The sequence below is a fragment of the Rhodoferax sp. genome (assembly GCF_025354435.1).
Taxonomy (GTDB): domain Bacteria; phylum Pseudomonadota; class Gammaproteobacteria; order Burkholderiales; family Burkholderiaceae_C; genus Rhodoferax_B.
The window spans coordinates 1-45,972 of sequence record NZ_JANXMU010000088.1; the positions used below are offsets into that span (position 1 = coordinate 1).

Below are 45,972 nucleotides of genomic sequence, written 5' to 3' on the forward strand. Positions count from 1 at the left end.
GCCATGGTGCTGGTACCCTGCTGCCAGGCCGAGGTGGCGGCCTGCCTGCGCCAGAACAAGGCCTTGAACGGCAGCAAAACCCCGCTGTCCGAACTCTGGCGGCACCCGCTGCACACCCGCGAAATGGGCAGCCAGATCACCAATGTGCTGCGCTGCCTGTACCTGGAAGCCTGGGGCTACCAGGTCACCGTGACCGAGCTGGTCGGCTGGGAACACAGCATGAAAAACGAGCTGATCATCGCCCAGCACACCGGCCACAAGAAGCGCGCTGCGGCCGAACGCCTGACGGCCCTGCTGGCCGAGTTTGGCCTGTCGGCCCTGCTGGCGACGCGTTTCAAGTTGCCCGACGCATCGGTGTGATGGTCTGCTAACTACAGAGCCCCATCAAATAGCGTGAGAAATCGCGCGCGGCCACCGCATCAAAGCTGCCGTCCGCGCGCTTGGTGGCGCGCAGGTACTGGTACACCGCGATCAGCAGCTTCAGCGCTTTTTCGTTCGATAGCTGCACTTCGGCCGTGTCCAGCTGTTCAAGCGCCAAGGCCAGGGCCAGTTCCACAGCGGCCATATCCACCACCTCGGCCTGGCGGTACTGGTAACCCTGGCCCGTAGCCAGCCATTCCAGCGAGCAATTGGCGCTGCGCGCAATCTGGTTCGCGCGCGACAGCGTGGGCTCGCTGCCCGCCAGGTATTTGCGCACCATGGCCTCGCTGATGCCCACACGCCGCGAGAACGCCGATACGGACTCGCGGCCAATCAATGTACGCAGGCGGTCGGAGAACAGGGTGGACTCAGTTGTATCGGACATAGGGAAAGTGACAGTACAATTGTTTTGAAATTCGTACTATTATGCGAATTCCATATTTTTATCGAGGTACCCGAGTATGCCTGCTGCCACCATCCCTATCCCCGCCGTGCCTTTGCAGCGCTTTTTGCCGCAGGCCAGCCCGCTGGTGCTGGGCTGCATGGGCCTGGGCGGCGGCTGGGATGCGCGGCCACTGTCTGAATCCGACGTGGACAAGGCCCAGGCCGCCACCGAAGCCGCGCTGGCAGCGGGCATCACCCTGTTTGACCACGCCAACATCTACACGCTGGGCAAGGCCGAAGAGAGTTTTGGCCGCCTGTTCCAGCGCCAGCCTTCGCTGCGGCAAAGCCTGCTGCTGCAGTCCAAATGCGGCATCCGGTTTGCCGATGCGCAAGGACCCAAGCGCTACGACCTGTCGGCCCAGCATATTGTGGAGAGTGTGGACGCGATCCTGGGCAGGCTAGAGACCGACTACCTGGACGTGCTGATTCTGCACCGTCCCGACCCGCTCATGCAGCCCGCCGAAGTGGCCCAGGCCTGGCAGCAGATCAAGGCCGCAGGCAAGGCGCGCTTTTTGGGTGTGTCGAACATGCATGCTGCGCAGATGGGCTGGTTGCAGCAGGCGCTGGACGAGCCGTTGGTGGTGAACCAGCTGGAGATGAGCCTGCTCAAGCGCGACTGGCTGGAGGCTGCCACCGGCTTCAACGACCCGCAAGGCGCATCCTATCTGGCGTGGGACGGCACCTTGGAGTATGCGCAGCAGCACGGCCTGCAGCTGCAGGCCTGGGGGGCCTTGGCACGAGGCTGGTTCAGCGGTGCCGCGCCTGTCGATGCGCCACCCGCCGTGCGTCGCGCGGCAGAGTACGTGCAGCAACTGGCGCAAGTCCATGGCGTGGCCGCCGAGGCGGTTGTGCTGGCCTGGCTGATGCGGCACCCGGCGCGCATCCAGCCCGTGGTGGGTACCACCGACCCGCAACGCATCCGTGCCTGCGCGCAGGCCACGCAGGTGGCGCTCAGCCGGGGCGAGTGGTACCAACTCTATGAGGCCGCCCGGGGCCGCGAACTTCCCTGAAAGCACGCCATGTTGACCTCAGAAAACGCCTTGCGCGCCCTTCAGCTGACGGTTGCCGAACAGGCCATCAAGGAACAGCCCGTATCGATCGCCATCAGCGACAGCCACGGCGAGCTTCTGGCATTCGTCCGCATGGACGGTGCCAGCCTGCACAGCGGTGTGGTGGCCCAGAACAAGGCCTATACCGCCGCGCGTGACCGCCAAGCTACGGCGGACCTGGGCGCCTGGAGCCGCAGTTCCGGGCGCAGCATGGGCTACTGGTCCGACCCGCGCTTTACCGGCTTTGGCGGCGGACTACCCCTGCGTGCCAATGGCGAGGTCGTGGGTGCGGTAGGGGTCAGCGCCTTGAGCGAAGACGAGGATGTGCTGGTTGCCCAGGCCCTCATCGCACGTTGGTTGCCATGACCTTGCGTTTGCCCGGGCCGTCCGCCCTGGGCCTAGGCCGCACTAGCGGTGCTGGGCCCAGAAGCCGCCGCGCAATTGCCAACCATGGCCACTAGGCACCCACTGGTGGGGGGTCCACTGGTAGCCAGGGCGGTGCGCTTCCCAATGGCCGGGGTGCCACACATGCCGTCCGCCTTCCCAGAACCAGGCACCCGACAGCCAGAAATAGCCTGCCGGTGCCACGCCAATTACTTCCACCTGCGGCGGTGGCGGTGCTACATCGGCGTAAATAATTTCGGTTTGCACCTGCGGTGCGGGTGCTGTGCGGTACACCACCTGCTGGCGGGGCGGTGCAACTACGCAGCCTGACAGCGCAACAGCGCCTAAAAGGGCTGCCAGTGCGGCAGTAGTAGGGCGAAAAGCCATGGATGTCTCCCAAGTGGAATCGTTAAATGTCTCTTACCCATAACCCACTGCACGCTCCACCGGGTGACATCGCCCCCGTAACGTTGCGTAAAGAAAAATAGGGGTCAGAACCCGATTAATATCGCGTATCCACTCTCCCATTGCGCACATGGCTCGCCTCCCCCGACTCACCGTCCCCGGCTACCCCCACCACGTGATCCAGTGTGGCAACAACCGCCAGCCCATCTTTGCCAGCCCGGGCGACTACGCGCTGCTGCTGGGCCTGCTGACCGAAAACGCCAAGAAGTTTGGCGTGCAAGTCCATGGGTATGTGCTGATGCCCAACCATTTCCACCTGCTGGCTACGCCCGCCACGGCCGAGGGCCTGCCGCAAATGATGCAGGCGGTGGGCCGCAGCTATGTGCGCTACTTCAATGACGCGCAAGGCCGCAGCGGCACCCTGTGGGAGGGGCGTTACAAATCGACCCTGGTGCAAACCGACCGCTACCTGCTGGCCTGCATGGCCTACATCGACCTGAACCCGGTGCGAGCCGGGATGGTGGCCGACCCGCGCGACTACGCCTGGTCCAGCTATTGCCATCACATTGGCCAACGGGCCGACAAACTGGTCACGCCGCACCCGCTGTGGTGGGCGCTGGGCAATACGCCGTTTGCACGCGAGGTGGCTTACGCCAAATTGGTGCACGCAGGCATCACCGCGGAGCAACAGCAGCAACTGACCCAGTCGGCTCTGAGTGGCTGGGCTTTGGGCGACGCGGGTTTTGTGGCGGATTTACAAAAGCGCACCGAGCGCCGGGTGGTCAAGGCCGCCGCAGGCCGCCCATTCTTGCAAAAAAAATCAGAGTAAAAAGTGATTTTTATGTATATACAGTCTTCACAAGTAGCTCTTATTTTTGATGTGTCCCTATTTAATTACTTGATAATTTAGTCAAGAATTAATTAGAATCTGACCCCTATTATTCTGCTTGGCATTGTTGTTGCTGTGATTTATGCTTCGATCCCCCGCGAAACACTATTAGGAGAGCGCCATGACAACGGCTGCCGAGATCCAGTATCTCAAAGACCACGGTTTGTATTCCTCCAGCAACGAGCATGACGCTTGCGGTCTGGGTTTTGTAGCCCATATCAAAGGCGAAAAACGCCACGATATCGTCACCCAGGCGCTAAAAATCCTGGAGAACATCGACCACCGGGGTGCCGTGGGTGCCGACCCGCTGATGGGCGATGGCGCGGGCATTCTGATCCAGATCCCCGACGCGCTCTACCGCGAAGAAATGGCCAAGCAGGGTGTGACCCTGCCCGCCGCCGGTGAATACGGCGTGGGCATGATCTTCCTACCCAAAGAGCACGCCTCCCGCCAGGCCTGCGAGCAGGAAATGGAGCGCGCCATCAAGGCCGAAGGCCAGGTGTTCCTCGGCTGGCGTGACGTGCCGGTGGACAAAGACATGCCCATGTCGCCCACGGTGCGCAAGACCGAGCCGCTGCTCAAGCAAATCTTCATTGGCCGCGGCGACGATGTCATCGTGCAAGACGCGCTGGAGCGCAAGCTGTACGTGATCCGCAAGACCGCCAGCGCCAACATCCAGAACCTGAAGCTCAAGCACAGCAAAGAGTATTACGTGCCCAGCATGTCTAGCCGCACGGTCATCTACAAGGGCTTGCTGCTGGCCGACCAGGTCGGCGTGTATTACAAGGATTTGTCCGACGAGCGTTGCGTCTCGGCCATTGGCCTGGTGCACCAGCGCTTCTCTACCAACACCTTCCCCGAGTGGCCGCTGGCCCACCCGTACCGCTATGTGGCGCACAACGGTGAAATCAACACCGTCAAGGGCAACTACAACTGGATGAAGGCCCGCGAAGGCGTGATGGCCAGTCCGGTGCTGGCCGCCGACCTTGGCAAGCTGTACCCGATCAGCTTCCCCGGCCAGTCCGATACCGCCACCTTCGATAACTGCCTTGAGCTGCTGACCATGGCCGGCTACCCCATCAGCCAGGCTGTGATGATGATGATCCCCGAGCCGTGGGAACAGCACACGCAGATGGACGAGCGCCGCCGCGCCTTCTACGAATACCACGCCGCCATGATGGAACCCTGGGACGGCCCGGCCTCCATCGTGTTCACTGACGGCCGCCAGATCGGCGCCACGCTGGACCGCAACGGCCTGCGTCCCTCGCGCTACTGCGTCACCGACGACGACCTGGTCATCATGGCCTCGGAGTCCGGCGTGCTGCCGGTACCCGAGAACAAGATCGTCCGTAAATGGCGTCTGCAGCCCGGCAAGATGTTCCTGATCGACCTGGAACAAGGCCGCATGATCGACGACGACGAGCTCAAGGCCAACATCGTCAACACCAAGCCCTACAAGCAGTGGATCGACAACCTGCGCATCAAGCTCGACAGCGTGCCCGCCGACGCGGCCGCCGCCACCGTCAGCAGCACCGCCTTGCTCGACCGCCAGCAGGCCTTTGGCTACACGCAAGAAGACATCAAGTTCCTGCTCTCGCCCATGGCCCAGGCCGGGGAAGAGGGCATTGGCTCGATGGGCAACGACAGCCCCTTGGCCGTGCTCAGCGACAAGAACAAGCCGCTGTACAACTACTTCCGCCAGATGTTCGCCCAGGTGACGAACCCGCCGATCGACCCGATCCGCGAAGCCATCGTCATGTCGCTGGTGTCCTTCATCGGCCCCAAGCCGAATCTGCTGGACATCAACCAGGTGAACCCGCCGATGCGCCTGGAAGTGGCGCAGCCAATTCTGGACTTTGCCGACATGGCCAAGCTGCGCGACATCGAGCGCCACACGCATGGCAAGTTCCGCAGCCACACGCTGGACATCACCTACCCCGCCGCCTGGGGTCGCGAGGGCGTGGAAGCCAAGCTGGCCTCGCTGTGTGCCGAAGCCGTGGACGCGATCAAGGGCGGTAAAAACATCCTGATCGTCAGCGACCGCAACGTCAGCGCCACGCAAATCGCCATTCCCGCCCTGCTGGCCAGCAGCGCCCTGCACCAGCACCTGGTGACCATGGGCCTGCGCACCACCACCGGCCTGGTGGTGGAAACCGGCACCGCCCGCGAAGTGCACCACTTTGGCGTGCTGGCAGGCTACGGTGCCGAAGCCATCCACCCCTACCTGGCGATGGAAACCCTGGCCGACCTGCACAAGGACCTGTCCGGTGCGCTGTCGCCCGACAAAGCCATCTACAACTACGTCAAGGCCATCGGCAAGGGCCTGTCGAAGATCATGTCCAAGATGGGCGTGTCCACCTACATGAGCTACTGCGGTGCGCAGCTGTTCGAGGTGATTGGCCTGAACCAGGAAACCGTGTCCAAGTACTTCACCGGCACCTCCAGCCGCGTGGAAGGCATTGGCGTGTTCGAGATTGCCGAAGAAGCCCTGCGCATGCACAAGGCCGCCTTTGGCGACGATCCGGTGCTGGCCACCATGCTCGACGCAGGCGGTGAATACGCCTGGCGCGTGCGCGGTGAAGAGCATATGTGGACCCCGGATGCCATTGCCAAGCTGCAGCACAGCACCCGCGCCAACAACTGGAACACCTACAAGGAATACGCCCAGCTCATCAACGACCAAAGCCGTCGCCACATGACCCTGCGCGGCCTGTTCGAGTTCAAGATCGACCCGGCCAAGGCCATTCCGGTGGAAGAAGTCGAGTCGGCGAAAGAAATCGTCAAGCGCTTCGCCACCGGCGCCATGTCCATGGGCTCGATCTCCACCGAAGCCCACACCACCCTGGCCGTGGCCATGAACCGCATTGGCGGCAAGAGCAACACCGGCGAAGGCGGTGAAGATTCCAACCGCTACCGCCAGGAACTCAAGGGCATCCCGATCAAGCAAGGCCAAACCCTGCGCGAGATCATTGGCCCTGAAGTCGTAGAAACCGTGAACTACCCGCTGCAAGACGGCGACTCGCTGCGCAGCCGCATCAAGCAGGTGGCCTCGGGCCGCTTTGGTGTCACCGCCGAATACCTGGTCTCCAGCGACCAGATTCAGATCAAGATGGCCCAGGGTGCCAAGCCGGGTGAGGGTGGTCAACTGCCCGGTGGCAAGGTCTCCGAGTACATCGGCAAGCTGCGCCACTCGGTGCCGGGCGTAGGCTTGATTTCGCCCCCGCCGCACCACGACATCTATTCGATCGAAGATCTGGCCCAGCTGATCCACGACCTGAAGAACGTGGCACCGCATGCCAGCATCAGTACCAAGCTGGTGTCGGAAGTGGGCGTGGGCACCATCGCTGCGGGCGTGACCAAGTGCAAGAGCGACCACATCGTGATCGCCGGGCACGACGGCGGCACCGGTGCATCGCCCTGGTCCTCCATCAAGCATGCCGGTGGTCCGTGGGAAATCGGTCTGGCCGAAACCCAGCAAACCCTGGTGCTGAACCGCCTGCGCGGCCGTGTGCGGGTGCAGGCCGACGGCAAGATGAAGACCGGCCGCGACGTCGCCATCGGCGCGCTGCTGGGTGCGGATGAATTCGGCTTTGCCACCGCCCCGCTGGTGGTCGAGGGCTGCATCATGATGCGCAAGTGCCACCTGAATACCTGCCCCGTGGGTGTGGCCACGCAAGACCCGGTCTTGCGCAAGAAATTCCAGGGCAAGCCCGAACACGTGGTCAACTTCTTCTTCTTCATTGCCGAAGAAGTGCGCCAGATCATGGCCCAGCTGGGCATCCGCAAGTTCGACGACCTGATTGGCCGCGCCGACCTGCTCGACACCCGCAAAGGCATCGCCCACTGGAAGGCCAGCGGCCTGGACTTCAACCGCCTGTTCGCCCAGCCCAATGTGCCTGCCGACGTGCCGCGCTACCACGTGCAAAACCAAGAGCACGGCCTGGAAAAATCGCTGGACAACGTGCTGATCGAGAAATCGCAGCCCGCTATCCTGCGCGGCGAGAAGGTCAAGTTCATGGAAGTGGCGCGCAACGTCAACCGTTCGCTGGGGGCCATGCTCTCCGGTGCGCTGACCAAGGTGCGCCCTGAAGGTCTGCCCGACGACACCATCCGCATCCAGCTCGAAGGCACGGGCGGCCAGTCGTTTGGCGCTTTCCTGGCCAACGGCATCACGCTGTACCTGATTGGCGATGCGAATGACTACACCGGCAAGGGCTTGAGTGGTGGCCGTATCGTGGTGCGTCCCAGCATCGACTTCCGGGGCGTGGCCACGCAGAACACCATCGTCGGCAACACGGTGATGTACGGCGCGACCAGCGGCGAATCCTTCTTCAGCGGCGTGGCTGGGGAGCGCTTTGCGGTGCGTCTGTCGGGTGCCACCACGGTGGTGGAAGGCACGGGCGATCACGGTTGCGAGTACATGACCGGCGGCACAGCACTGATCCTGGGCAAAACCGGGCGCAACTTTGCGGCCGGCATGAGCGGCGGCATCGCCTATGTCTATGACGAAGACGGCCAGTTCTCCAAGCGCTGCAACATGGCCATGGTGTCGCTGGAACGCGTGCTGCTCTCGGGCGAGCAACAAGGCCTGGGTGTGGCCGACCAATGGCACAACGGCCTGACCGACGAAGCCCAGCTCAAGAAGCTGCTGGAAGACCACAACCGATGGACCGGCAGCAAGCGTGCCCGTGACCTGCTCGACACCTGGGCCGAGGCCCGTGGCAAGTTCGTCAAGGTGTTCCCGCTGGAGTACCAACGTGCCCTAGGTGAAATGCATGCGCGAAAAGTGGCTCTAGCACAGGCGGAGTCTACACAGGCAGCTATTAAAAATGAAGCAGTGCCTGCCAAGTAAGCGCACCGTCTCCACGTAAATACAGGATTCAATCATGGGTAAAGTCACAGGCTTCATGGAATACGGGCGGCTGGAAGAGGGTTACAAACCCGCCGCCGAGCGCGTTAAGCACTACAAAGAATTCGTCGTCGGCCTCGACGAATCGCAGGCCAAAGTCCAGGGCGCGCGCTGCATGGACTGCGGCATTCCGTTCTGCAACAACGGTTGCCCGGTCAACAACATCATTCCGGACTTCAACGATCTGGTGTACCGCGGCGACTGGCAGAACGCCATCGAGGTGCTGCACAGCACCAACAACTTCCCCGAGTTCACCGGCCGCATCTGCCCCGCACCCTGCGAGGCGGCCTGCACGCTGAACGTGAACGACCTGCCGGTGGGCATCAAGTCCATCGAGCACGCCATCATTAACCGCGCCTGGGACGAGGGCTGGGTCCAGCCCCGCGTGTCCAAGCACAAGACCGGCAAAAAAGTGGCCGTGGTTGGCTCCGGCCCCGCAGGCATGGCGGCGGCCCAGCAACTGGCGCGCGTGGGCCACGACGTGACCCTGTTCGAAAAGAACGACCGTGTCGGCGGCCTGCTGCGCTACGGCATCCCCGACTTCAAGATGGAAAAAACCCACATCGACCGCCGTGTCGAACAGATGCAGGCCGAGGGCGTGACCTTCCGCACCGGCGTGATGGTCGGCGCGGCCAAAGACCCGCTGGGCAAGGGCTCCAAGGTCACCAATTGGGCCAAGGAAACCATCACCCCCGAGCAGCTGCAAAAAGACTTTGACGCGGTGGTCCTCACCGGCGGTGCCGAGCAATCGCGCGACCTGCCCGTGCCCGGCCGCGAGCTGGATGGCATCCATTTCGCGATGGAATTCCTGCCCCAGCAAAACAAGGTCAATGCGGGCGACAAGGTCAAAGCCCAGTTGCGCGCCGATGGCAAGAACGTCATCGTGATTGGCGGTGGCGATACCGGCAGCGACTGCGTGGGCACCAGCAACCGCCACGGCGCGGTCAGCGTGACCCAGTTCGAAGTCATGCCCCAGCCCCCCGAGGAAGAAAACCGCCCCATGACCTGGCCCTACTGGCCGATCAAGCTGCGCACCAGCTCCAGTCACGTCGAAGGTTGCGAGCGCGAGTTCGCCATCTCCACCAAGGAGTTCATCGGCGAAAAAGGCAAGGTCACCGGCCTGAAGACGGTGCGCGTCGAGTTCAAGGACGGCAAGCTGGTGGAAATCCCCGGCACCGAAGTCGTCATGAAGGCCGACCTGGTGCTGCTGGCCATGGGCTTCGTCAGCCCCGTGGCCAATGTGCTGGATGCCTTTGGTATCGACAAGGATGCCCGTGGCAACGCCAAGGCGCACACCGAGTTCAGCGGCGGCTACGCCACCAACGTGCCCAAGGTGTTTGCCGCAGGCGACATCCGCCGCGGCCAGAGCCTGGTGGTGTGGGCGATCCGCGAAGGCCGCCAAGCCGCGCGGGCGGTGGATGAATTCCTGATGGGTTTCAGCGACCTTCCTAGATAGACCCCCAGGCTGCAGAGCTTCGCTTCTTTCGCCAACCCCCTTGCAGGGGGCAACAGCAGCAGCCCGGCGGAGCCGGTTCTGCGCTGTTCTGGAAGGGGTGGCGTTGCGGTGGTTTTATGTGTTTTAGGGTGCTAGCGCATATGATGATTGCGTAAGCAGCTCCTGAATCCATAGCATGGGGTGGAAACTCTAATACATACATCCAGGTATGTTTGTATTTTGCGACACTGCCAGGCTGACTATGGGGACTATCCCTTATCATGCAAAAGCCGGAAGTGTTCCGGCTTTTGTTTTTTTATGACCTCCACCGCTTCTGACAACCTTGTTGACATCCGCCAGCTCACCTTCGGGTACGGAGATCGTCCGGTGCTGGACGGCATTACGCTGAGCATTCCGCGCGGCAAGGTCACGGCCCTGATGGGGGCTTCAGGGGGCGGAAAAACCACGGTGCTGCGCCTGATTGGCGGGCAAATCACAGCGCAAAAAGGCGAGTTGCTGCTCGGCGGCCAGAATGTTGCCCAGTTCGACCAGGCCGGTTGGTACGCCGCGCGCCGTCGCATGGGCATGTTGTTCCAGTTTGGGGCTTTGTTTACCGACATGTCGGTGTTCGACAACGTGGCGTTTCCGCTGCGCGAGCACACCGATCTGTCCGAGGCGCTGGTGCGCGACATCGTGCTGATGAAGCTGTGCGCGGTGGGCCTGCGCGGTGCACGCGACCTGATGCCTAGCGAAGTCTCGGGTGGCATGGCCCGGCGCGTGGCCCTGGCTCGCGCCATGGCGCTGGACCCCGAGTTGCTGATGTACGACGAACCCTTTGCCGGGCTGGACCCGATCTCACTGGGCACGGCGGCTCGGCTGATCCGCGACCTGAACGACACCATGGGCTTGACCAGCGTGGTGGTGTCGCATGATCTGGACGAAACCTTCCATATTGCCGACAAGGTGGTGATTTTGGCCAACGGCAAAATCGTCGCCCAGGGCACACCCGACGAGGTGCGCAACAGCACCGACCCGCTGGTGCACCAGTTCATCCACGCGCTGCCCGATGGCCCGGTGCGCTTCCATTACCCCGGCCCCACGGTGGAGCAGGATTTTGGCGTAGCTTCACAGGCAGGAGCCCCGCGATGACCTGGTACAAACCGTCCGACGTAGGCTTTGCGGTGCGTAGCAAGCTGGCCGACATCGGCAACGCTACGCGCCTGTTTGTGCGCCTGGTGGCCTTGTTGGGGCCGACGCTGAAGCGCTTTGGCCTGGTGCGCGACCAGATCCATTTCTTGGGCAATTATTCGCTGGCGTTGATTAGCGTGTCGGGCCTGTTCGTCGGCTTTGTGCTGGGCTTGCAGGGCTACTACACGCTACAACGCTACGGCTCCAGCGAGGCCTTGGGCCTGCTGGTGGCCCTGAGTCTGGTGCGCGAGCTGGGTCCGGTGGTCACGGCCCTGCTGTTTGCCGGGCGCGCGGGCACCTCGCTCACGGCGGGTATCGGTTTGATGAAGGCGGGCGAGCAGCTCAGCGCCATGGAGTTGATGGCCGTGGACCCGGTGCGGCGCATCCTGGCTCCGCGCTTTTGGGCCGGTGTGATCACCTTGCCCTTGCTGGCGGCGCTGTTCAGTGCGGTGGGTATCGTCGGCGGCTGGGTGGTCGGCGTGCTGATGATCGGCGTGGATTCGGGCGCGTTCTGGAGCCAGATGCAGGGCGGCGTGGACGTGTGGCGCGACGTGGGCAACGGGGTCATCAAAAGCGTCGTGTTTGGTTTTACGGTGAGTTTTGTGGCCCTGCTGCAAGGCTATGAGGCCCAGCCCACGCCCGAAGGCGTGTCGCGGGCGACAACGCGCACGGTGGTGGTGGCTTCGCTGGCGGTGCTGGCGCTCGATTTCCTGCTGACCGCCACCATGTTCACAATCTAAGGTACGGTTTATGCAACGCTCTAAAAATGATGTCTGGGTGGGTTTGTTTGTGCTGCTGGGGGCGGCAGCGCTGCTGTTTCTGGCGCTGCAGTCGGCCAATCTGCTGTCGCTGAACTTCCAGACCGGCTATAGCGTGTCGGCCAAGTTTGACAATATCGGTGGCCTCAAGCCCAAGGCAGCGGTGAAGAGCGCCGGGGTGGTGGTGGGCCGGGTGGACAGCATCACTTTTGATGACAAAAGCTTCCAGGCCCGGGTGGCGTTGTCCATGGACCCGCGCTACGCTTTCCCCAAAGACAGTTCGCTGAAGATTCTGACCAGCGGCCTGCTGGGTGAGCAGTATGTGGGCATCGAAGCTGGTGCCGACGCGAAGAATCTGGTGGCGGGCGACACGATTTCGGCCACGCAGTCGGCGGTGGTGCTAGAGAACCTGATCAGCCAGTTTTTATACAGCAAGGCCGCCGATGGCCCGGACACCCCCGCTGCATCTCCAGCTAAAAAATGACAATGGAGACCGCTCCATTAAACACTATGAAAAATATAGCTAGATACGCAACCATTACCTGCGCTACCGGCATTTTTGCCCTTGTTTCCGGTTGTGCCACCGGCCCCCAGGCGAACCCGCGCGACCCGCTGGAGCCAATGAACCGCCAGATTTTCGGCTTCAACGAGGTGGTGGACAACGCCGTGGTCAAACCCGTGGCCAAGGCCTACACCTATGTTTTCCCGTCGCTGGTGCGCCAGGGCGTGACCAATTTCTTCTCTAACCTGGGCGAGGTTTGGAGCACGGCCAACAACGTCTTGCAGTTCAAGGGCCGCGCGGCTGCCGAAAGCTGGATGCGTTTCAGCATCAACAGCGTGTTTGGCGTGGCGGGCATTTTTGACCTGGCCACCGACATGGGGTTGGAGCGCCACAAGGAAGATTTTGGCCAGACGTTGGGTGCGTGGGGCGTGCCGTCGGGCCCGTACCTGGTGCTGCCCTTGTTTGGACCGTCCACCTTCCGCGATACGGCAGCGTTGCCTGTCGACATGCAGGGCAGCCTGCTCAACGCCGTGCCGCACTCGGGTGACCGCGATCGGCTGGCCGGCCTGAACCTGATCGACATCCGTGCCAACCTGCTGCGCGCCGGCGCGGTGCTGGACGAGGCCGCGCTGGACAAATACAGCTTCACCCGCGACTTCTACCTGCAGGTGCGCCGCAGTGAGATTTACGACGGCAATCCACCCGATCTGCCCGCGCCAGACGCACCCAAATAAGCACCCAGGTCCGCAAGCCACTGTGTAAGCACTGTGCAAAGCGGACTTGTAACCACCGCCTTTGCGTCAACCTGTGGGGGCGCACTTCCATTATTGCAATGCGGGATTCCCGCCGAGAAAGTTTGTATGAAACGTCGTTTATTGGGCCAGTTGGCCGCCGGTTTGCTGTTTACCGTGGCCGCTGTCACGTCGATGGGGGCCCTGGCCGCCGACGAAGCGCCCGACGCGCTGGTCAAGCGCATCTCCACCGAGGTGCTGGACACTATCAAGGCCGACAAGACCCTGCAGCAGGGCAATGTGAACAAGATCATGGTTTTGGTGGACACCAAGATCATGCCCAACGTGAACTTCCAGCGCATGACCGCCTCGGCCGTCGGCCCCGGCTGGCGCCAGGCCACGCCCGAGCAGCAAAAGAAGCTGCAAGACGAGTTCAAGACCTTGTTGGTGCGCACCTATTCGGGCGCTTTGGCCCAGGTCACCAGCAACCAGGAAATCAGCATGAAGCCCTTCCGCGCAGCGGCGGAAGACAAAGAAGTGCTGGTGCGTACCGAAGTCAAAGGCCGTGGCGACCCGGTCCAGCTCGACTACCGGCTGGAGAAAACCCCCGGCGACGGTGCGGGCTGGAAGATATTCAACCTGAACGTGCTGGGTGTGTGGCTGGTGGAAACCTACCGCAGCCAGTTCGCCAGCGAGATCAACGCCAAGGGCGTAGACGGCCTGATCGCCAGCCTGACCGCGCGCAACCAAGCCAACGCAAAGAAGTGACATGCTGGTGCTGCCTGCTGAGCTGACCCACGCGCAGGCCACGGCCTCGCTGCGCATGCTGCTGCAGAGCCTGCGCTCGCAGAGCGGCGCGGCGGTGGTGGTGGACGCGACCGCGCTGGCCCGGTTTGATTCGTCGGCCCTGGCCGTGCTGCTGGAATGCCGCCGAGAAAGCTTCAGCTTGGGCCGCTCGTTTGCGGTGCGCGGCTTGCCTGCGCGGCTGGCCGCCCTGGCAGGCCTGTACGGCGTAGCCGAATTGCTGCCTGCTACGGCCTGAAAACCTTACCCGGCGGCATCTGGGGCCTGCCGTTAAAATCATTGGCCCATGCCAGCTATATCCTTCCAGCAGGTCTCCAAGACCTACCCTAGCCCCCGCGGCTCCCAAAAACCCTCACTCACCGCCCTCGACAGCGTTAGCTTCGATATCGCGCAGGGGGAATTTTTTGGTCTGCTCGGCCCCAACGGCGCGGGTAAAACCACGTTGATCAGCATTCTGGCGGGCTTGAACCGCGCCACCGGTGGCAAGGTGCTGGTGCACGGCCACGATGTGGCCAAAGACTATGCCCAGGCCCGCCGTCAGCTCGGCGTGGTGCCGCAGGAGCTGGTGTTCGACCCGTTTTTCAACGTCCGCGAGGCGCTGCGCATCCAGTCCGGCTATTTCGGCGTGAAGAACAACGATGCCTGGATCGACGAGCTGCTGGACAGCCTGGGCCTGGCCGACAAGGCCAACGCCAATATGCGCCAGCTCTCGGGCGGCATGAAGCGCCGTGTGCTGGTGGCCCAGGCCCTGGTGCATAAGCCGCCGGTGATCGTGCTCGACGAGCCCACCGCCGGGGTGGACGTGGAACTGCGCCAGACCCTGTGGCAGTTCATCGCCAAACTCAACAAACAAGGCCATACGGTGCTGCTCACCACCCATTACCTGGAAGAGGCCGAGGCCCTGTGCTCGCGCATCGCTATGCTGAAACAAGGCCGCATCGTCGCCCTGGACCGCACCAGCGAGCTGCTGAAAAATGCGTCCAGCAATGTACTGCGCTTCAAAGTCGATAGCGAACTTCCTACGGCGCTGGCGGAGCAGGCGCGGATTACGGGCCGTATCGTGCAGTTCCCCGCACACAACGCCGCCGAGATCGAGCGCTACTTGGCGGCAGTGCGTGAAGCCGGGCTGACCGCCGAGGACGTGGAGATCCGCAAGGCCGATCTGGAAGACGTTTTCCTCGACGTGATGACCAACGGCTATGTGGCCAGCGAGGTGGCAGCATGACCGGCTGGCAAACCCTGTTGTACAAAGAATCGCTGCGCTTTTGGAAGGTCGGCTTCCAGACCGTGGGCGCGCCGGTGCTGACCGCCGTGCTGTACCTGCTGATCTTCGGCCACGTGCTCGAAGGCAAGGCCTTGGTCTACGGCACCATCAACTACACCGCCTTTCTGGTGCCCGGCCTGGTGATGATGAGCGTGCTGCAAAACGCCTTTGCCAACAGCTCGTCGTCGCTGATCCAGAGCAAGATCATGGGCAGCCTGGTGTTTGTGCTGCTCTCTCCCTTGTCGCACTGGGACTGGTTCTGGGCCTATGTGGGCTCGGCCGTGGCGCGCGGCCTGCTGGTGGGGGCGGGCGTGTTTGCCGTCACCGCCATCTTTACCGGTGCGAGCTTTGAGGCACCGCTGTGGATCATCGTATTTGCGGTGCTGGGCGCGGCCCTCATGGGTACCTTGGGCATCGTCGCCGGGCTGTGGGCCGAGAAATTCGACCAGATGGCAGCATTCCAGAACTTCGTGATCATGCCCATGACGTTTTTGAGCGGCGTGTTCTATTCCATCCACTCCCTGCCACCTTTCTGGCAAGCCGTGAGCCACCTGAACCCGTTTTTCTACATGATCGACGGCTTCCGCTACGGCTTCTTTGGCGTGAGCGACGTGTCGCCCTGGCTCAGCCTGGGCATCGTCGGCGCATCCCTGGTGGTGGTGAGCGCCATCACGGTGAACCTCTTGCGCATCGGCTACAAAATCCGCGGATAACAAAAATGACTGCTGAAGAACTCCAAACCATTATCGCCGCGCACCTGCCCTGCGAGCACATTGCCCTGGAAGGCGATGGCCGCCACTGGTACGCCACCATCGTATCCAGCGAGTTTGAAGGCCGCCGCGCCATCCAGCGCCACCAGCGGGTCTATGCCACGCTGGGTGCCAAGATGCACACCGACGAAGTGCATGCGCTGTCGATGAAGACCTACACGCCTGCCGAGTGGGCAGCCTTGCCCCAATAGTTTTTTAGAGCTTTCCCCATGGACAAATTACTTATTCGCGGTGGCCGCACCTTGCAAGGTACTGTGCGCATTTCCGGTGCCAAAAACGCCGCCCTGCCCGAACTCTGCGCCGCGCTGCTGACCGCCGAGCCCGTGACGCTGACTAACGTGCCGCGCCTGCAAGACGTGTCCACCATGCTCACGCTGATCCGCAACATGGGCGTGACGGCAGAGCGCACAGAAGACGGCACCGTCACCATCAACGCCCGCGATTTGTCGTCGCCCGAAGCCCCGTACGAGTTGGTCAAGACCATGCGCGCCTCGGTGCTGGCCCTGGGCCCGCTGCTGGCCCGCTTTGGCGAAGCCACGGTGTCCCTGCCCGGCGGCTGCGCCATCGGCTCGCGCCCGGTGGACCAGCACATCCTGGGGATGCAGGCTATGGGCGCTGAGATCGTGGTCGAGCACGGCTACATGATCGCCAAGCTGCCCGCAGGCCGCACCCGCCTCAAGGGCTGCCACATCACCACCGACATGGTCACCGTGACCGGTACCGAGAATTTCCTGATGGCCGCTACCCTGGCCGAAGGCGAAACCATTCTGGAAAACGCCGCGCAAGAGCCGGAGATATCCGACCTGGCCGAAATGCTCATCAAGATGGGTGCCAAGATCGAAGGCCACGGCACCCACCGCATCCGCATCCAGGGCGTAGACAAACTGCACGGCTGCACCCACCAGGTGGTGGCCGACCGCATCGAGACCGGCACCTTCTTGTGCGCCGTGGCCGCCACCGGCGGCGACGTGCTGCTGCAGCACGGCCGCGCCGACCACCTCGACGCGGTGATCGACAAGCTGCGCACGGCCGGTGTCACCGTGACCCCCGAGGCCGACGGCATCCGCGTGCAGTCTGCGGGTCCGGCCCACACCCACCTGAAGGCGCAGAGCTTTCGCACCACCGAATACCCCGGTTTCCCCACCGACATGCAGGCCCAGTTCATGACCCTGAACTGCGTGGCCCAGGGCCCCAGCAAGGTGACCGAAACGATTTTTGAAAACCGCTTCATGCACGTCAACGAGCTGGTGCGCCTGGGAGCGCACATCCAGATCGACGGCAAAGTGGCCGTGGTTGAAGGCATTGCCAAGCTATCCGGTGCGACCGTGATGGCCACCGACCTGCGCGCCTCTGCCAGCTTGGTGATTGCCGGTCTGGTGGCCGAGGGCGAAACCGTGGTGGACCGCATCTACCACCTGGACCGCGGCTACGACCAGATGGAAGCCAAGCTACGCGGCATCGGTGCCGACATCGAGCGGGTGAAGGCATGATCACCTTAGCCCTCTCCAAAGGCCGCATCTTTGACGACACGCTGCCGCTCTTGCGCGCCGCAGGCATCGAGGTGCTGGACGACCCCGAAAAATCCCGCAAGCTGATTCTGGACACCAACCAGCCCGGCGTGCGCGTGCTCATCGTGCGCGCCTCCGACGTGCCCACCTACGTGGAAAACGGCGGTGCCGACCTGGGCATCACCGGCAAAGACACGCTGATCGAACACGGCGGCCAGGGCTTGTACCAGCCGCTGGACCTGCAAATTGCCAAATGCCGCATCAGCGTGGCGGTGCGCAACGACTTCGACTACGAGCGCGCCGTCAAGCAGGGCTCGCGCCTGCGGGTGGCCACCAAATACGTGGCGATTGCGCGCGAATTCTTCGCCGCCAAGGGTGTGCACGTCGATTTGATCAAGCTCTACGGCAGCATGGAATTGGCTCCGCTGACCGGCCTGGCCGATGCCATCGTCGATCTGGTGTCCACCGGCAACACGCTGCGGGCCAACCACCTTGTCGAGGTCGAACGCATCATGGACATCAGCTCGCGCCTAGTGGTGAACCAGGCCGCGCTCAAGCTCAAGCAAGCCCCCATCCGCGCCATGATCGACGCTTTTGCAGCGGCGGTGGCAGCGCAGGCCAAAGCATAAATACTATGAATTTCGTAGCTACTCCCGCACGTCTTTCCAGCGCTAGCAGCACTTTTGAGGCTGAATTCAAGGCCCGCCTGCACTGGTCGGCCGAGGCGGACACGGCAATTGAAAAAGTGGTGGCCGACATCCTGGCCGACGTGCAGCAGCGCGGCGACGTGGCCGTGCTGGAGTACACCAACCGCTTCGACGGCCTGCAAGCGAATACGCTGGCCGAGCTGGAGCTGACCCAGGCCGAGCTCAAAGCCGCCTTCGACACCATCCCTGCGAAACAGCGCGAAGCCCTGCAAGCCGCTGCCGCCCGCGTCCGCAGCTACCACGAGGCGCAGAAAAAAGCCTCGGGCGAGAGCTGGAGCTACCGGGATGCGGACGGCACCCTGCTGGGCCAGAAGGTCAGCCCGCTGGACCGCGTGGGCATCTACGTGCCCGGTGGCAAGGCCGCCTACCCATCCAGCGTGCTGATGAATGCCATTCCCGCCCACGTGGCCGGTGTGGCCGAGATCATCATGGTGGTACCCACACCGCGCGGTGAAAAGAACGCCCTGGTGCTGGCCGCTGCCTATGTGGCCGGGGTCACCCGCGCCTACACCATCGGCGGCGCGCAGGCTGTGGCCGCGCTGGCCTATGGCACGGCCACCATCCCCAATGTGCACAAGATCACCGGCCCCGGCAACGCCTACGTAGCCGCCGCCAAGCGCCGTGTGTTTGGCACGGTGGGCATCGACATGATTGCCGGGCCCAGCGAGATTCTGGTGCTGGCCGACGGCACGACCCCGCCCGACTGGGTGGCCATGGACCTGTTCAGCCAGGCCGAACACGACGAGCTGGCGCAAAGCATCCTGCTGTGCCCCGACGCAGCTTACATCGACCAGGTGCAGGCTTCCATCGACCGCCTGCTCAACGAAATGCCCCGCGCCGAGATCATCGCCAAGTCACTCAACGGCCGCGGCGCGCTGATCCACACGCGCAGCATGGAAGAAGCCTGCGAGATCAGCAACCGCATCGCCCCCGAGCACCTGGAAGTCAGCTCTACCGACCCGCACCGCTGGGAGCCGCTGCTTAAGCACGCCGGTGCCATCTTTTTGGGGGCCTACACCTCGGAGAGCCTGGGCGACTACTGCGCCGGCCCCAACCACGTGCTGCCCACGTCCGGCACGGCCCGTTTCTCCAGCCCGCTGGGGGTCTACGACTTCCAGAAGCGCAGCAGCCTGATCGAAGTCAGCCAGGCCGGTGCGCAGGAATTGGGCCGCATTGCCGCCGAGCTGGCTTACGGCGAAGGCTTGCAGGCCCACGCCCGAGCGGCAGAGATGCGTTTAGACAAAATATAAGCCTTTTTTCAGGCATGAAAATAGCAGCTGGCGCAGGTTCTATCTGTACCAGCCGCTATTTTTTTTGATGTTAAAAAAGAGAGCGTTTCTCAGGTTGGCATTTTGTACTCTGGCGCATGCGCCTGCAGCCACTGCTCTAGCATCATCAAAATCCACACCATCTCGCCAAAGTAGCCGGGGTGCTCCTGCAGCCGCTCGGTCAGCAGGCTGCGGATGAATGCGGGGCGCACGATGTTGCGGGTGGCCAGGCTGTTCAGTGAATCGGTGGCGACGGCGCGCAGGCCGTCGTGGCGGGTGGCCCACACGCCGAAGGGCAGGCCGAAGCCCTGCTTCTTCTTGGTCAAGATTTCGTCGGGCAGGAAGCTGCGCAGGGCTTCCTTGAAGAACCAGCGCAGCTTCAGTCCCTTGAGTTTGTATTCCAGTGGCAGCTTGAGCGAGAAGTCCAGCAGCGCCTCGTTCAGCATGGGGAAGCCCACGCCCAGGCCCGCCAGTTTGGTGGTGCCGCAGACCTTGGGCAGGTCGCTTTCGGCCAGGGTGTAACGCCAGTCGAAGGCCAGCATGCGGTTGAGCTGGCTGCCGGTGGTGGGCAGGCTCCAGATGCCGCGCTGCTGCTCGGCCGGGCCCTGAATGTTGACTTGGCTCAGGAAAGCCGGGGTCAGCACGTCGTTCACACCCAGGCGCAGCAGCAGGTTGTACATCTGCAGGCGGTCGGGCAGCGGCACTTTGGCCTGTTCGACGTAGCTGGAGGCTTTGCTGAGCAGGGAGATGCTGCTCTCGGCGGTCCTGGCCAGTACCGGCTCCATCAAGCCGCTGCGGATGCCGCTGGGCAGCATGTCGTACCAGCCGAACACGCGCTGCTTGGCGTAGCGGCTGTTGCCGCCAAAGAGTTCGTCGCCGCCGTCACCGGCCAGGATTTTGGTTACGCCGTCGTCTTTGGCTTTGCGGGCGCAGTAGTACGAGGGCAGGGCGGACGAGTTTCCAAAGGGCTGGTCGTAGGAGCGGGCCACGTCGGCAATGCTGCGCACCAGGTCGTCGGGGGTGACGTAGTACTCGTGGTGCTCGGTGTTGAAGTGGCGTGAGGCCAGCCGGGCGTATTCCATCTCGTCGTAGCCCTCGGCATCGAAGCCGATGGAGTAGGTGGCGGCTTTTTGGCCTTGCTTGCCGCCGATCTCACTGAGCATGCCGGCCACGGTGGAGCTGTCGGTACCGCCGCTCAAGAAGCAGGCCGCCTTGCCGCCGTCGAGCTGGGTGCTGACGGCGTTGCGCACCAGGCCGCGGAATTCTTCGCGCAGGCTGCTGAACGAGGCGCTGCGCGGCTCAATGAAGGTGGGCACCCAGTAGGGGGCTACCGTCAGCTTGCCGTGCTCAAACAGCGCGTAGTGGCCCGGCGGTAGGCGGAATACGCCTTTGAAGATGGTGCGCGGCGACGGGATGGCGTGGAAGTACAGGTAGTCAAAGATGGCCTGCGGGTCGATATCGGCACCATCGGCCAACTCATCCGCACGGCCTGCAAAGCGGATTTGCCCGTCCACCACCCGGTAGCACAGGCTACGGATGGCAAAGCGGTCCACCGCCAGAAAGGTGCGCCCCGAGGGCTCTTGCAGCCCCACCGCGAAGTCGCCCGTGGCCTGCAGCGCGGCGCTGCTGGCATCGGCTGCACAGGCAGCTTGCCAGGCGGCCAGCGGGCCGTCGGTGCTTGCCAGCGCGGCCAGACGGGCATCGGTAAAGCGGGGGCTGCCGAGAACCAGGGAGGGGGTGTGTGAGGACATAGTGGGGACGTAAAAAACAGGGTGGGCAGCACCGGGCTAGGGCCGGGGCGCTTGCAGGAGCTGCATCGCTCCGGGATTATGCGGGGCAATACCCAGTGCAATGCTTTTGGCGGTGTGACTATATTCACGCTGCGCTTGCAGGTTTTTGTCCAGGGTGATGGCTTTGCCCACCAGTGGCGAGCCCGCCCGCAGCCGGTACTCGCCACCCGGCGCAAAGCTGCTGCGGTCGGTGTTAAAGTTATTGCGGAAGTCGCCCGGCGTGGTGGCCCGCAGCGGCGCGGTGCCGATCAGCAGGTTGTTCACGGCCAGCACGGCATCGGCACCGGGTTTGACCCTCAGCCAGATGCCGCCGCTGGGCAGGTCGTCCACAAGGGTGTTGTAGGCCAGGCTGAGTTGGTTGAAGGGCCAGGCATAGCCCTCCGCTCCGAAAGAAATCAGCACCGGGTTTTCGGTCAGCGGGCCTTGCTGGATGGTGTTGCCCACCACCACCGCCACCCCGCCGTTGGGAAACTCCAGCTCGTAGCTGGCGCTGCCGCCGTCGTCGGTCAGGCGGTTGTACAAAATCTGGCTGATGGCCGCGCGGCTTTTCAGCAGGTGGCCGGTGCGGGCGTGGTGCAAGTAACTGCCGGTAATAGTTGCACGGGCGATCTGGCCGATGTAGAGGTTGTGGTTGTGTCCGTCGGGGCGCATGTTGTAGGCAAATTCGCTGTTCTCTACTTCCAGCACGGCGTTGGGGTCGTTGCTGGTGAGTAGGCCCATTTCGTTGTGCGTGAAGCTGCAGTTGCGTACCACCAGCCAGCCGGATTCAAAGCGGATGCCCGCGCCGTTGCGGCCCGCCACCTGCACACCTTCAAAGTCAAAGCCTTCCACCGTGAACTTCGGCGAACGCACTACCCAGATGGCTTTGTCTTCGGCCGCCACGCCATTGGCCCGCAGGCGCACCCGGCCGCCCACGGCGCGCAAGGTCAGATTGGGTTGAGTCCACACCGCCACATCGCCCACGTACTCACCTGCATCTACTTCAATCGTGGCACCTGCGCCCGCTAATCTTGCAGCAGCAGCTATTGTTTTGATAGTTCTTTGGGGGCCGACCTGGAGTGTGTTGACGGTGCCCTGGGCCATGGCCGCGCCGCACAGCAGCAGCCACAGGGCAAAAAAACGGGCGTAACGCAGAAGAGGGGTAAATGCCATAGGTGCAAGGCATTCTGCCGGATGCCGTGTCACGCTTCTACCCGTATGATCTCTCAGCAGAAATTTACAAGGTTCCCGTGTGAAAACAGTTTTGATGATCGCTTACCACTTTCCGCCGCTGGCGGGCAGCAGTGGTATCCAGCGGACCTTGCGCTTTGTGCAGCACCTGCCCGCCCTGGGCTGGAAGCCGGTGGTGCTGACTGCCGACCCGCGCGCCTATGCGCGCACCAGCCCTGATTTGATGCGCGACGTGCCCGAAGGCACCGTGGTGCGGCGCGCCTTCGCCCTCGACACCGCGCGGCACCTGAACATCCAGGGCCGCTACATGGGCTGGATGGCCCGGCCCGACCGCTGGATCAGCTGGCGCTTTGACGCAGTGCGCCAGGGTCTGCAACTCGTCAAGGAATTCAAGCCCGACGCGATCTGGTCTACCTACCCGATTGCCACCGCCCACGTGATTGCCCAGCAGTTGCACCAAAAGACCGGTCTGCCCTGGATTGCTGACTTCCGCGACCCGATGGCGCAAGACGGCTACCCCGCCGACCCCGTGACCTGGCGCAGCTACCAGCGTATCGAGCAGGAGGCGGTCGAGCAGGCCAGCCGCAGCGTCTTCACCACCCCCGGCGCGGCCCAGATGTACCGCGAACGCTATCCCCAGGCCGCCAGCCGCATCACTGTGCTGGAAAACGGCTACGACGAAGAAAGCTTCGCCCACGCGCCCGCCGTGGCGACCCGCCCGCTGACGGACGACCAGCCCGTGGTACTGCTGCACAGCGGCATCGTCTACCCGTCCGAGCGCGACCCGACCCAGCTGTTCCAGGCCCTGCAGCGCCTCAAGGCCAGTGGCGGCCTGACGGCGCGGCAGTTGCAAATCCGTTTCCGCGCCTCGGCCCATGACGACATGCTGACCCAGCTGGCCAGCCAGCACGGCGTGCAGGACTTCATCGAGCTCAGCCCCGCCGTGCCTTACCGCGAGGCCCTGAGTGAGATGCTGTCGGTCGATGCCTTGCTGGTCATGCAGGCCAGCAACTGCAACGCCCAGATTCCGGCCAAGATTTATGAGTACCTGCGTGCGGGCCGCCCCATCCTCGGCCTGACTGACCCGGTGGGCGACACCGCCGGCGTGCTACGTGGTGCCGGGCTAGAAGCCATGGCGCGCATCGATTCAGTGGATGAAATTGCGGCCTTGCTGCCGCCGTTTGTGGCCGCTGTGCGGGCCCATGCGGTGCGCCTGCCCGACCCCGCCGCCGTTAAGAACGTTTCACGCCAGGGCCGGTCGCAGGCGTTTGCGGAGTTGCTGGCGGGTTTGTAAACACCAGCGCCACCCGCAGCCCGCCCAGCGAAGGCGATGCGTCTAGCCGCAGTTTCGCGCCGTGCGCCTGGGCAATCGCCTGCGCAATCGCCAGACCCAGCCCGCTGCCACCCGCCGTGGCTTCGGCGCTGCGGTAGAAGCGGTCAAACACCTTTTCCAGATCGGCGGGCGCAATGCCGGGACCGGAGTCTTCCACGGTCAGCACGGGCACGCCGTTGTCCGAAGTGATGGCAACGTCCACCCGGCCCTGCGCGGGGGTGTATTTCAGCGCGTTGTCCAGCAGATTGCGCAGCAGGATGCGCAGCGCGTCGGGGTGGCCCATGACCCATGCGATCCAGGTGGGCTGGCTGGGGGCCACACCCAAATCCAGGTTGCGCGCCTGGGCTTGTGGCAGCGCCTCTTCCACGGCCAGTTGCACCAGGTCTTGCAGGTTAATGCGCTCAGCGGGCGTATTAGTAGCGGCTTCCTGGCGGGCCAGCACCAAGAGCTGGTTCATCAGGCGCACCGCGCGGTCGATGCCCTGGTGCAGGCGGGCAATGGCGACGCTGCGGGTGGGCGCGTCAGGCGCGCGGTTCAGCGCCTGGGCTTGCAGCTTCAGGGCGGTGAGCGGCGAACGCAGCTCGTGTGCGGCATTCGCCACAAACGATTTTTGGGCATCGAAGGCGGTGTGCACACGGCCAAACAGCAGGTTCAGCTCGCGCACCAGGGGCAGCACCTCGTCGGGCAGGTCGGCTTCGGGCAGGGGTGACAGGTCGTCCACCGCGCGGGCGGCCACCTGCTGGCGGGTGCGTTCCAGCGGCTTCAGGGCGTGGCGTATCGCCCACCACAGCGCGATCATCAGCAGCGGCGCCATGATGGCCATGGGCAGCATGGCGCGCACGGCCAGGGCACGGGCGCGGGCCTGGCGGGCGCTCAGGTCCTGGGCGATCTGGATGGTTTGCACCGGGGTCTGGATGGAGTAGACCCGATAGCGCGTGCCGTTTTGCTCCACATCCGAAAAGCCCAGCACGGCCTGCGGCGGCAGGGGGTTGCGGTGCGACTGGAACAACTGCACGCCGGTGGGGCTCCAAATCTGTACCTCGTACTCGGCATCGTCGGGGTCGTCCGGCGCGGTTTGGCTGGGTGCGCCATTGCGCAGCGCAAAGGCCATTTGCTGCAGGTGGTAGTCGAACATTTCATCGGCTTGCTGCAACGCACCGCGGTAGGCGGATGCGGCCTGGAACAGCGCGGCCACCACGATGGCGGTCATTACCGAACCCAGCAGGCGGCGGCGTATCGAATTCATGGTCTAGGCATCACGTAGCCCAGGCCGCGCACGTTCTGGATCAGCTCGGCCCCCAGCTTTTTGCGCAGGCCGTGGATGTAGACCTCGACGGCGTTGCTGCTCACATCGTCTTTCCAGCTGTAGAGTTTTTCTTCCAGCTGCGCCCGCGAGAACACCACGCCGGGGCGGGCCATCAGCGCCTCCAGCACCGCCCATTCGCGGTTGGACAGGGTGATGGGCCGGCCGTCGCGGGTGGCTTCGTGGGTGGCGGGGTTCAGGCGCAGGCCGTGCACCTCTAGCACCGGGTCGGCGCGGCCTGCGCTGCGCCGGGTCAGGGCGCGGATGCGGGCCAGCAGCTCGTCGATGTCGTAGGGCTTGAGTAAGTAATCGTCGGCCCCAGCATCTAGCCCGGCAATGCGGTCGGCCACCGCGTCACGGGCGGTGACCACCAGCACGGGGATACTGTCTTTGCGCTGGCGCAGGGCTTTGAGCACGTCCAGCCCGTCGCGCTGGGGCAGGCCCAGATCGAGCAGCACCAGGTCATAGGGCGCGCTGCGCAAAGCGGTGTCGGCCATCACGCCGTCTTTCACCCAGTCCACGGCGAAGTGCTCGGCGCGCAGTACGTCGAGCACGGTTTCACCGATCATGGGGTCGTCTTCTACCAGGAGTAAGCGCATAGGTGGGGCAGTATGCGCAGGCGGGCTTAGACCGAACTTAAGGGTTTTAGCGAGCGACCAGCACCGGCAGCGTGGATTCGGCCAAGACCTTGGTGGCGATGCTGCCCAGCACCAGGCGGGCAATGCCGGTGCGGCCATGGGAGCCGACGACGATCATGTCGGCCTTTTCGGCCAGGCTGTATTCCACGATGCCGATGGCCACGTCGCGCTCTTCCACCACCACGGGGTGAAAGCCTATCGGGCTGCCTTGCTGGCACAGCGCGGCCACCTTGGCGTGGGCCGATGCGGCCTCTTCTTGCGCGGCCTGCTTGTAGTAGTTGAGCCCCTGGGAGTTGACTTCGCCCATGCCCAGATACGGGTACGGGTCCACCGCGTACAGCGCGGTCAATTTGGCTTCGAATTTACGCGCCAGATCCACCGCCATCGTGACCGCATGGTCCGAAGCGGCCGAGCCGTCGGTGGCTAACAAGATGTGTTTCAGCATGTGGAGCCTTTGCGCAAAGTGGTTGAAGAAACCCCATTGTGCGGCCGATACCGAGGCACTGCCTTTGATGTGTCTCAAGGGCGTATGGAGGTCAATTCTTTCCATATATAATGTATACACTTAATAGTAAGAAAGTAAATTAATACATTTTGTATGCATTTATGCTAATTTTAAAAAGTGGTACTGGCATACTTGGCTGGATGCATACGTAAGTTGCCTGCCGCAATCGCATCTTCTGATGGAGAACTTCAAATGAGAAAATTTACTTCTGTAAGCACGACGGTATGGACTCTTACAGCCGTTTTCAGCGCTGCAGGAATATTGAGCGGATGTGGCGGCGGAACGGGCAGTTCTGCAGGCGAGACTCCAATCCAAGCGACTGAGGCACCCATGCAAACGGCGTTGCCCGAGGGTGGGCGCACCAGCACTGCGCGGGCCGGCTACACCATGTTCACCGCAACCGCCAACACCTCCTCGCGGTTCATCGACCAACTCGATAACGATGAAAGCATCACGGCAGTGGGGGTTTGTGCCGGCACGTACGTCAATTCGATCCAATTGACAACAAGCAAGGGTGAACGTCCGGTACGTGGGGGCTCCGGAGGAGCCTGCACGACTACTGCTTTGGCCAATGGTGAGCGCATTGTTCGCGTGAGTGGACAAGCGGCCGCGGCCATAAACCAGATTGCCTTCCACACCTCTACAGGCCGGACTATTGGCCCATTCGGACGTACCGGTGGAAAGCCGTTCAGCATGCTGGTGACCGGAGGGGGAATCCCTCAATTGCGCGGCTTATATGGAAGCGTAGGTACTGTCAATGGCATTCAGCTCGTGGCGCAGCTGAATGTGTTGAATTCCGCCGCGGGAGAGGGGAGTGGTGATGCGTTTATCGACCGCATCAAACCTGACCAAACCGTTACTGCAGCTACCATTTGTTACAACACCGATGCCATGGTCAACAGCATTCAGTTGGTTACCAACTTGGGTACTTTGCCCAAACATGGCGGTGCCGTGGCTGGTGAGCTGTGCAGCACCTACAAGTTTGCAGCCGCAGAGCGCATCACCGAGCTGTTTGGGCGGGCTGGGGCGTATATTGATGCCTTGGGATTCCGTACCAACACCGGTGGGCAGTTTGGCCCCTTTGGTGGCCCCGGTGGCACAGAATTCAGTGAGTCACAAGACACCAAACAGGCCTTTGTGGGTTTGTACGGCGGCATAAATACATGGCTTAGCCGTATTGGCTTAGTGACCCCAGTCCAAGGCAACACAGGCGATAGTGCGTTATTTGCCGACCAGCTCCCTGCTGGTGAACGCATCAGCCACGTCGACGTCTGTACCGGCACCAATAATGGCCTGAATGTCGTGCGCGCGCTCCAGACGCGCTACCGCAGTGGCAGTAAGGCGCTGCCATTGCATGGCGCATCGGCCAAAACAAACCGGGTTTGCACAACCATCGCTTTCAATGACGGTGAGTTCATCACAGAAATCACAGGCCGTGTCAGTGACGTGCTCAACAGCGGCCGCTTTCGGACCAACCAGTCACGCGTGTTCGGTCCCTATGGTGGTGCTGACGGGGACGACTTTTTGGTTCGCAATCCAGTCCCTAATGCATTCCTGGGTTTTGCCGGCCACGCCGAATACGGCAATGATGGTGACAACGGCTACATGCAAGCAATTGACGCGGCCGCACCCGACACCTTTGAAATAGCGGCGGCACCTACCTCAGCCGCTGCGACAAAAGGCTGGTGGGATTCTGTGGCGAACTGGCCGCTGCTGGCAGTCCACGCGGTGGTGCTTCCCGGTGGACGGGTCATGAGTTACGGCACCGACGCGGCGGGCACCCAAAACGCACAGTTTATTTATGACGTGTGGGACCCCAGTCCAAGTCCTGGAGTGCCCTCGCACTACACCCTAGACAACACCACCGGGACTGACATGTTCTGCAGTAGCCAAACATTGTTGCCCAATGGTCAGGTCTTTTTAGCCGGCGGCGACAACCGACAACAGCCGGGGGGGTAAATTTGGGTGTTAAAAATACCACCACTTTCGACCCGGCCACGAACGCGTTGAGGGCCTCGACCCCCATGGCGTATGGACGCTGGTACGGTTCCCAGGTCACGCTGGCCAGCGGTCGGCTGCTGGTGGCTGGCGGCATTGATGAAGCTGATGGATTTAGTGTCACCCCAGAGATCCGCAATAGCGACGGTAGCTGGAGCAAAGTAAGCAATGTCGAAATTGGCGACAACCTCTACTACCCACGGTTACTGGTTGGTCCGCAGTTGGCACCCAATGTGGACAGCGTCTACATCTTGGCAGGTGTTGGTCAACGGTCGGTTTATCGGTTGGATTTGCCCGTAGCGGGCACCGAAGGAACGCTGGTCAATACCGGCATACGTTTATCGGCTGCTGCCGGCTGGGAGCGGCCTCTCGCCATGGTCAACGCGACCCAGGTCCTAGTGCAATTGGATAGCGGCGCAACCGAGCTCCTGACACTGCCAACCACCGCGACCGGCAAGCCTAGCGTAAAGTCGGCTGGACGCATGATACAGGCCCGGCCCTGGTCCAATTTCACTGTGTTGCCAACAGGAGATGTGCTTGCCAACGGGGGATCTGGAGCGGTTGAGGTTGAAAAATTGGTAAAGGTGGCCTACCACGCGGAGCTCTGGTCTGCCAAAACCCAAACCTGGACGACCATGGCCTCTGAATTGCGGCCACGTCTGTACCACTCAACGGCGGTGTTGCTCGCTGATGGCCGCGTGCAATCTATGGGCGGCGGCGCACCAGGCCCGGTACTTGGCACCAATGCCCAAACCTACAGTCCCAGCTACCTTTTCAATACAGACGGCCGCGCAAGTGTTCGCCCCACGCTGAACGCCATTCCTGCTGTTCTAAATCTGGGATCTACCACCCGAACCATAACGGTGGGCGATGCCAGCACCATCAAACGGGTCACATTGGTCAAAACTTCGTCGGTGACCCACTCGTACAACACCGAACAGCGGTTTTTAGAACTGGGTTTCACTCAGGTCAATGCAACGACGCTGCGCCTGACGGCACCGGCAAATGCAGCAACTGCGACACCAGGGTATTACTGGTTAAGCGTGATCAATGCCGCAGAAGTCCCCTCAATCTCTAAACTTGTAGCCGTGCTCCAATAGGGACGGTGGTTTCGTCCTGGCTGATAGACAACGTTCTACGCAGCAAGTCGCGCCCGGTGGCGAGCAATTTGCGCCCGCACCTGCGCCCAGGCCGTGCCGCCCAGAATGTTGCGGGCGTTCAGCGAGCCGCGCAGGCTCAGGCACTCGTACACGTCTTGCTCGATCTTGGCGTTGAAGCCTTGCAGCACGTCCAGCGGCAGCTCGGACAGGTCCACGCCCTTGGCGATGGCCGCCTTCACGGCGTGGGCCACCACCTCGTGCGCGTCGCGGAAGGGCAGGCCTTTTTTCACCATGTAGTCGGCCAGGTCGGTGGCGGTGGCGTAGCCGCGCAGGGCGGCGCGTTCCATGGCTTCGGGCTTGACGGTGATGCCGCCGACCATTTCGGCAAAGATGCGCAGCGTGTCCTTGAGCGTGTCCACGGTGTCGAACAGCGGTTCCTTGTCTTCCTGGTTGTCCTTGTTGTAGGCCAGGGGCTGGCCCTTCATCAGGGTGATCAGGCCCATCAGGTGGCCGACCACGCGGCCGGTCTTGCCACGCGCCAGCTCGGGCACGTCGGGGTTTTTCTTCTGCGGCATGATGCTGGAGCCGGTGCAGAAGCGGTCGGCAATGTCGATGAAGCCAAAGCTCTGGCTCATCCACAGCACCAGTTCTTCGCTCAGGCGGCTGATGTGCACCATGGCGATGCTGGCGGCGGCGGTGAATTCGATGGCGAAGTCGCGGTCGCTCACCGCGTCCAGGCTGTTTTGGCACACGCCCTCCATGCCTAGCGTGGCGGCCACGCGTTCGCGGTCCAGCGGGTAGCTGGTGCCGGCCAGCGCAGCACTGCCCAGCGGCAGGCGGTTGACGCGGCGGCGCACGTCCAGCATGCGTTCAGCATCGCGGGCGAACATTTCCACATAGGCCAGCATGTGGTGGCCAAAGCTCACCGGCTGGGCCACCTGCAGGTGGGTGAAGCCGGGCATCACCACTTCCACGTTTTTGTCGGCAATGGCCACCAGCGCCAGTTGCAGGTCGGTCAACAGGCCCTGGATCAGGTCCATCTCGCCGCGCAGCCACAGGCGCACGTCGGTGGCTACCTGGTCGTTGCGACTGCGGCCGGTGTGCAGGCGCTTGCCTGCGTCGCCGACCAGCTGAGTCAGGCGGGCTTCGATGTTCAGGTGCACGTCTTCCAGGTCCAGCTTCCACTCGAAGTTGCCGGATTCGATGTCGCCGCTGATCTGCGCCAGGCCGCGCTGGATGTCAGCATGGTCCTGCGCGGCAATGATGCCCTGCGCGGCCAGCATTTCGGCGTGGGCCAGGCTGCCCGCAATGTCGGCCTGCCACAGGCGCTTGTCAAAAAACACGCTGGAGGTGTAGCGCTTGACCAGGTCGCTCATGGGCTCGGAGAACAGCGCCGACCAGGCTTCGGATTTTTTGTCGAGTTGGTTGTGGGAAGACATGGGATACCAGGTGGAAAAGGATTGGCATACCCGCGAGGATGAACTTCCCCAATAATCGGGCCGATATGCAAGAACCGCAAATTTTATCGGGCTTCCAGCCGCTGGCTGCCGAGCCGCTGCCCCCGCTCCGCACGGCGCTGGTGTTTGATGCCTGCCAGGCGGGGGTGATCTTGCGTGCGGTACTGTTTGTGGAGGTGGCCGTGGCGGTGGCCGCGCTGTTTGGCGCGCAGAACGCCTGGGACTGGTTGACGCGCCTGGCGCTGTGGACCGGCGGCGCGCTGCCTGCCGTGCTGGTGTGGCTGCTGGCCGCGTGCAGCCTGAAGCGTCCGCTGGCGCGCCTGCCGCAGCACGCGCAAAACCTGGGCGGCGTGGTGCTGGGTGCGCTGGCCGGGCTGTACGGCTGCGGCATGCTGGCCTTGATCGGCCTGCTGGACCCCGTGCCCTGGCTGGCCAGTGCGGGGGCCGGGGCGTGGTTGTCGGCGCTGGTGGTGGCAGGCTTGGTGTTGCGCGCCCGCGCCCGCACCCCGGCGGCCACTACGGCGCGGCTGGGCGAGCTGCAGGCCCGCATCCGCCCACATTTTTTGTTCAACACCCTGAACAGCGCCATCGCTCTGGTGCGCGCCGAACCGGCCAAGGCCGAGGCCCTGCTGGAAGACCTGAGCGACCTGTTCCGCCATGCGCTGGTAGACCAGGGCGAATCCGTCACGCTGGCGCAAGAGACCACGCTGGCCGAGCGCTACCTGTCCATCGAGCAGGTGCGTTTTGGCGAGCGTCTGCGCATCCACTGGGCGCTAGACCCGCGCGCCGCCGGGGCCCAGCTACCGCCGTTGTTGCTGCAGCCGCTGGTAGAGAACGCGGTGAAACACGGCGTGGAACCCAGCGCCAGCGGCGCGGATGTGCGCATTTCCACCGAGCGCCGGGGCAACACGGTGGTCATTAAGATCACCAACACGGTCCCGGGCGGCCAGGGCGTACCCGGCCACGGCTTGGCGCTGGACAACGTGCGCGACCGCCTGAGCCTGCTGCACGACATGCAAAGCCAGTTCCAGGCGACTTTCAAAGACGGCCTCTACCTCGTCCGCATCGAGATTCCGGTATGAAGACCTTGCGCGTGCTGGTGGTGGACGACGAAGCGCTGGCCCGCTCCCGCCTGCGCACCTTGCTGGGTGACTGCACTGCGCCCGCTGCCGAGGTGGCGGGGGAGGCGGCCAACGCTGCGCAGGCACTGGCGCTGCTGCAGACCCAGCACGTGGACGTGGTGCTGCTAGACATCCACATGCCCGGCATGGACGGCGTGCACCTAGCGCAATTGCTGCGCAGCCAGATCCCGCCGCTCGCGGTGGTGTTTGTCACCGCCCACGCCGGGTATGCGCTGCAGGCGTTCGAGGTGGAGGCACTGGACTATCTGACCAAACCCGTGCGCTTGGAGCGCTTGCAGCAGGCACTACAAAAAGTAGAGCGGTCTGTGCAGGTGCATAGTGCGCTAGAGCCCGATTTGGCTGAAGAAGCGCTGGTCATCCATGACCGGGGACGCACCGAGCGCGTGCCACTGTCGGGCGTGCTGTACCTGAAGGCCGAGCTGAAATACATCACCGTGCGCACCGCCAGCAAGAACTACATCCTGGACGGTGCCTTGGGCGAGCTGGAGCAGCGCTATGCCAGCGTGTTCATCCGCATCCACCGCAACGCGCTGGTGTCGCGGCGGGCCTTGCGGGCACTGGAAAAGCACTTTGACCCCGAGGAGGGCGAAGGCTGGGCGGTCCGCCTGCACGGCCTGGACGAGCCGCTGATGGTGTCGCGGCGGCAATTGGCGGCGGTGCGGGAGGCGATGCTGGGATGATGGCGTTTGCCACATGCAGCGCTGCGGTAAGCTCAAATCCATGCTGTACCTCGCCCGCCTCCACCACGCCGCCATCATTTGCTCGGATTACACCCGGTCCAAAGATTTTTACACCCGCATCCTGGGCCTGCGCATCGTGGCCGAAAATCTGCGGGTTGAACGCCAGTCGTACAAGCTGGATCTGGCGCTGGCCGATGGTTCGCAGATCGAGCTGTTTTCGTTCCCCGCACCGCCGCCGCGCCCGTCCCGGCCCGAGTCCTGCGGGCTGCGGCACTTGGCCTTTGTGGTGGCCGATCTGGACACCAACATTGCCAGTCTGCAGGCCGATGGCGTAGCGGTTGAACCCGTGCGGGTGGATGAATTCACTGGTCGGCGCTTCACTTTTTTTGCCGACCCCGACGGCTTGCCCCTCGAACTTTATGAAATGACCCCGTGACCCCCATGAAAACAGTCTGGATCGTCGATGCCGCCTACTTGTACAACTTTGGCCGCTCGCGTCCCAACGGTTTTGACTACCTGAAGCTGAAGAATGAGCTGGTCAAGGCCAATGGCGGCCCGCTGTACGAGAGCTACTACCTCAACTCCACCGGCGACCCGTACGCCGAGGCGCAAAACGCCTTCCACACCTGGATCAAGTCCGCCCCGCCCAAGGGCCCGCAGATGCGCGTGCAGCTGTACAAGCTCAAGGACCAGCACAACCAGTGCCCGTCATGTGGCACACGGTTTGACCGCACGGTGCAAAAAGGCGTGGACGTGGCGATTGCCACCCTGATGATCAAGCTGGCGGCCCAGGGCATTTACGACCGGGTGATCTTGTCGGCGGGCGATGGCGACTTTGAAGACGCTATCTCTTACCTCAAGTCCGATTTGCGCAAAGAGGTCTGGATCAACGGCGCGCAGGCCACCTTGTCGGCCGACCTACAGTGCTATGCCGACCGCGTGCTCTGGCTGGACGACATGGGTAGCAGCATTGATAAATAGCAATTGCTATTAAATTAATAGCTAATGACGTATACTTTATATGCGCTAGAGTCGTATTTTATTCAGAATTTTCTTTAATCGACTTGAACCGGTTGCGCAGCTCGTGGCGCAGGTTTTTGCGCAGAATGGCCTGCTCGAAGCGGCGCTTTTCATCCGGCGTGGCGGGTGTCAGCGGTGGTACGGGTGCGGGTTTGCGGTCGTCGCCTACGGCCACCATGGTGAAAAAGCAGCTGTTCACATGGCGCACGCTGTGGGTGCGGATGTCTTCGGCCACCACCTTGATGCCCACCTCCATCGACGAGGTGCCCGCATGGTTGATGCTGGTCAGAAAGGTCACCAGCTCGCCCACGTGGATGGGCTGCAAAAACATCACCTGGTCCACGCTCACCGTGACCACATAGCGCCCGGCGTAGCGGCTGGCGCAGGCATAGGCCACTTGGTCGAGCAGCTTGAGCACTGCGCCGCCGTGGACGTTGCCGGAAAAATTGGCCATGTCCGGGCTCATCAGGACCGTCATGCTGAGTTGGTGGAGAGGGAAGTCCATCGGGTTTCTTTCTTTTAAGTTGTCTGACATCTTAGCTTGCGCGCAAGCCCAGCCGACGCGCCAGCCGCACCAGATTGGCCCGGTGCAGGCCTAGTTCGCGCGCCACCGAGGCCCAGTTGCCACTATGCCGCTGCAGGCTGGTGGCGATGCGCTGGCGCTGGTGGTCGTCCAGCGAGGTGCGCAAATCGACCGGGGCGGCGGTGTCTGCGGGTTGGCTTTGCATGTGCAATTGTGGTGCCAGGTCACTTGCCAGATCCAGATGCGCCGCCGTCAGGCTGACGATGCGCGCCCTGGGGGCTGCGCCTTGAACGGCTTTGAGGGCGCTGCGGGCAATCAGATGCTCCAACTCGCGCACGTTGCCGGGCCAGGGGTGGGCCAGCAGGGCGGCCTGGGCATCGGCATCCAGCCGCAGGCTGCCCAGGCCCAGGCGTGAGCGGTTCAACTCCAGGAAGTGCCCGGCCAGCAGCAGCACGTCGTGCCCGCGCTCGCGCAGCGGTGGCACCGGCAGCGGGTAGACGCTGAGGCGGTGGTAGAAGTCGGCCCGGTAGCGGCCTGCGCGCACCTCCTGCGCCAGGTCGCGGTTGGTGGCGGCAATCACCCGCACGTCCACCTGGTGCTCACGGTCCGAGCCCAGGCGCTGCAACTGGCCGCCTTGCAACACCCGCAGCAGCTTGGCCTGCACTGCCAGTGACAGCTCACCCACCTCGTCCAAAAACAGTGTGCCGCCGTCGGCCAGCTCGAACTTGCCGCGCCGGTCGGCCACCGCGCCCGAGAACGCGCCGCGCACATGGCCAAATAGCTCGCTTTCCACCAGCGACTCGGGCAGGGCCGCGCAGTTCAGGCTGATCAAGGGGCGGGCCGCGCGGGGCGATGCCGCATGCAGGGCCTGCGCCACCAGCTCTTTGCCCACGCCGGTTTCGCCGGTCACCAGCACCGTCAGGTCGCTGTTGCCCACAGTGGCGATGTCGGCCAGCAGGCGCTGGTGGGCCGGGCTTTGGCCGATCAACGTGGGGGCAGGGTGGTCTTGCGCCAGGGCGCGGTAGCTTTCGGCCCGCAGGTGCTCGGTTTCCGCCCGTTGGGCCAGCCCGGCAATGCGTTGCACCACGCTGGCGGTGGCGGCGGCCAGGCTGGCAAAGGCCTGCAGGTCACCCAGGTCTACGGTGCTGAACCGCTCTTTGTCCAGCGCGTCCAGCGTCAGCACGCCCCAGGGCGTGTCACCCAGCAGCACCGGGCAGCCCATGCAGTCGTGCACCTCCAGCTGTACGCCGGGGATCAGGCCGTCATACGGGTCGGGCAGCGGGCTATCGGCCGGGAAACGCAGCGGGCCGGGGGCTTGCAGCAGGGCTTGCAGGCGCGGGTGTTCGGTCACCTTGAAGCGCCGCCCCAGCGTGTCGTGGCTCAGGCCGTTGACAGCAAGCGGCACCAGCGTGGCCCCGTCCAGCCGCAGCAGCGCTGCCGCGTCGCAGGGCAAGAGGGCGCGCACGGCCTCCAGCAAGCGGCGGTAGCGCTCGCCTTCGGGCAGTTCGCGGGCCAGGTCGTCCACCAGCGGGACGATGGTTTGCAGCAGGGATTTGACAGTCATTTTGATATGTTTGTAGATCATTATGACTGTATCAATTAGATGTTGTAAAGCTGTAAGTGCTTGATTTGTATAAGCGCCATGACGGGCATAGAACTTGATAAACCCTGTGCAGCAGAGCGCCGCCCTGCACTCCATTGAAAGCCACCCCATGCTGACTGCCGAACAACGCGCCATCGTCAAATCCACCGTGCCCCTGCTGGAAAGCGGCGGCGAAGCGTTGACCACGCATTTCTACCAAATCCTGCTGGCCGAGCACCCCGAAGTGCGTCCCTTCTTCAACCAGGCCCACCAGGCCAACGGCGACCAGCCGCGCGCTCTGGCCAACGGCGTGCTGATGTACGCCCGCCACATCGACCGGCTGGAGCAATTGGGCGGCCTGGTGTCCACCATCATCAACAAGCACGTGTCGCTGCAGATCGAGCCCGCGCACTACCCGGTGGTGGGTGCCTGCCTGCTGCGCGCCATCCGCGAGGTGCTGGGGGCCGAGATTGCCACCGATGCGGTGATAGCAGCCTGGGGCGCGGCCTACGGCCAACTGGCCGACATCCTCATCGGTGCCGAGGAAAAAATCTACGCCGACACCGCCGCCGCCTTCGGAGGCTGGCGTGGTGCGCGTGCCTTTCGCGTGGTGCGCAAAGAGACCGAGAGCAGCGAAATCACCTCGTTCTATCTGCAGCCGCAAGATGGCGGTGCGCTGGTGGACTTTGTGCCCGGCCAGTTCATCGGCCTGCGCCTGGTGGTGGGCGGCCAAGAGATCCGCCGCAACTATTCGCTGAGCGCCGCGCCGAATGGCGTGGACTACCGTATCAGCGTCAAGCGCGAACCTGGCGGTGTGGCTTCCAACCATTTGCATGACCACGTGCAGGTGGGCGACACGCTGGACCTGTTCCCGCCCGCAGGCGACTTCGTGCTGGCCGCCAGCGATCGCCCGGTGGTGCTGATCAGTGGCGGTGTCGGCATCACGCCCACGCTGGCCCTGCTGGACCAGGCCCTGCAAGGTATACGTCCGGTGCATTTCATACACTGCGCGCGCAACCGCCATGTGCACGCCTTCCGCGCCGCCATTGACACGCGTGCGGCCCAGCATCCGCAGCTGCAGCGCTTTTATGTGTATGACGAACATGCAGGCACCGACCACGCACCCGATGCGGTGGGCCACCTCAGCAGTGCGGACCTGGCCCGGTGGCTGCCTGCCTCCAAGGACATGGATGCGTACTTCCTGGGCCCCAAGCCCTTCATGCGCCATGTGAAGCAGCAGCTGCGCGACCTGGGCGTGCCCGAGGCGCAAACCCGGTACGAGTTTTTTGGCCCGGCCAGCGCGCTGGACTGAGTTTTTGCATAAATGAAACAGGTGGCCGCACCGGGGCCCCGCCAGAAGCGCTATATCGGTGAATACGTATTGGCGGGGGGAAGCTGCACCTTAGAATTTCTGCATGCGCACCCCCACACCCAACCCCTCGGCCCACCGCATCGTCATCGTTGGAGGTGGGGCTGCTGGCCTGGTACTGGCCACCGGCCTGGGTAACTCCCTGGGCCGCAAGGGCCTGGCGGACATCACCTTGATCGACAAGGCCCGTACCCACATCTGGAAGCCCAAGCTGCATGAAATCGCCGCAGGCAGCATGGACGTGGGCCGCCACGAACTCAACTACCTGGCGCAGGCGCACTGGCACCATTTCCATTACCGCGTGGGCGAAATGAACGGCCTGGACCGCGCCAACAAACTGGTTCACGTGGCCCCGTTTATTGACGAAGACGGCGTGATGGTTACCGCCCAGCGCAGCTTTGCGTACGACACCCTGGTAATGGCCGTAGGCAGCCGCAGCAATGACTTTGGCACGCCCGGCGTGGACCAGCATGCCCTGAAGTTAGAGACCTTGGCCGATGCCGAGCGCTTCCACCGCCGCATGCTGGATGCCTGCGTGCGCGCCAACGCCCAAGAGACTCCGCTGCGGCCCGAGCAACTGCAGGTGGCGGTGATCGGTGCCGGGGCCACCGGAGTGGAGCTGGTGGCGCAACTGCACCGCACCACCCGCGAAGTGGTGGCGTTTGGGCTGGACCGCATCGACCCCGAGCGCGACATCAAGCTGAACCTGATCGAGGCCGCCGACCGCATCCTGCCCGCGCTGTCGCCGCGCCTGTCCAAAGGGGCCCACGATCTGCTCGACAGCCTGGGGGTCAAGGTGCACACCTCGGCCCGCGTGTCGGGCGTGGGGGCCGACAACGTGCAACTCGCCAGTGGCGAAGTCATCCCCGCCGAGCTGGTGGTCTGGGCGGCGGGCATCAAGGCACCGGGCTTTTTGAAAGACATCGACGGCCTGGAAACCAACCGCATCAACCAGTTGGCGGTGCACCAAACGCTGCTGACCACGCGCGACGACAACATTTTTGCCATGGGCGACTGCTCTGCCTGCCCCTGGCCCGAGAAAAACGGCTTTGTGCCACCACGCGCCCAGGCTGCCAACCAGCAGGCATCGCACCTGGTCAAGCAGATCAAGCGCCGCCTGGACGGCAAGCCGCTGGAGCCCTACCGCTACCGCGACTTCGGTTCGCTGGTGTCACTGGGCGACTACAGCGCGGTGGGCAGTCTCATGGGCGGGATCATGGAAGGCAGCCTGTTCATCGACGGGCTGGTGGCGCGGGTGATGTACACCTCGCTCTACAAAATGCACGAACTGGCCCTGCACGGCGTGACCAAGGTCACGCTGGAAACCCTGACCCGCGCCATCACCCGACGCACCGAGTCGCACGTCAAGTTGCATTGAATACGCTGCCCCTTGCGGGTGCAGGGTTTTTTGGATGTAGCATTCGGTTACTTTTTTGGCCGCCTCTGGCCAGGGTTTTGCGTGACGAACCAAGAGACACACCATGAAATTCAATGACATGCGGGTAGCCCACAAGCTCTGGGCTACGATTTTGGGTTTGCTGTTGGCGATGCTGCTGGTCACGGTGTGGACCCAGATGCGCACCCGCCAGGTCAACGACACCCTCGACAGCCAGGTGGCGCAGTACGAGGATGCCATCACGGTCGTCACCGGTTGGCGCGGCATGGTCGAGATGGCGGTCAGCATGAACATCTACAGCGTGCTCACCACCGACGAAGCGCAAAGCAAGGTCTTCGAAGCCCGGGCCGCCGAGCTCACCGCCAAGATCAACCCGATCCAGGAGCGCATGAACAAAGCCGCCGAGGCCCCGGCGGACAAGGCGGCGCTGGACAAGATCACCAGCACCCGCGCCGACATCCGTGCCCTGAGCGACAAGGTCAAGCAACTCAAAGAGGCGCGCGATACCGAGGCCAGCCAGGCCTTTATGGACAAAGACTACAAACCCCGCGCCGCGGTGTACCTGGAGGCGATGGACAAATACCTCGCCCTGCAGGTCCAGCAACGTGATGCCGCCCGGCTGACGGCGCAAGCTGCCAGCAGCAACGTGGCCCTGGTGGCCATGGCCAGCGTGGTCGTGGTGTTTGCGTTGGGCGTGTTGCTGGCTTTGTGGCTGGTGCGCTCTATTACGCTACCGCTGGAGCGGGCCGTGGCCGTCACCGGTGCCATCGCGGCGGGTGATTTGACGCTGGACATCCAGGACCCGCGCAAAGACGAATTTGGCCATTTGCTGCGCTCGCTGGGCGGCATGGTCGCCCGGCTGCGCGGCGTGGTGGCCGAGGTGCGCACTGGTGTGGATTCGGTGTCCACCGCTTCCAACGAGATCGCCACCGGCAACAACGACCTGTCGGCGCGCACCGAGCAAACCGCCTCCAATCTGCAGCAGGCCGCCGCCAGCATGGAAGAGCTGACCAGCACCGTCTCCCAGGCGGCCGATACCGCCCGCCAGGCCAACCAGCTGGCCTCTACCGCTGCCCAGGCCGCCACCCGCGGCGGCGAAGTGGTGGCGCAGGTGATTACCACCATGCAGCACATCAGCACCTCATCCAAGCGCATCGCCGACATCATCGGCACCATCGACGGCATTGCTTTTCAAACCAATATCCTGGCGCTGAACGCGGCGGTGGAAGCAGCCCGTGCCGGTGAACAGGGCCGGGGCTTTGCCGTGGTGGCCAGCGAAGTGCGCAGCCTGGCGCAGCGCAGCGCCGATGCCGCCAAAGAGATCAAGACGCTGATCGGTGCTTCGGTGCAAACCGTCGAAGCGGGCACCCAGCAGGTCACCCAAGCGGGGGCGACCATGGGCGAAATTGTCAGCAGCGTGGGCCGCGTCAGCGACCTGATCGGTGAGATCAGCGCCGCGTCGTCCGAGCAGCGCGATGGCATTGCGCAGGTCAACCAAGCGGTCAACCACCTGGACCAGATGACCCAGCAAAACGCCGCCCTGGTCGAGCAATCTGCCGCCGCCGCAACCGGCCTGCGCGACCAGGCCCATCGCTTGGCCGAAGTGGTGTCGGTGTTCAACGTGGGAGGGCACACGGCCCCCACACACCGGTTGGCGGCCCCGGTACAGCGCTCACTGGCCGCACCTATGCGCCCCGCCATCGCAGCGAGACCACCCGTGGCGAAAGCCTTGCCCGGTAAACCCGCCATCAAGTACCCGGTGAAAGCCCTGGGCCTGGCCCGCGCCCCGGTGCCCGCCAAACCCGCACCGGCACTGCGCCGCCCGGTGGCCATCACCGCCAAGCCAGCGCCCGTCCGGCCTGCCGCGCCCAAGGGCGGCGAGGGTGACTGGGAAAGCTTCTAAATCCAGTTGCTATTTATTTGGTAGCTGGTGGCGTAGGTGCTACCTACGCTAGAGGCCTAAAAGGCTTGTAATTTTGTTTCAACCCTTGCCTAGCGGGGTTTTGGAAAACAAGCCCGAGGCACTGCTTTCCGCCGCCAGTTCTTCGGTGGCCGCCAGCAGCGCGGGGGCCAGCGCCTGGATGCGCGCGGCGGTGAGCCGCTGCCGCGGCCCGGCGATGCTGATCACCGCCATCGCAGCCCGACCCCGGCGCTGCACCGGCGCGGCCACCGCCGCCATGCCGGGGGCAAACACTTCGTCGATCATCGCGTAGCCGCGCACCCGGGCGGCGTGCAAAAAGCCCAGCAGCGCCTTCACCGTGGTGGGGGCTTTCGGCCCGTATTCTTTCGGCAAGCCAAAGCCTTGCTTCGACACCAGGGCCACCGCGCGCTCGTCGCTCAGGGTCAGCATCCAGGCGTGGCCGGAGGAGGTGCAGGACAAGCGTGCGTCCATGCCCATGTCGGGGTCATAGCGGAAGCCCTTGCGCCCGCCCTCGGCCTTGGCCACCCAGGTCAGGCGGTCTTCGTCCACGATAGACAGGCGTGCCAGCTCGCCCGAGGCCTCGGCCAGGCGCTCGATCAGCGGCTGGGCAATGTCCACGATGCCCGAGCCGCTGAGAAAACCCAGGCCCAGCGCGGCCACCTTGGTAGTCAGCACGTAGTCGCCCTGGGCATGCAGCTGCTTCACGTAGCCGCGCGCCACCAGCGCCAGCAGCACCCGGTGGCAACTGCTCTTGGGCATGTTGGCCGAGTCGGCAATCAGCGCCAAAGGCAGGCCTTCGGGGTGGCTGGCCAGGTGCTCCAGCAGGTCCAGTCCTCGGTCGAGTGCAGCGGTCATATTCCATATTGTAGAAAGAGATTCCGGTTTAGAACGCGGCGTTTCTACTGGTTCCAAGATGCGGTCTGGCGCGGCCCATTCCGGTGGCCGCCCGCGAAGACCGTTATTTGGAAGGAAACCCGCAATGGCCCACCCCCTGTTTGTTCTCAATGGCTCCAACCTCAACATGCTCGGCAAGCGCGAGCCGTACCTGTACGGCACCACCACCCTGGCCGAGGTGCAAAGCCGCACCGAAGCCCTGGCCACCACGCTGGGCCTGGACTGCGATTTCCGCCAGACCAACCACGAGGGCGTGTTGGTCGACTGGATCCAGGAGGCGTATGAAAAAGATGCCGCCGTGGTCATCAACCCCGCCGGTTTTTCCTTCCACTCCATCCCGGTGCTGGACGCGCTAAAGCTGCTGCGTAAGCCGCTGATCGAGGTGCATATCTCCAACATCCACCAGCGCACGGCGCAGTACCAGCACTCGCTGGTGTCGCTGGTGGCGCAGGGCGTGATCTGCGGGCTGGGCGTGGGCGGCTATCTGCTGGCCGTGCGCGCCGTGGCCGACGCGCTGGCGACCGACCCGCTGTAACTCTTTATTCCCATTCGATCCCGGAGACAAAAACCATGCAAACCATCCAACACGCTCTCACCGCCCTGCTGGTCAGCGCCGCCTGCGCCGCAGCCGCCCAGACCGGCCCCGTCAAGTTTGCGGGCATCATGGAGCTGTCGGGCAGCGGTGCCACGCCGGGCACCAATTTCAACAACGGCGTGAAGCTGGCGGTGAAAGAAATCAACGCCAGCGGCGGCATCCTGGGGCGGCAGATCGACTACCAGCCGGCCGACTCGCAAACCAACCCCGCCGTGGCCAAGGCGCTGGCGCAAAAGGCGATTGACGGCAGTGCCTACGTGGTGCTGGGGCCGGTGCATTCCGGCTCCATGCTGGTCACCATGTCGGAAACCCAGCGCGCCAACGTGACCAACTTCACCGGCGGCGAAGCGGCGGGCATCACCCAGCAGGGCAACCCGTATGTGTTCCGCTCGTCGTTCACGCAGCTGATCTCCATGCCCAAGGTGGCGCGCTACATTAAGGATTCGGTGAAGGCTGGCAGCGTGGCAGTCATGTACACCAACAACGACTACGGCAAAGGCGGCCATGACGCGATGCTGAAGGCGCTGGAAGCCCAGGGCATCAAGGTCGCCGCAGACGTGCCCACCGACCCCCAGCAGATCGACTTCTCGGCTGCTGTGCTGAAGGTCAAGCAGTCGGGTGCGGACGCGCTGTTTCTGTACACGCTGGAGGAAGAATCGGCCCGGGCGCTGCGCGAGTTGCGCAAGCAGGGCTATGCCAAGCCCATCATCGGCGAGACCACCGCCGTGAGCCAAAAGACCATCGAGCTGGCGGGCGACGCCGCCAACGGCATGCTGGGCCACGTAGGCCTGACGGTGGACGCACCCGAGCCGCGCATCAAGGCCTTTGATGCCCGCTTCCAGGCCGAGTACAAGTACAAAAGCGAGCACAACGGCATGAAGGGTTACATCAGCGTCTACGTGGTCAAAGCCATGACCGAGAAACTGGGCAAGTTCGACTCCAAGCTGCTGGCCGAGTCGCTGCACGGTGCCAAGATCTTCGCTGCGCAAAACCCCGGCGTGCTGATGGATGTGGCCTTCGACAAAAACGGTGATTTGGACCGCGAAAGCTTTCTGATCTGCGTCGAGCAGGGCAAGCAGCAGGTGGTGCAGATCCTGCCCGCCATGGCAGCGAAGTAACCGCGAAGTAGGCCGTTAGTCGGCCACCCCTTCCACTAAAAACTGCACCCGGCGCTGGCCCTGCCATTCGTTCACATCGAGACGGAACGCCAGCGTCACCTTGCTCGGCAGGCTCTCGGTGTGGCCGAACCAGATGCCGTCCACCGGCTGGCCCTGGTGCTTCAGCTTCAGCGACAAATGCTTTTCGCCCACCAGGCGCTGCGACACTACTTCCAGCTCTTCGCTGAAGGTGGGTGGCGCAAAGCCCTGGCCCCACACCTCTTTGTGCAGCACGTCCACCAGCTCGGCGCGGCGGTATTCGGGGGCCAGCGGGCCGTCGGTTTCCATGCGGCGGGTGAGCGTGGCGGCATCCAGCCATTCCAGTGCCACCTGCTGCAGGCCTTGCTCGAACGCGGCCAGGTGGTCTTCGTGCACCGTGCAGCCCGCCGCCATGGCGTGGCCGCCAAAGCGCAGCAGCACGCCGGGGTGGCGCTTGGCCACCAGGTCCAGCGCGTCGCGCAAATGGAAGCCGGGGATGGAGCGGCCCGAGCCCTTGAGCTCATGCTCTTTGCCCGGGGCCTTGCTGGCGGCGAACACAAAGGTCGGGCGGTGTAACTTGTCTTTGAGGCGGCTGGCTACGATGCCCACCACACCCTCGTGGAAGTCGGGGTCGAACACGCAGATCGCCGGGGGCGGCTCTTCCGATTCGTCAAACAGCGACTCGGCCACCAGCATGGCCTGCTCGCGCATGCCGCCCTCGATCTCGCGGCGCTCGCGGTTGATTTTGTCCAGGGTGGTAGCCAGCTCGGTGGCGCGTGCCGGGTCGTCGGTCAGCAGGCATTCGATCCCCAGCGTCATGTCGGCCAGGCGGCCTGCGGCGTTGATGCGCGGGCCCAGGGCAAAGCCGAAGTCGAAGGTGGTGGCTACTTTGGCGACCCGGCCTGCTGCTACAAATAACGCAGCTAGTCCCGCAGGTTGCGCCTGCGCCCGCAGCCGTTTAAGCCCTTGGGCCACCAGGCGGCGGTTGTTGGCATCGAGCTTGACCACATCGGCCACCGTGCCCAGGGCCACCAGGGTTAGCAGCTGGTCCAGCTTGGGTTGGGTTTCTGCCGTGAACACGCCCCGGCGGCGCAACTCGGCCCGCAGCGCCAGCAGCACGTAAAACATCACGCCGACACCGGCAATCGACTTGCTCTCAAAGCCGCAGCCGGGCTGGTTGGGGTTGACGATCACGTCCGCATCCGGCACGGCGATCTGGCCGTCGCGCATGGCGGGCAGGTGGTGGTCGGTCACCAGTACCTGCAGGCCCAGCGCGCGGGCCTCGGCCACGCCTTCGAAGCTGGCGATGCCGTTGTCTACGGTGACCAGCACATCCGCCCCGCTGTCTTTGACGCGGCGCGAGATGCTGGCGGTGAGGCCGTAGCCGTCTACCACCCGGTCCGGCACGATGTAGTCGGCAAATTGCGCCCCCAGCAGGCGCAGGCCGCGCACGCCCACCGCGCAGGCCGTGGCCCCGTCGCAGTCGTAGTCGGCCACGATGCAGATGCGCTGGTTCGCCGCGATGGCATCGGCCAGCAGCACGGCCGCTGCCTGGGTGCCCAGCATGCTGGCGGGCGGCAGCAGGCGGCCCAGGCCGTCGTCCAGCGCGTCCTTGTTGTCCACGCCGCGGGCGGCGAACAGGCGGGCCAGCAGGGGGTGGACCCCGGCCTGCTCCAGTGCCCAGACGGCGCGGGGGGGGATGTCGCGTGCTGTAATTTTCATAGCTGCTCCAGCATGTTAGATAAGCGCTGGGGGCTTAAAAGGCTTGAAATTTTTTGGAAAAAGCTGCGTGGCACAGCCTCGAAGCTCTGTGCGCTGCTTTCGCCGCACAGCGTGAGTTGCACGGCCTTACCTTGGTCCAGCGCGGCCAGCAGCTCGGCGCAGGCGGTGGCGTCGATGTGTTGCCAGGCGGCGGTCCAGGCGGCCCAGTCTTCAAATTGCGCGGCGCGCAAAAGCGTCAGCGGCATGGTGGGGGCGGGCTGCTGCGCGGCGGGCGATGCCAGGGCTCCGCTGCCGCTGACCCAGAACGAATTGATCGCGAACAGGCCGCGCTCGGCCCGCGCGTCGCTCACCGGGTGGGTGTAGAGCAGCATTTGCATCTCGCTCTGCAGCCGCCGCAGCGGGCCGCCCTGGGCGGTGGGCGGCATCCATTCGTCCACATTGCGCGCACCCACGTCACTGACCACGCGGTCCAGCGAGGCCGTGGCCAGGCCGCGAAAAATCTCGCCCTGCGCCAGCCAGCGGGTGGGGGTGGCGTAGGCCAGGGTGATGCCGTCTTCTTCAAAGTAGGGCTGCACGGCGGCCAGCACGGCGCGGGATTCGGCCTCTTCCAGCCCCAGCGTGTCGGGCGGGGCCATCACGATGTGATCGGTCATCACCTGCCAGTGGCAGGGCGTGACCCAGGCCCAGGCACCGTCTTGCGCCGCCGTTTGTGCGGCTTCGTGGGCCGCCCAGGGGATTTGGCCGTCGGCCACCGGCAGCCCGTAGTGCCGCGCCAGCGCCCGCTCGTGCGGCGGCGACAGGCTGGTGTCTTCGCCGTTGTCGCGGGTGGTGGGGGTGAGGCGATTGAGCAGGCGTTCCAGATTTGGCAGGCGCAGCGTGGCCAGCGCCTTGCGGCAGCCTGGTGACGTACCGGCGGCCAGGGGAATCAGCAAATGGGGGAGGGTGGGCATGCCGGTATTGTCCCGGATGGGCTGGCCGCCAACGCAAAAACGGCCGCCGCTATTGTTTAGATAGCTGCAGCCGTTGGCTGGATGAGCACAAGAGGGCTAAAGCCCTCAGCGTGTTCAATCGTTGGTGTCGGTCGAGAAAGTACGCACGTTGCTGTAGGCATTGGCTACGCCAGGTACGGTGCTGGCGACATAACGGGCCTTGGCTTCTTCTTGGGGGCCTTGTGCCCAGCCGTGCAGAGTCACGGTGCCGTTGCTGGCGGTAACGGTCACGTCCTTGGCATCGCTACCCAACTGGGTGGTGATGGCGGATTGG

At 63.6% G+C, this 45,972-nt stretch carries 43 protein-coding genes and 1 pseudogene; 30 read left to right on the plus strand and 14 right to left on the minus strand.

Annotated features, from left to right (window positions below; translation table 11 throughout):
- Positions 1-360, plus strand: a pseudogene (locus tag Q0T48_RS21680) (SAM-dependent methyltransferase); the annotation flags it as partial.
- A gap of 7 nt (positions 361-367) precedes the next feature.
- Here Q0T48_RS21680 and Q0T48_RS21685 read toward each other — a convergent pair.
- Complete coding sequence (locus Q0T48_RS21685) at positions 368-805, minus strand: helix-turn-helix transcriptional regulator (protein ID WP_295961071.1); 438 nt, start codon at positions 803-805, stop codon at positions 368-370.
- A gap of 76 nt (positions 806-881) precedes the next feature.
- On the opposite strand from Q0T48_RS21685, the gene Q0T48_RS21690 reads away from it, so the two are divergent.
- A complete protein-coding gene (locus tag Q0T48_RS21690) occupies positions 882-1,874 on the plus strand; it encodes an aldo/keto reductase family oxidoreductase (protein WP_295961074.1) in 993 nt (330 codons plus the stop codon).
- A gap of 9 nt (positions 1,875-1,883) precedes the next feature.
- Positions 1,884-2,279 carry a heme-binding protein gene (locus tag Q0T48_RS21695; protein ID WP_295961077.1) on the plus strand — a complete coding sequence of 132 codons (396 nt, stop codon included), beginning with the start codon at positions 1,884-1,886 and terminating at the stop codon, positions 2,277-2,279.
- Between the two features lie 42 nt (positions 2,280-2,321).
- Here Q0T48_RS21695 and Q0T48_RS21700 read toward each other — a convergent pair whose 3' ends face one another.
- Positions 2,322-2,684 (minus strand): hypothetical protein, encoded by a 363-nt coding sequence (locus tag Q0T48_RS21700; RefSeq protein WP_295961079.1) that lies wholly within the window; start codon positions 2,682-2,684, stop codon positions 2,322-2,324.
- Positions 2,685-2,832: 148 nt separating this feature from the next.
- On the opposite strand from Q0T48_RS21700, the gene Q0T48_RS21705 reads away from it, so the two are divergent.
- From Q0T48_RS21705 to hisD, 15 genes are all read left to right on the plus strand, one after another.
- Positions 2,833-3,531 (plus strand): transposase, encoded by a 699-nt coding sequence (locus Q0T48_RS21705; RefSeq protein ID WP_295961083.1) that lies wholly within the window; start codon positions 2,833-2,835, stop codon positions 3,529-3,531.
- Positions 3,532-3,712: 181 nt separating this feature from the next.
- Positions 3,713-8,443: a glutamate synthase-related protein gene (locus Q0T48_RS21710; protein WP_295961086.1), complete on the plus strand. Its 4,731-nt coding sequence runs from the start codon at positions 3,713-3,715 to the stop codon at positions 8,441-8,443.
- Positions 8,444-8,477: 34 nt separating this feature from the next.
- Positions 8,478-9,956: a glutamate synthase subunit beta gene (locus Q0T48_RS21715; protein ID WP_295961090.1), complete on the plus strand. Its 1,479-nt coding sequence runs from the start codon at positions 8,478-8,480 to the stop codon at positions 9,954-9,956.
- Positions 9,957-10,253: 297 nt separating this feature from the next.
- Positions 10,254-11,084, plus strand: a complete 831-nt coding sequence (locus tag Q0T48_RS21720) for an ABC transporter ATP-binding protein (protein WP_295961094.1) — start codon at positions 10,254-10,256, stop codon at positions 11,082-11,084.
- Complete coding sequence (gene mlaE / locus Q0T48_RS21725; RefSeq protein WP_295961097.1) at positions 11,081-11,863, plus strand: lipid asymmetry maintenance ABC transporter permease subunit MlaE; 783 nt, start codon at positions 11,081-11,083, stop codon at positions 11,861-11,863. The genes Q0T48_RS21720 and mlaE overlap by 4 nt, the downstream gene beginning before the upstream one ends.
- Before the next feature lie 10 nt (positions 11,864-11,873).
- On the plus strand, positions 11,874-12,365 hold the full coding sequence (gene mlaD, locus Q0T48_RS21730; RefSeq protein WP_295961098.1) for an outer membrane lipid asymmetry maintenance protein MlaD: 492 nt from the start codon (positions 11,874-11,876) through the stop codon (positions 12,363-12,365).
- A gap of 26 nt (positions 12,366-12,391) precedes the next feature.
- A complete protein-coding gene (locus Q0T48_RS21735) occupies positions 12,392-13,117 on the plus strand; it encodes a VacJ family lipoprotein (protein ID WP_295961100.1) in 726 nt (241 codons plus the stop codon).
- Positions 13,118-13,243: 126 nt separating this feature from the next.
- Entirely contained in the window at positions 13,244-13,882 is a 639-nt protein-coding gene (locus tag Q0T48_RS21740; RefSeq protein ID WP_295961103.1) for a phospholipid-binding protein MlaC, read from the plus strand.
- A 1-nt stretch (position 13,883) separates the two neighbouring features.
- On the plus strand, positions 13,884-14,156 hold the full coding sequence (locus Q0T48_RS21745) for an STAS domain-containing protein (RefSeq protein ID WP_295961106.1): 273 nt from the start codon (positions 13,884-13,886) through the stop codon (positions 14,154-14,156).
- A 48-nt stretch (positions 14,157-14,204) separates the two neighbouring features.
- A complete protein-coding gene (locus Q0T48_RS21750; RefSeq protein WP_295961109.1) occupies positions 14,205-15,143 on the plus strand; it encodes an ABC transporter ATP-binding protein in 939 nt (312 codons plus the stop codon).
- Entirely contained in the window at positions 15,140-15,895 is a 756-nt protein-coding gene (locus Q0T48_RS21755) for an ABC transporter permease (RefSeq protein ID WP_295961112.1), read from the plus strand. The genes Q0T48_RS21750 and Q0T48_RS21755 overlap by 4 nt, the downstream gene beginning before the upstream one ends.
- A gap of 5 nt (positions 15,896-15,900) precedes the next feature.
- The gene (locus Q0T48_RS21760) at positions 15,901-16,143 is read left to right on the plus strand and encodes a BolA/IbaG family iron-sulfur metabolism protein (protein WP_295961115.1); all 243 of its coding nucleotides are present in this window, start codon (positions 15,901-15,903) and stop codon (positions 16,141-16,143) included.
- Positions 16,144-16,161: 18 nt separating this feature from the next.
- Positions 16,162-17,442: a UDP-N-acetylglucosamine 1-carboxyvinyltransferase gene (gene murA / locus Q0T48_RS21765; protein ID WP_295961118.1), complete on the plus strand. Its 1,281-nt coding sequence runs from the start codon at positions 16,162-16,164 to the stop codon at positions 17,440-17,442.
- Positions 17,439-18,089 carry an ATP phosphoribosyltransferase gene (hisG, locus tag Q0T48_RS21770; RefSeq protein WP_295961121.1) on the plus strand — a complete coding sequence of 217 codons (651 nt, stop codon included), beginning with the start codon at positions 17,439-17,441 and terminating at the stop codon, positions 18,087-18,089. Before murA ends, hisG begins: the two co-directional genes overlap by 4 nt.
- A gap of 5 nt (positions 18,090-18,094) precedes the next feature.
- Complete coding sequence (gene hisD, locus Q0T48_RS21775) at positions 18,095-19,417, plus strand: histidinol dehydrogenase (protein ID WP_295961124.1); 1,323 nt, start codon at positions 18,095-18,097, stop codon at positions 19,415-19,417.
- Between the two features lie 89 nt (positions 19,418-19,506).
- Here hisD and Q0T48_RS21780 read toward each other — a convergent pair whose 3' ends face one another.
- Positions 19,507-21,186, minus strand: a complete 1,680-nt coding sequence (locus Q0T48_RS21780) for an asparagine synthase-related protein (protein WP_295961128.1) — start codon at positions 21,184-21,186, stop codon at positions 19,507-19,509.
- 36 nt (positions 21,187-21,222) lie between these two features.
- The gene (locus Q0T48_RS21785; RefSeq protein ID WP_295961130.1) at positions 21,223-22,377 is read right to left on the minus strand and encodes a hypothetical protein; all 1,155 of its coding nucleotides are present in this window, start codon (positions 22,375-22,377) and stop codon (positions 21,223-21,225) included.
- Positions 22,378-22,471: 94 nt separating this feature from the next.
- On the opposite strand from Q0T48_RS21785, the gene Q0T48_RS21790 reads away from it, so the two are divergent.
- Positions 22,472-23,689: a glycosyltransferase gene (locus tag Q0T48_RS21790; RefSeq protein WP_295961133.1), complete on the plus strand. Its 1,218-nt coding sequence runs from the start codon at positions 22,472-22,474 to the stop codon at positions 23,687-23,689.
- On the opposite strand, the gene Q0T48_RS21795 is transcribed toward Q0T48_RS21790, so the two are convergent.
- Genes Q0T48_RS21795 through Q0T48_RS21805 form a run of 3 tightly spaced genes read right to left on the minus strand, consistent with a single transcriptional unit; the run spans position 23,628 to position 26,192 of the window.
- Positions 23,628-24,974 (minus strand): ATP-binding protein, encoded by a 1,347-nt coding sequence (locus Q0T48_RS21795; protein ID WP_295961136.1) that lies wholly within the window; start codon positions 24,972-24,974, stop codon positions 23,628-23,630. The genes Q0T48_RS21790 and Q0T48_RS21795 overlap by 62 nt on opposite strands.
- A complete protein-coding gene (locus Q0T48_RS21800; protein WP_295961139.1) occupies positions 24,971-25,630 on the minus strand; it encodes a response regulator transcription factor in 660 nt (219 codons plus the stop codon). The genes Q0T48_RS21795 and Q0T48_RS21800 overlap by 4 nt, the downstream gene beginning before the upstream one ends.
- 46 nt (positions 25,631-25,676) lie before the next feature.
- Entirely contained in the window at positions 25,677-26,192 is a 516-nt protein-coding gene (locus tag Q0T48_RS21805) for a universal stress protein (RefSeq protein ID WP_295961141.1), read from the minus strand.
- Between the two features lie 369 nt (positions 26,193-26,561).
- Between Q0T48_RS21805 and Q0T48_RS21810 the strand changes: the two genes are divergently transcribed.
- Together Q0T48_RS21810 and Q0T48_RS21815 are read left to right on the plus strand one after the other, a co-directional pair.
- Complete coding sequence (locus Q0T48_RS21810; RefSeq protein WP_295961145.1) at positions 26,562-28,133, plus strand: hypothetical protein; 1,572 nt, start codon at positions 26,562-26,564, stop codon at positions 28,131-28,133.
- Between the two features lie 65 nt (positions 28,134-28,198).
- Positions 28,199-29,272 (plus strand): galactose oxidase early set domain-containing protein, encoded by a 1,074-nt coding sequence (locus Q0T48_RS21815; protein ID WP_295961148.1) that lies wholly within the window; start codon positions 28,199-28,201, stop codon positions 29,270-29,272.
- A gap of 35 nt (positions 29,273-29,307) precedes the next feature.
- On the opposite strand, the gene argH is transcribed toward Q0T48_RS21815, so the two are convergent.
- The gene (gene argH / locus Q0T48_RS21820) at positions 29,308-30,711 is read right to left on the minus strand and encodes an argininosuccinate lyase (protein ID WP_295961151.1); all 1,404 of its coding nucleotides are present in this window, start codon (positions 30,709-30,711) and stop codon (positions 29,308-29,310) included.
- 65 nt (positions 30,712-30,776) lie between these two features.
- Here argH and Q0T48_RS21825 point away from each other — a divergent pair, with 65 nt between their 5' ends.
- The 4 genes from Q0T48_RS21825 to Q0T48_RS21840 are packed head-to-tail and all read left to right on the plus strand — an operon-like array spanning position 30,777 to position 33,532.
- Positions 30,777-31,811, plus strand: coding sequence for a histidine kinase (locus Q0T48_RS21825; protein ID WP_295961154.1), 1,035 nt, complete (start codon positions 30,777-30,779; stop codon positions 31,809-31,811).
- On the plus strand, positions 31,808-32,551 hold the full coding sequence (locus tag Q0T48_RS21830) for a LytTR family DNA-binding domain-containing protein (protein ID WP_295961157.1): 744 nt from the start codon (positions 31,808-31,810) through the stop codon (positions 32,549-32,551). The genes Q0T48_RS21825 and Q0T48_RS21830 overlap by 4 nt, the downstream gene beginning before the upstream one ends.
- A gap of 40 nt (positions 32,552-32,591) precedes the next feature.
- Entirely contained in the window at positions 32,592-32,987 is a 396-nt protein-coding gene (locus tag Q0T48_RS21835) for a VOC family protein (protein WP_295961160.1), read from the plus strand.
- Between the two features lie 5 nt (positions 32,988-32,992).
- Positions 32,993-33,532: an NYN domain-containing protein gene (locus tag Q0T48_RS21840; RefSeq protein WP_295961190.1), complete on the plus strand. Its 540-nt coding sequence runs from the start codon at positions 32,993-32,995 to the stop codon at positions 33,530-33,532.
- 58 nt (positions 33,533-33,590) lie between these two features.
- On the opposite strand, the gene Q0T48_RS21845 is transcribed toward Q0T48_RS21840, so the two are convergent.
- Both Q0T48_RS21845 and norR read right to left on the minus strand, forming a co-directional pair.
- Entirely contained in the window at positions 33,591-34,076 is a 486-nt protein-coding gene (locus Q0T48_RS21845) for an acyl-CoA thioesterase (protein ID WP_295961163.1), read from the minus strand.
- Between the two features lie 31 nt (positions 34,077-34,107).
- Complete coding sequence (norR, locus tag Q0T48_RS21850) at positions 34,108-35,658, minus strand: nitric oxide reductase transcriptional regulator NorR (RefSeq protein WP_295961166.1); 1,551 nt, start codon at positions 35,656-35,658, stop codon at positions 34,108-34,110.
- Positions 35,659-35,806: 148 nt separating this feature from the next.
- On the opposite strand from norR, the gene hmpA reads away from it, so the two are divergent.
- The 3 genes from hmpA to Q0T48_RS21865 all read left to right on the plus strand — a co-directional run bounded on the left by hmpA (position 35,807) and on the right by Q0T48_RS21865 (position 40,344).
- On the plus strand, positions 35,807-36,988 hold the full coding sequence (hmpA, locus tag Q0T48_RS21855) for an NO-inducible flavohemoprotein (protein ID WP_295961169.1): 1,182 nt from the start codon (positions 35,807-35,809) through the stop codon (positions 36,986-36,988).
- A gap of 103 nt (positions 36,989-37,091) precedes the next feature.
- Positions 37,092-38,423, plus strand: coding sequence for an NAD(P)/FAD-dependent oxidoreductase (locus Q0T48_RS21860; RefSeq protein WP_295961172.1), 1,332 nt, complete (start codon positions 37,092-37,094; stop codon positions 38,421-38,423).
- 103 nt (positions 38,424-38,526) lie between these two features.
- Positions 38,527-40,344: a methyl-accepting chemotaxis protein gene (locus Q0T48_RS21865; protein WP_295961174.1), complete on the plus strand. Its 1,818-nt coding sequence runs from the start codon at positions 38,527-38,529 to the stop codon at positions 40,342-40,344.
- Between the two features lie 78 nt (positions 40,345-40,422).
- On the opposite strand, the gene Q0T48_RS21870 is transcribed toward Q0T48_RS21865, so the two are convergent.
- Entirely contained in the window at positions 40,423-41,217 is a 795-nt protein-coding gene (locus tag Q0T48_RS21870; RefSeq protein ID WP_295961177.1) for an IclR family transcriptional regulator, read from the minus strand.
- Positions 41,218-41,341: 124 nt separating this feature from the next.
- Here Q0T48_RS21870 and Q0T48_RS21875 point away from each other — a divergent pair, with 124 nt between their 5' ends.
- Both Q0T48_RS21875 and Q0T48_RS21880 read left to right on the plus strand, forming a co-directional pair.
- The gene (locus Q0T48_RS21875) at positions 41,342-41,791 is read left to right on the plus strand and encodes a type II 3-dehydroquinate dehydratase (protein WP_295961180.1); all 450 of its coding nucleotides are present in this window, start codon (positions 41,342-41,344) and stop codon (positions 41,789-41,791) included.
- Positions 41,792-41,826: 35 nt separating this feature from the next.
- On the plus strand, positions 41,827-42,969 hold the full coding sequence (locus Q0T48_RS21880) for an ABC transporter substrate-binding protein (RefSeq protein WP_295961183.1): 1,143 nt from the start codon (positions 41,827-41,829) through the stop codon (positions 42,967-42,969).
- A 15-nt stretch (positions 42,970-42,984) separates the two neighbouring features.
- Here the strand turns inward: Q0T48_RS21880 and recJ are convergent, their stop codons facing one another.
- The 3 genes from recJ to Q0T48_RS21895 all read right to left on the minus strand — a co-directional run.
- Positions 42,985-44,709, minus strand: coding sequence for a single-stranded-DNA-specific exonuclease RecJ (gene recJ / locus Q0T48_RS21885; protein ID WP_295961186.1), 1,725 nt, complete (start codon positions 44,707-44,709; stop codon positions 42,985-42,987).
- Positions 44,706-45,659, minus strand: a complete 954-nt coding sequence (locus tag Q0T48_RS21890; RefSeq protein WP_295961188.1) for a phosphoglycerate mutase — start codon at positions 45,657-45,659, stop codon at positions 44,706-44,708. The genes recJ and Q0T48_RS21890 overlap by 4 nt, the downstream gene beginning before the upstream one ends.
- Positions 45,660-45,773: 114 nt before the next feature.
- A partial coding sequence (locus Q0T48_RS21895) for a BON domain-containing protein (RefSeq protein ID WP_295958608.1) occupies positions 45,774-45,972 on the minus strand: 199 nt, incomplete at its 5' end.

Coding starts and splice junctions, on each gene's coding strand:
- Q0T48_RS21685 (WP_295961071.1), bottom strand. CDS start 805: ATGTCCGATACAACTGAGTCCACCCTGTTCTCCGACCGCCTGCGTACA.
- Q0T48_RS21690 (WP_295961074.1), top strand. CDS start 882: ATGCCTGCTGCCACCATCCCTATCCCCGCCGTGCCTTTGCAGCGCTTT.
- Q0T48_RS21695 (WP_295961077.1), top strand. CDS start 1,884: ATGTTGACCTCAGAAAACGCCTTGCGCGCCCTTCAGCTGACGGTTGCC.
- Q0T48_RS21700 (WP_295961079.1), bottom strand. CDS start 2,684: ATGGCTTTTCGCCCTACTACTGCCGCACTGGCAGCCCTTTTAGGCGCT.
- Q0T48_RS21705 (WP_295961083.1), top strand. CDS start 2,833: ATGGCTCGCCTCCCCCGACTCACCGTCCCCGGCTACCCCCACCACGTG.
- Q0T48_RS21710 (WP_295961086.1), top strand. CDS start 3,713: ATGACAACGGCTGCCGAGATCCAGTATCTCAAAGACCACGGTTTGTAT.
- Q0T48_RS21715 (WP_295961090.1), top strand. CDS start 8,478: ATGGGTAAAGTCACAGGCTTCATGGAATACGGGCGGCTGGAAGAGGGT.
- Q0T48_RS21720 (WP_295961094.1), top strand. CDS start 10,254: ATGACCTCCACCGCTTCTGACAACCTTGTTGACATCCGCCAGCTCACC.
- mlaE (WP_295961097.1), top strand. CDS start 11,081: ATGACCTGGTACAAACCGTCCGACGTAGGCTTTGCGGTGCGTAGCAAG.
- mlaD (WP_295961098.1), top strand. CDS start 11,874: ATGCAACGCTCTAAAAATGATGTCTGGGTGGGTTTGTTTGTGCTGCTG.
- Q0T48_RS21735 (WP_295961100.1), top strand. CDS start 12,392: ATGAAAAATATAGCTAGATACGCAACCATTACCTGCGCTACCGGCATT.
- Q0T48_RS21740 (WP_295961103.1), top strand. CDS start 13,244: ATGAAACGTCGTTTATTGGGCCAGTTGGCCGCCGGTTTGCTGTTTACC.
- Q0T48_RS21745 (WP_295961106.1), top strand. CDS start 13,884: ATGCTGGTGCTGCCTGCTGAGCTGACCCACGCGCAGGCCACGGCCTCG.
- Q0T48_RS21750 (WP_295961109.1), top strand. CDS start 14,205: ATGCCAGCTATATCCTTCCAGCAGGTCTCCAAGACCTACCCTAGCCCC.
- Q0T48_RS21755 (WP_295961112.1), top strand. CDS start 15,140: ATGACCGGCTGGCAAACCCTGTTGTACAAAGAATCGCTGCGCTTTTGG.
- Q0T48_RS21760 (WP_295961115.1), top strand. CDS start 15,901: ATGACTGCTGAAGAACTCCAAACCATTATCGCCGCGCACCTGCCCTGC.
- murA (WP_295961118.1), top strand. CDS start 16,162: ATGGACAAATTACTTATTCGCGGTGGCCGCACCTTGCAAGGTACTGTG.
- hisG (WP_295961121.1), top strand. CDS start 17,439: ATGATCACCTTAGCCCTCTCCAAAGGCCGCATCTTTGACGACACGCTG.
- hisD (WP_295961124.1), top strand. CDS start 18,095: ATGAATTTCGTAGCTACTCCCGCACGTCTTTCCAGCGCTAGCAGCACT.
- Q0T48_RS21780 (WP_295961128.1), bottom strand. CDS start 21,186: ATGTCCTCACACACCCCCTCCCTGGTTCTCGGCAGCCCCCGCTTTACC.
- Q0T48_RS21785 (WP_295961130.1), bottom strand. CDS start 22,377: ATGGCATTTACCCCTCTTCTGCGTTACGCCCGTTTTTTTGCCCTGTGG.
- Q0T48_RS21790 (WP_295961133.1), top strand. CDS start 22,472: ATGATCGCTTACCACTTTCCGCCGCTGGCGGGCAGCAGTGGTATCCAG.
- Q0T48_RS21795 (WP_295961136.1), bottom strand. CDS start 24,974: ATGAATTCGATACGCCGCCGCCTGCTGGGTTCGGTAATGACCGCCATC.
- Q0T48_RS21800 (WP_295961139.1), bottom strand. CDS start 25,630: ATGCGCTTACTCCTGGTAGAAGACGACCCCATGATCGGTGAAACCGTG.
- Q0T48_RS21810 (WP_295961145.1), top strand. CDS start 26,562: ATGTTCACCGCAACCGCCAACACCTCCTCGCGGTTCATCGACCAACTC.
- Q0T48_RS21815 (WP_295961148.1), top strand. CDS start 28,199: ATGGCGTATGGACGCTGGTACGGTTCCCAGGTCACGCTGGCCAGCGGT.
- argH (WP_295961151.1), bottom strand. CDS start 30,711: ATGTCTTCCCACAACCAACTCGACAAAAAATCCGAAGCCTGGTCGGCG.
- Q0T48_RS21825 (WP_295961154.1), top strand. CDS start 30,777: ATGCAAGAACCGCAAATTTTATCGGGCTTCCAGCCGCTGGCTGCCGAG.
- Q0T48_RS21830 (WP_295961157.1), top strand. CDS start 31,808: ATGAAGACCTTGCGCGTGCTGGTGGTGGACGACGAAGCGCTGGCCCGC.
- Q0T48_RS21835 (WP_295961160.1), top strand. CDS start 32,592: ATGCTGTACCTCGCCCGCCTCCACCACGCCGCCATCATTTGCTCGGAT.
- Q0T48_RS21840 (WP_295961190.1), top strand. CDS start 32,993: ATGAAAACAGTCTGGATCGTCGATGCCGCCTACTTGTACAACTTTGGC.
- Q0T48_RS21845 (WP_295961163.1), bottom strand. CDS start 34,076: ATGGACTTCCCTCTCCACCAACTCAGCATGACGGTCCTGATGAGCCCG.
- norR (WP_295961166.1), bottom strand. CDS start 35,658: ATGACTGTCAAATCCCTGCTGCAAACCATCGTCCCGCTGGTGGACGAC.
- hmpA (WP_295961169.1), top strand. CDS start 35,807: ATGCTGACTGCCGAACAACGCGCCATCGTCAAATCCACCGTGCCCCTG.
- Q0T48_RS21860 (WP_295961172.1), top strand. CDS start 37,092: ATGCGCACCCCCACACCCAACCCCTCGGCCCACCGCATCGTCATCGTT.
- Q0T48_RS21865 (WP_295961174.1), top strand. CDS start 38,527: ATGAAATTCAATGACATGCGGGTAGCCCACAAGCTCTGGGCTACGATT.
- Q0T48_RS21870 (WP_295961177.1), bottom strand. CDS start 41,217: ATGACCGCTGCACTCGACCGAGGACTGGACCTGCTGGAGCACCTGGCC.
- Q0T48_RS21875 (WP_295961180.1), top strand. CDS start 41,342: ATGGCCCACCCCCTGTTTGTTCTCAATGGCTCCAACCTCAACATGCTC.
- Q0T48_RS21880 (WP_295961183.1), top strand. CDS start 41,827: ATGCAAACCATCCAACACGCTCTCACCGCCCTGCTGGTCAGCGCCGCC.
- recJ (WP_295961186.1), bottom strand. CDS start 44,709: ATGAAAATTACAGCACGCGACATCCCCCCCCGCGCCGTCTGGGCACTG.
- Q0T48_RS21890 (WP_295961188.1), bottom strand. CDS start 45,659: ATGCCCACCCTCCCCCATTTGCTGATTCCCCTGGCCGCCGGTACGTCA.